General features: G+C 55.1%; 50 protein-coding genes and 1 pseudogene (1 of these 51 running past the window's edge). 28 read left to right on the plus strand and 23 right to left on the minus strand.

Annotated features, from left to right (window positions below; all coding sequences use genetic code 11):
- Window positions 1-237: 237 nt before the first annotated feature.
- Window positions 238-441 carry a hypothetical protein gene (locus ACN0RL_RS00005; protein WP_417512586.1) on the plus strand — a complete coding sequence of 68 codons (204 nt, stop codon included), beginning with the start codon at window positions 238-240 and terminating at the stop codon, window positions 439-441.
- A gap of 11 nt (window positions 442-452) precedes the next feature.
- Here the strand turns inward: ACN0RL_RS00005 and ACN0RL_RS00010 are convergent, their stop codons facing one another.
- The 3 genes from ACN0RL_RS00010 to ACN0RL_RS00020 form a co-directional block, all read right to left on the minus strand.
- The gene (locus tag ACN0RL_RS00010; RefSeq protein ID WP_417512587.1) at window positions 453-1421 is read right to left on the minus strand and encodes an arsenic resistance protein; all 969 of its coding nucleotides are present in this window, start codon (window positions 1419-1421) and stop codon (window positions 453-455) included.
- A 23-nt stretch (window positions 1422-1444) separates the two neighbouring features.
- Window positions 1445-1864, minus strand: coding sequence for a DUF6858 family protein (locus tag ACN0RL_RS00015; RefSeq protein ID WP_417512588.1), 420 nt, complete (start codon window positions 1862-1864; stop codon window positions 1445-1447).
- Between the two features lie 152 nt (window positions 1865-2016).
- Complete coding sequence (locus ACN0RL_RS00020) at window positions 2017-2253, minus strand: hypothetical protein (RefSeq protein ID WP_417512589.1); 237 nt, start codon at window positions 2251-2253, stop codon at window positions 2017-2019.
- Between the two features lie 100 nt (window positions 2254-2353).
- Between ACN0RL_RS00020 and ACN0RL_RS00025 the strand changes: the two genes are divergently transcribed.
- The 3 genes from ACN0RL_RS00025 to ACN0RL_RS00035 are packed head-to-tail and all read left to right on the plus strand — an operon-like array spanning window position 2354 to window position 8682.
- A complete protein-coding gene (locus ACN0RL_RS00025) occupies window positions 2354-5608 on the plus strand; it encodes a CHASE domain-containing protein (RefSeq protein ID WP_417512590.1) in 3255 nt (1084 codons plus the stop codon).
- The gene (locus tag ACN0RL_RS00030; protein WP_417512591.1) at window positions 5595-6506 is read left to right on the plus strand and encodes a diguanylate cyclase; all 912 of its coding nucleotides are present in this window, start codon (window positions 5595-5597) and stop codon (window positions 6504-6506) included. The genes ACN0RL_RS00025 and ACN0RL_RS00030 overlap by 14 nt, the downstream gene beginning before the upstream one ends.
- Window positions 6487-8682, plus strand: coding sequence for an EAL domain-containing protein (locus tag ACN0RL_RS00035; RefSeq protein ID WP_417512592.1), 2196 nt, complete (start codon window positions 6487-6489; stop codon window positions 8680-8682). The genes ACN0RL_RS00030 and ACN0RL_RS00035 overlap by 20 nt, the downstream gene beginning before the upstream one ends.
- A 76-nt stretch (window positions 8683-8758) precedes the next feature.
- Here the strand turns inward: ACN0RL_RS00035 and ACN0RL_RS00040 are convergent, their stop codons facing one another.
- The gene (locus tag ACN0RL_RS00040) at window positions 8759-9349 is read right to left on the minus strand and encodes a phenylacetic acid degradation protein PaaY (protein WP_417512593.1); all 591 of its coding nucleotides are present in this window, start codon (window positions 9347-9349) and stop codon (window positions 8759-8761) included.
- A 467-nt stretch (window positions 9350-9816) separates the two neighbouring features.
- Between ACN0RL_RS00040 and paaG the strand changes: the two genes are divergently transcribed.
- The 11 genes from paaG (at window position 9817) to paaZ (ending at window position 21344) form a co-directional block, all read left to right on the plus strand.
- Window positions 9817-10608, plus strand: a complete 792-nt coding sequence (gene paaG, locus ACN0RL_RS00045) for a 2-(1,2-epoxy-1,2-dihydrophenyl)acetyl-CoA isomerase PaaG (protein WP_417512594.1) — start codon at window positions 9817-9819, stop codon at window positions 10606-10608.
- A gap of 3 nt (window positions 10609-10611) precedes the next feature.
- Window positions 10612-12132, plus strand: a complete 1521-nt coding sequence (gene paaH, locus ACN0RL_RS00050) for a 3-hydroxyacyl-CoA dehydrogenase PaaH (protein WP_417512595.1) — start codon at window positions 10612-10614, stop codon at window positions 12130-12132.
- Window positions 12129-12587 (plus strand): hydroxyphenylacetyl-CoA thioesterase PaaI, encoded by a 459-nt coding sequence (paaI, locus tag ACN0RL_RS00055; protein ID WP_417512596.1) that lies wholly within the window; start codon window positions 12129-12131, stop codon window positions 12585-12587. The genes paaH and paaI overlap by 4 nt, the downstream gene beginning before the upstream one ends.
- The gene (gene pcaF / locus ACN0RL_RS00060; RefSeq protein WP_417512597.1) at window positions 12584-13831 is read left to right on the plus strand and encodes a 3-oxoadipyl-CoA thiolase; all 1248 of its coding nucleotides are present in this window, start codon (window positions 12584-12586) and stop codon (window positions 13829-13831) included. The genes paaI and pcaF overlap by 4 nt, the downstream gene beginning before the upstream one ends.
- A 113-nt stretch (window positions 13832-13944) precedes the next feature.
- Window positions 13945-15252, plus strand: a complete 1308-nt coding sequence (paaK, locus tag ACN0RL_RS00065; RefSeq protein ID WP_417512598.1) for a phenylacetate--CoA ligase PaaK — start codon at window positions 13945-13947, stop codon at window positions 15250-15252.
- Window positions 15253-15528: 276 nt separating this feature from the next.
- Complete coding sequence (paaA, locus tag ACN0RL_RS00070; RefSeq protein WP_417512599.1) at window positions 15529-16524, plus strand: 1,2-phenylacetyl-CoA epoxidase subunit PaaA; 996 nt, start codon at window positions 15529-15531, stop codon at window positions 16522-16524.
- A gap of 15 nt (window positions 16525-16539) precedes the next feature.
- Complete coding sequence (gene paaB / locus ACN0RL_RS00075) at window positions 16540-16821, plus strand: 1,2-phenylacetyl-CoA epoxidase subunit PaaB (RefSeq protein WP_303596972.1); 282 nt, start codon at window positions 16540-16542, stop codon at window positions 16819-16821.
- Window positions 16822-16832: 11 nt separating this feature from the next.
- Window positions 16833-17597 (plus strand): 1,2-phenylacetyl-CoA epoxidase subunit PaaC, encoded by a 765-nt coding sequence (gene paaC / locus ACN0RL_RS00080; protein WP_417512600.1) that lies wholly within the window; start codon window positions 16833-16835, stop codon window positions 17595-17597.
- A 27-nt stretch (window positions 17598-17624) separates the two neighbouring features.
- A complete protein-coding gene (gene paaD, locus ACN0RL_RS00085) occupies window positions 17625-18182 on the plus strand; it encodes a 1,2-phenylacetyl-CoA epoxidase subunit PaaD (protein ID WP_417512601.1) in 558 nt (185 codons plus the stop codon).
- Window positions 18183-18195: 13 nt separating this feature from the next.
- Window positions 18196-19272: a 1,2-phenylacetyl-CoA epoxidase subunit PaaE gene (gene paaE / locus ACN0RL_RS00090; RefSeq protein WP_417512602.1), complete on the plus strand. Its 1077-nt coding sequence runs from the start codon at window positions 18196-18198 to the stop codon at window positions 19270-19272.
- Window positions 19273-19292: 20 nt separating this feature from the next.
- On the plus strand, window positions 19293-21344 hold the full coding sequence (gene paaZ, locus ACN0RL_RS00095) for a phenylacetic acid degradation bifunctional protein PaaZ (protein WP_417512603.1): 2052 nt from the start codon (window positions 19293-19295) through the stop codon (window positions 21342-21344).
- Between the two features lie 90 nt (window positions 21345-21434).
- On the opposite strand, the gene ACN0RL_RS00100 is transcribed toward paaZ, so the two are convergent.
- The 6 genes and pseudogenes from ACN0RL_RS00100 to ACN0RL_RS00125 all read right to left on the minus strand — a co-directional run bounded on the left by ACN0RL_RS00100 (window position 21435) and on the right by ACN0RL_RS00125 (window position 26697).
- Window positions 21435-22139 carry an ABC transporter ATP-binding protein gene (locus tag ACN0RL_RS00100; RefSeq protein ID WP_417512897.1) on the minus strand — a complete coding sequence of 235 codons (705 nt, stop codon included), beginning with the start codon at window positions 22137-22139 and terminating at the stop codon, window positions 21435-21437.
- Window positions 22140-22349: 210 nt separating this feature from the next.
- A pseudogene (locus ACN0RL_RS00105) lies at window positions 22350-22799 on the minus strand (hemerythrin domain-containing protein); the annotation flags it as partial.
- Between the two features lie 21 nt (window positions 22800-22820).
- Window positions 22821-23579 (minus strand): ABC transporter ATP-binding protein, encoded by a 759-nt coding sequence (locus ACN0RL_RS00110; RefSeq protein WP_417512604.1) that lies wholly within the window; start codon window positions 23577-23579, stop codon window positions 22821-22823.
- Window positions 23576-24583 (minus strand): branched-chain amino acid ABC transporter permease, encoded by a 1008-nt coding sequence (locus ACN0RL_RS00115; protein WP_417512605.1) that lies wholly within the window; start codon window positions 24581-24583, stop codon window positions 23576-23578. Before ACN0RL_RS00115 ends, ACN0RL_RS00110 begins: the two co-directional genes overlap by 4 nt.
- Entirely contained in the window at window positions 24583-25458 is an 876-nt protein-coding gene (locus ACN0RL_RS00120; protein ID WP_417512606.1) for a branched-chain amino acid ABC transporter permease, read from the minus strand. Before ACN0RL_RS00120 ends, ACN0RL_RS00115 begins: the two co-directional genes overlap by 1 nt.
- Before the next feature lie 78 nt (window positions 25459-25536).
- Complete coding sequence (locus tag ACN0RL_RS00125; RefSeq protein ID WP_417512607.1) at window positions 25537-26697, minus strand: ABC transporter substrate-binding protein; 1161 nt, start codon at window positions 26695-26697, stop codon at window positions 25537-25539.
- Window positions 26698-27165: 468 nt separating this feature from the next.
- Between ACN0RL_RS00125 and paaX the strand changes: the two genes are divergently transcribed.
- Window positions 27166-28137: a phenylacetic acid degradation operon negative regulatory protein PaaX gene (gene paaX / locus ACN0RL_RS00130; RefSeq protein ID WP_417512608.1), complete on the plus strand. Its 972-nt coding sequence runs from the start codon at window positions 27166-27168 to the stop codon at window positions 28135-28137.
- 23 nt (window positions 28138-28160) lie between these two features.
- Here paaX and ACN0RL_RS00135 read toward each other — a convergent pair whose 3' ends face one another.
- Together ACN0RL_RS00135 and ACN0RL_RS00140 are read right to left on the minus strand one after the other, a co-directional pair.
- Entirely contained in the window at window positions 28161-30536 is a 2376-nt protein-coding gene (locus ACN0RL_RS00135) for a DUF6351 family protein (RefSeq protein ID WP_417512609.1), read from the minus strand.
- A gap of 120 nt (window positions 30537-30656) precedes the next feature.
- Complete coding sequence (locus ACN0RL_RS00140) at window positions 30657-32087, minus strand: PLP-dependent aminotransferase family protein (RefSeq protein WP_417512610.1); 1431 nt, start codon at window positions 32085-32087, stop codon at window positions 30657-30659.
- Between the two features lie 367 nt (window positions 32088-32454).
- Between ACN0RL_RS00140 and ACN0RL_RS00145 the strand changes: the two genes are divergently transcribed.
- From ACN0RL_RS00145 to ACN0RL_RS00170, 6 genes are all read left to right on the plus strand, one after another.
- Entirely contained in the window at window positions 32455-34071 is a 1617-nt protein-coding gene (locus ACN0RL_RS00145) for a cbb3-type cytochrome c oxidase subunit I (protein WP_417512611.1), read from the plus strand.
- Entirely contained in the window at window positions 34068-34697 is a 630-nt protein-coding gene (locus ACN0RL_RS00150) for a cbb3-type cytochrome c oxidase subunit II (protein WP_417512612.1), read from the plus strand. Before ACN0RL_RS00145 ends, ACN0RL_RS00150 begins: the two co-directional genes overlap by 4 nt.
- Window positions 34694-35353: a c-type cytochrome gene (locus ACN0RL_RS00155; RefSeq protein ID WP_417512613.1), complete on the plus strand. Its 660-nt coding sequence runs from the start codon at window positions 34694-34696 to the stop codon at window positions 35351-35353. Before ACN0RL_RS00150 ends, ACN0RL_RS00155 begins: the two co-directional genes overlap by 4 nt.
- A 1-nt stretch (window position 35354) precedes the next feature.
- Window positions 35355-37604, plus strand: coding sequence for a heavy metal translocating P-type ATPase (locus ACN0RL_RS00160; protein WP_417512614.1), 2250 nt, complete (start codon window positions 35355-35357; stop codon window positions 37602-37604).
- Window positions 37605-37839: 235 nt separating this feature from the next.
- Window positions 37840-38166, plus strand: a complete 327-nt coding sequence (locus tag ACN0RL_RS00165) for a GreA/GreB family elongation factor (protein ID WP_417512615.1) — start codon at window positions 37840-37842, stop codon at window positions 38164-38166.
- 155 nt (window positions 38167-38321) lie between these two features.
- A complete protein-coding gene (locus tag ACN0RL_RS00170) occupies window positions 38322-39347 on the plus strand; it encodes a helix-turn-helix transcriptional regulator (RefSeq protein WP_417512616.1) in 1026 nt (341 codons plus the stop codon).
- 76 nt (window positions 39348-39423) lie between these two features.
- Here ACN0RL_RS00170 and ACN0RL_RS00175 read toward each other — a convergent pair whose 3' ends face one another.
- The 9 genes from ACN0RL_RS00175 to ACN0RL_RS00215 form a co-directional block, all read right to left on the minus strand.
- On the minus strand, window positions 39424-40713 hold the full coding sequence (locus ACN0RL_RS00175) for an SO2930 family diheme c-type cytochrome (RefSeq protein WP_417512617.1): 1290 nt from the start codon (window positions 40711-40713) through the stop codon (window positions 39424-39426).
- Between the two features lie 100 nt (window positions 40714-40813).
- A complete protein-coding gene (locus ACN0RL_RS00180; protein WP_417512618.1) occupies window positions 40814-42403 on the minus strand; it encodes a parallel beta-helix domain-containing protein in 1590 nt (529 codons plus the stop codon).
- A gap of 362 nt (window positions 42404-42765) precedes the next feature.
- Window positions 42766-44178, minus strand: coding sequence for a sodium:proton antiporter NhaD (nhaD, locus tag ACN0RL_RS00185; protein ID WP_417512619.1), 1413 nt, complete (start codon window positions 44176-44178; stop codon window positions 42766-42768).
- A gap of 251 nt (window positions 44179-44429) precedes the next feature.
- On the minus strand, window positions 44430-46232 hold the full coding sequence (locus ACN0RL_RS00190; protein ID WP_417512620.1) for an AMP-dependent synthetase/ligase: 1803 nt from the start codon (window positions 46230-46232) through the stop codon (window positions 44430-44432).
- Window positions 46229-47038, minus strand: coding sequence for an ABC transporter ATP-binding protein (locus tag ACN0RL_RS00195; protein ID WP_417512621.1), 810 nt, complete (start codon window positions 47036-47038; stop codon window positions 46229-46231). Before ACN0RL_RS00195 ends, ACN0RL_RS00190 begins: the two co-directional genes overlap by 4 nt.
- An 8-nt stretch (window positions 47039-47046) precedes the next feature.
- Window positions 47047-48255, minus strand: a complete 1209-nt coding sequence (locus tag ACN0RL_RS00200; RefSeq protein ID WP_417512622.1) for an ABC transporter substrate-binding protein — start codon at window positions 48253-48255, stop codon at window positions 47047-47049.
- A 36-nt stretch (window positions 48256-48291) separates the two neighbouring features.
- On the minus strand, window positions 48292-49335 hold the full coding sequence (locus tag ACN0RL_RS00205; protein WP_417512623.1) for a branched-chain amino acid ABC transporter permease: 1044 nt from the start codon (window positions 49333-49335) through the stop codon (window positions 48292-48294).
- 1 nt (window position 49336) lies between these two features.
- The gene (locus ACN0RL_RS00210) at window positions 49337-50215 is read right to left on the minus strand and encodes a branched-chain amino acid ABC transporter permease (protein WP_417512624.1); all 879 of its coding nucleotides are present in this window, start codon (window positions 50213-50215) and stop codon (window positions 49337-49339) included.
- Window positions 50216-51031 (minus strand): ABC transporter ATP-binding protein, encoded by an 816-nt coding sequence (locus tag ACN0RL_RS00215; protein ID WP_417512625.1) that lies wholly within the window; start codon window positions 51029-51031, stop codon window positions 50216-50218. It abuts the gene before it with no gap.
- Window positions 51032-51198: 167 nt separating this feature from the next.
- Here ACN0RL_RS00215 and ACN0RL_RS00220 point away from each other — a divergent pair, with 167 nt between their 5' ends.
- Both ACN0RL_RS00220 and nfsA read left to right on the plus strand, forming a co-directional pair.
- Window positions 51199-51993: an enoyl-CoA hydratase/isomerase family protein gene (locus tag ACN0RL_RS00220; protein WP_417512626.1), complete on the plus strand. Its 795-nt coding sequence runs from the start codon at window positions 51199-51201 to the stop codon at window positions 51991-51993.
- 92 nt (window positions 51994-52085) lie between these two features.
- Complete coding sequence (gene nfsA, locus ACN0RL_RS00225) at window positions 52086-52823, plus strand: oxygen-insensitive NADPH nitroreductase (RefSeq protein ID WP_417512627.1); 738 nt, start codon at window positions 52086-52088, stop codon at window positions 52821-52823.
- 9 nt (window positions 52824-52832) lie between these two features.
- Here nfsA and ACN0RL_RS00230 read toward each other — a convergent pair whose 3' ends face one another.
- Window positions 52833-53588 carry a putative 4-mercaptohistidine N1-methyltransferase gene (locus ACN0RL_RS00230; protein ID WP_417512628.1) on the minus strand — a complete coding sequence of 252 codons (756 nt, stop codon included), beginning with the start codon at window positions 53586-53588 and terminating at the stop codon, window positions 52833-52835.
- A gap of 167 nt (window positions 53589-53755) precedes the next feature.
- Between ACN0RL_RS00230 and ACN0RL_RS00235 the strand changes: the two genes are divergently transcribed.
- A complete protein-coding gene (locus ACN0RL_RS00235; protein ID WP_417512629.1) occupies window positions 53756-54745 on the plus strand; it encodes an LLM class flavin-dependent oxidoreductase in 990 nt (329 codons plus the stop codon).
- Window positions 54746-54768: 23 nt separating this feature from the next.
- Here the strand turns inward: ACN0RL_RS00235 and ACN0RL_RS00240 are convergent, their stop codons facing one another.
- Window positions 54769-55296 (minus strand): glutathione peroxidase, encoded by a 528-nt coding sequence (locus ACN0RL_RS00240; RefSeq protein ID WP_417512899.1) that lies wholly within the window; start codon window positions 55294-55296, stop codon window positions 54769-54771.
- A gap of 209 nt (window positions 55297-55505) precedes the next feature.
- Here ACN0RL_RS00240 and ACN0RL_RS00245 point away from each other — a divergent pair, with 209 nt between their 5' ends.
- From ACN0RL_RS00245 to ACN0RL_RS00255, 3 genes are all read left to right on the plus strand, one after another.
- Window positions 55506-56036 (plus strand): YqiA/YcfP family alpha/beta fold hydrolase, encoded by a 531-nt coding sequence (locus ACN0RL_RS00245; RefSeq protein WP_417512630.1) that lies wholly within the window; start codon window positions 55506-55508, stop codon window positions 56034-56036.
- Window positions 56037-56154: 118 nt separating this feature from the next.
- On the plus strand, window positions 56155-57183 hold the full coding sequence (dctP, locus tag ACN0RL_RS00250; RefSeq protein ID WP_417512631.1) for a TRAP transporter substrate-binding protein DctP: 1029 nt from the start codon (window positions 56155-56157) through the stop codon (window positions 57181-57183).
- Window positions 57184-57298: 115 nt separating this feature from the next.
- On the plus strand, window positions 57299-57671 hold the 5' portion of the coding sequence (locus ACN0RL_RS00255; protein ID WP_417512632.1) for a TRAP transporter small permease. It continues 221 nt past the right edge of the window; only the first 373 of its 594 coding nucleotides appear in the window; it begins with the start codon at window positions 57299-57301; its stop codon lies off the right edge, out of view.

Genomic DNA, 57671 nt, shown 5'->3' on the forward strand with positions numbered 1-57671 from the left:
TTCCAGGTTGCCGATTACGGCCTGGTGGCGGATCTGTTTGAAGCAGTACCGCAATTTGAAGAAGAGCTGAAGAAAGTGTGTTGAAGAGTAAGTTGAAGATTGTGTCGTAAGTTGTTCTGGTTTTTTTTGCGTTGTTGTACCCACTTCACCCCCTCTTTTGGGGGTTTTTTTGCGGCTTGTGCGCTTTACTTACGGCATAGCACCGTTACCCGACAACCAAAACAGGTTGATACAATCATGCGCAATACAGAGCAGGCAGACACCTTTGAACAATGGCTCTCTGAGCTCAGGACCCTCGCAGCGAATGATGGCTGCTCATGGATCATTTCCTCAGACCCGGACTATCACCGAAAGGCTTTTGAGCAGCAGTTGAGCCCGGTTGAGGAGTTCGAACGCCTACAGAAAATCAGCGCAGAGAGCGGTTGTGGCTGTGGCACCTGACACGCCCATCCTCACTTCTCAGGTGCTCCGAAAAGCCGATCCGTAAATTTCACATACCATGCTGCCGCCTGCACCTGAACAACGTAAGCCAGAGCAATCAGCAGGGCTGCATCAGCACCCTCCGTGCCAAAGACCCCCATGGCAATAGCCAGGGCTATCGACAGATTCCGCATTACCGTGCCATACACCAACGCGATCGCATCGCCCCGAGGAAACAGCGCCTTGCCAACGAGCGTGCTGATGACAAAATTCAGTGCATAAATCAGCACCAAGGGCACCAGATAGGCAAGCAGTGACTCAGGATTGTTCAGAATATCCTGCGATTTCAGCGCCATGGAAACAAACACCACTCCCAGAACACCAAGGGTCGAAAACGGTGGGAACTTGGGCTTTATATTCTTCTGAAAGCTCTCCTGACCATGCTTCGATATAAGCGCCCGCTGAGTCAGATAACCCAGCGCCAAAGGCAGAAAAACGATAAGCGCGATCTGCATGAATACCTGGGAAACCGGAATCTCGATCACCGCACCCAGCAGCCCTTTGAGATAAAGCGGCGCAAGCAGCGAACCTGCAATCAAACCGACTACCGTCATCCGCACCGCTGCTGGCACGTTGCCTTTTGCAAAGCCGGTCCAGGAAATGGTCATGCCGGAAGTTGGAAGCAGCGACGTTAGTAGTAGCGCCAATCTTGCAAACGGCTCATCCGGGAAAAAGAGCAGGCCAGCGCCATACCCGATCGCAGGTATCAGAATAAAGTTGAGTAACTGGGTTACCCACATCAATTTGCCGCCCCCGGGCTGCAACAATTGGCGCAGGTTCATGGTGACCATCATGGGGTAAACCATCAGGAAGGTCAGCGGAAGTATTGCCCAGCGCAACGGGCCGGGCTCGGCCACCTGCCCGGCAACGAAACCGGCAATCATGGCCAGAGGGATACTCCACACCAGATTTTTCTGCATCCAGAACAGTAATGGCCACATAAACCTTTCCCTCAGCCAGAAAGTTAACGATTACGAAGCGCGAGTGCCCATTCACGCATGGCATCGTTTGCCGGTTTTTGCGGCGCATCCATAAAACTTACAACAAAATGGTCACCCATATCCGCAATGCCAATTGAACGAGGCCTTACCGCTAACACCTGGGGATTCGGGAGCATATGCCCGAAACAGAACACCACGTTAATGGCTGCCTGGATGTCGGGAGAAACCTCACCTTTAATCTCGCGGGAGTGGGCCAGGTGATCAAACGTTGCGATATAGGACACCCTCGGAGTCTCTTCAATGCAACGTTCAAAGTAGTCCGCTATCTGCTCGGCAGAACCAAACTGTGTCTCTGTCTTCTTGATATCAAAGACGGTGATCGGATACTTTTCCTGAAAATGCAGTTGCTTCATGTCTGCCTCGCGATATGTGAGATTAAGCATGGATAGCACGAGACTACGCCTGAGATTCACAAGGCACAGTGACAAAGTCACCAAGCACGTCAGCTCCCGGGGGCGTGGGTCAACTTTAAAGGCATATACAGGGGCGGCCGCAGACGATGCGTGTGAACTACTGAACAGGGAACAAATACTGACTATTGCGTGCCATCCCCCCTGACACCCAGCCGGTCCAGATAGACATGCAGCTCGGCTTCACTCATATCCACATACTCCAACACCCGGCCATAGAGCATAACGGTAGGCACATTCCGCCCGTTCCGCTCCTTTTGTGTCTCATGTATCAGGTACAGAATAAGCCGCTCGGTGCGCGTCAGGCCGTCACGCACATCCGGAATAACGTCCAGGACGCTTTGCCATTCTTCAGGGCTCATAATCGTCCCTCTGTAACATATTGTAATGATAGAACCTTTACATTGGTTAAGTTAACCTGATCCAACATTCGCCATTCCCTCATTGAGGCCAGCCCAGTATATGGCAAAAATCCGCGGCTCCGTGGCTCGAATCACAAAACTGCATTGGGTTGTCGTTGGTCTTTCCGTATTGCTGACTGTTATAGCCTGGCAGATTTCTGCACAGATAGCCGGCGCCCGGGCTGAAGATCAGTTTGATCAGCGCGTTGAGCAACTTAATGCACTGCTGCTGGACCGGATGCAGAAGTACGAGTTTGCTTTGCTTTCCGGGGTCGGCACCATCCGGGTCAACGACGGCGACACCTCACTCACTCAATGGAAACGTTTTGCAGACGTTCTTGCGATACAGGATAGATTGCCCGGCATTGTTGGCATCGGTGTTATCAAACGGGTTCCAGAGAGCCAACTAGCGTCATATCTTGCTGAGCAACGGGAAGAGCGGCCAGACTTTCGTGTTCACCCGCCTCATGAAGGATCGGATTTCTGGCCTATCACCTACCTTGAGCCACTGGCCGGAAACGAAGCCGCCATCGGCCTCGACATGGCTCACGAGTCAAACCGCTACACAGCAGCGCTGAAGGCCATGCGCACGGGCCAGACCCAGATTACGGGCCCCATTGCACTGGTGCAGGACGACGAGCAAAAGCCCGGTTTCCTGTTTTACCATCCGTTCTATCGCACTTCGGAAGTCACGCAACAAGAAAACAGAGAAGCCGATTTCCTTGGTCTTGTGTACGCTCCTTTTATAGTTTCCCGGCTAATGGAAGGTACCCTCGCAAACACCAACAGACTGCTGCATTTCCGTATCCGTGATGGTGAGCACCCGCTATACAGCGAATTCAACGAGACTACGGAGAACAACTACGACACTTCGCCCATGTTCCAGACCTCCTACTCGTTGAGTATATATGGCCGGGAATGGACATTTGATGTGCAGTCAACGCGGCTTTTCAAGCAGTACAATGTGAGCAGACAGCCCGCAGCCATTCTCGTAAGCGGCCTGATTATCAACGGGCTGATACTGGCCGCGTTCATGCTGCTGTCCAACGCAAAACGACGGGTCGAACAGGAAGTCATAGAGAAAACTGCTGAACTCAACATGCAAAAACAGGCTGCCGAATCAGCCGTTAAGGTAAAAACGGCATTTCTCGCAAATATGAGCCACGAAATCCGCACGCCCATGAACGCCATTCTCGGCATGCTGGTTCTATTAAAGGAAGCACCACTCAACGACTACTCACGGCGCCTGGTGAGCAAGGCTTTTTCTGCATCAGAAGTGTTGCTACAACTGCTGAACGACATTCTGGACCTGTCGAGAATCGAAGCAGACCATATAGAGCTTGATTATCAACCATTTGAAATAGAGGCTCTTATTGAGCGCAGTGTTGAGCTGTTTGCCATCGTTGCTGAAGAGAAAGGGCTGAAGCTGCGCGTCAACGTTGCACCCTCAACACCCAGACACGTTACCGGCGACCTTCTGAGAATTTCCCAGATATGCAGCAACCTCGTCGGCAATGCTATCAAGTTTACCCACGACGGCAGCGTTACCGTCAGCCTCAGCTTCGAAGAAGATGGAGACGCGCACGGAATCCTGAAAATTACGGTAAAGGATACCGGCATCGGGATCCGGGAAGAGGACCAGCAACGGGTCTTTGAAAACTTCCGCCAGGCTGACGAATCCACAAGCCGCGTTTTTGGCGGGTCAGGTCTTGGTCTCGCAATCAGCAGTCATCTTGCAAAATTGATGAACGGGGCGCTCACACTTGAAAGTGCTGAAGGCCAGGGTTCAAAATTCACGTTGTTGATTCCTGTGGATTTGGCGGAGAACGAACAAAATATTGGCCCCCGCCATGTCTCCAGCCCCATCAAGGTCTATCACCATGGCCTGAATCATAACCTCTCTCTGCTGGAAACCTATCGCGAGCACTGGTCACTGGAAATAATACCGGCCGCTACTCTTCAAGACGTCAAATCCGTCTTGGCAGAAACGCCGGTTAAAGGAAGCAACAAACCTTCGCTGGCAATCATCGATATGGAAAATATCGAAGCGGGTGTGGTCAAAAATTTTGTACAGGAATTAATGGCAGCACCCGAGGTATACCTTCTGGAGAGGCTGCTGATCATTGTTCCTGCGGGTTTCAAGCGCGACTGGATGATCGAATTTCAGAACGCCGGTGGGCGCCTGGCATTCGAGCCCTTGACACCTTCCAAGCTTTTTGAGCACCTGGCGCCACAGCAACTGGAGGAGCACACGGTTGTATCCGCTCCCCGCCCGGTATTTCAAAACCTTAAAGCTTTAATTGTTGATGACGTGCACCTGAATTGCGAAATCGTTGCAAGCTATCTAAGATCATTTGGGGTGGACTCAACGTCCGTCCAAAGTGGAGCTCAGGCAATGCAGCAGCTTGAAACCGGGTCATTTGATCTTGTTCTTATGGATCTGCATCTGGACGGTGAGACCGGGCAAGATATTGTCACGCAGATTCGTAGCCTGGAGAACATCCAGCAGCCGATCATAGCTGCACTTTCGGCATCGATATCCGAGCATGACCGCAGCAGCTCATATGCCGCAGGTATGGATGATTATCTCACCAAGCCCGTTCTTCCCGGAGATATCCAGAGGCTGCTGCAAGCTTTTTTCAAAGCCCATGCGATGGCGAAGCCCTTACCCGGCTCTGGCGATGATGCCAACCGGCCAGAGTATACCCGCAACCCCGAACTACCGGGTTTCATTTCTCCCTCCCTGTACCAGGAGATGTTCGGAGCCGACCCCGACCTTTTTAAACGATGTGTGCGCAGTTTTCTGGCCAGTTCCCGGCAAATGATGACTGATGTTGAAAACTGCCTGCAGCTTGAAGATCAGAAATCAACGAAAGCCATTGCCCATAAAATCCGGGGTGCTGCCGCCAACATTGCCGACAAGGAGTTGATGCAACTTGCGGAAGAGGTTGAATCGGCCACGGACTCAGAGCCGGCTGTGCGCGGCCTGGAAAGGCTTCTGACAATGCTGACAGAGCATATCCAGAAGCTCTTGGCAACAGCCGGTGCTGCAACCCACCCGACACTGGCCGATAATATTCAAAGAGAGCCGATCGATCGCATTATTGCTCGAATGATGCAACGGCTGGGCGCCAACCGCATCGCGCGCGACAGTGACGTCGCACAGGTACTGGAGTTTTTGCACGCGACCAATGAAACAGCTCTTGCGTCACAACTGTGCCAGGCAATTGAGACTTACAAATTCGAACAGGCAGTCGATCTGCTGATGAAGATCGACCCTGACAGCCCGGGAAGGCAGCCAGATGGACATAAATAGCGCACCGACTGTACTGATTGTTGAAGATGACCCCGTAGGTATCGCCAGCCTGGACGGTATTCTGGGGGATGCTTGTGAATTGGTCATCAGCCAGAGTCTAGCCGAGGCCCGGCGGCTTTTATCTTCAGAGGTGGACCTCATACTGCTTGATCTGTACCTCCCCGATGGTTCCGGGCTTGATTTTCTGTGCGAATTGAAATCTGCAGAAGCGTATGGATCGGTTCCTGTCATCTGTATTTCAGCATCAGACCAGACCGGGGATATTGAGAAAGCTTTCCAGCATGGCGCAACAGACTATGTTCTCAAGCCATTCAACAAAACCATACTGAGCGCCAAGGTATCAACCTTCATTGATCTGAAGCGAAAGACCGACCTGCTGGCAGCTGCCGCATTGACTGACCCCCTCACCGGCATTGGCAATCGCCGCCTCTTTGACCAGCAACTTGACCTGGAGTGGAGACGCGCCAGGCGCCAGAACAGCCCGATTGGCCTGGTACTTATCGACCTTGATAATTTCAAGCAGATTAACGACCAGTACGGTCATGCCCAGGGCGACCTGTGCCTCCAGAATCTCGCGAAAGCCATGAGTTCAAGCTTTGCCAGAGCCGGAGAAATCGTGGCGCGCCTGGGCGGGGACGAATTTACAGCGATTATCCCGGGTGCCGACCTGCATAGCACGGTAGCCGCAGCCAATCATCTGGCTCAAGCCATGAAAACCCAGTGCCAGGGCTGCGAGCGTTACAAAAAGAACTGCCCCGCTTTCACCATTTCTGTGGGCTGTTCGGCAGATCAACCTTCATCGTCATCCGGCGCGGCTGAACTGATTAAAACGGCAGACAAACACCTTTACGAGGCCAAGGAAGACGGAGGGCGCGATTGTGTCAGACCCTTACTTTGACTTATCCAGACTGGACGAACCGGTTGCTTTCAGGCCGGGTTACAACCCGAAAATTCTGGTTGTTGACGATGAGCCCACCAACATCCGGGTTCTGACCGGTGCGCTCGGTCAGGACTATGACCTGATTATCGCAACAAGTGCCGCCGAGGCCATGGATATTCTCGAGCAGGACAACAAGCCCCACCTCATCCTGCTGGATATAATGATGCCAGAGGTGGACGGCCTTGAGATGTGCAGAAATCTGAAAGCCCGGCGTGATCTGCAACGTATACCGGTTATTTTTATCACTGCCCTGAGCGACTCGAAATCAGAAGAGAAGGGATTTGAAGCCGGTGCCGTAGACTATATTCACAAGCCGATCCGCTTGTCTGCAGTCCGGGCCCGGGTGCGCACCCACATCTCTCTTAGTGGCATGCTTGATCACATCACGGCTCTCAATCAGGAGCTCAAACGACAACTTGAGCAACTCGACAACTTCAGTCAGTCCGACAGCAATCTGTTCGAGAGAGTCTTCATGGCGACCTCGGAAGGCATCATCCTTCTGGATGTCAGCGAAAAAATAATAGCGGTCAACAGAGCATTTTCCCGCATTACAGGCTACTCCGAAAAAGAAGTGCTCAACAACAGTTATGTAAAGCTGTGCAGAGACATTCACACTCAGCTGAACCTGGATAGCATCCGTGCCCACCTGATTGAGCATGACCATTGGTCAGGAGAGTTTCACAGTCGCAGAAAAACCGGCGAGCTCTATCCTGAGCTCCGTACCATCAGCACCATTCGTTCAGAAAACAATGAAATCACGCACTACGTTATTGTTTTCAATGATATATCCAGTGTAAAAGAGACAGAGCAACGTTTAGAAGAACTCAAATGGCGCGATCCGGTTACGGGCCTGTCGAACCGCGCACTGTTCCTGAATGAGCTGAGTACCGTTCTGAAATTCTGCAGTCACGGAAATGTATCTACCGCCGTTCTTGTTGTTGATATCAACAATTTCAGCTACATCAATGAAACCTACGGTTTCAAGTGTGGTGATCAGGTAATAAGGGAATTCGCCAGGCGCCTGCGCAGGGCTGTTTTCTCTGACGACTCGATAGCCAGACTCTCCGGTGACGAGTTTGGCATTGTTCTGGCTCCTAACCGGTGGACGATTGATGACGCATACCGGGTCATTCTCGCGCTGTATGACCGCATCCAGAGCAGCCTGACCGAGCCTATCCAGTATGAAGGCAGTCCCGACCTGCATCTTCAGGTAACCGTAGGCGCGGCCCTATACCCCACGGAAAGCTCCGACTCTCCGTCTTCTGCTCTTCAACACGCAGAAACCGCTCACCGCAGTGCCAAGGCAGCTAACCGGCCAATCGCAATCTTTGAGGATTCGATGAGCGATAAAATTCGCCAGCAGCTACAGATTGAATCGGAGCTCAACAAGGCTCTTGAACAGGATCAGCTGGTGCTCTACGCACAGCCACAGCTCTCACCAGACCGCGTTCTCTGCGGGCTGGAAATTCTGATCCGATGGAATCACCCAGAGCGCGGCCTTCTGGGCCCGGGTGAGTTCATACCGCATGCAGAGCGTTCCCGGCAAATTGTCAAAATTGAACGCTGGGTGCTGCGTAAAACGCTGGAGAAGATGCGTGAGTTGCACAGCACAAACCCGACACTCAGATGCGCCGTGAACATCTCCGCGAAGCACTTTGCAGAAGACGACTTTGTGGCGGCGGTGAAAGACGCGGTCACCCATGCCGGATTCCCGGCAGAACTACTGACGCTTGAGCTGACAGAAAGCGTCTCCGCTGACAACCTGGACACCGTCGTGGAAAAAATGCAGGCCATCCGCAACCTTGGCTGCGTTTTCTCACTGGATGATTTTGGAACGGGCTATTCTTCTTTGTCACGATTGCAGCGTTTGCCCATATCGGAGGTAAAGATAGACCGGAGCTTTGTGCTGTCAGCGCCAGATGAGCCTATGAATGCCAATATCGTCGAGATGGTTGTGCGCATTGGCGACACCATGGGGGCTCGCGTAGTTGCTGAGGGAGTGGAAACCCGTGCCCATGCAGACTTTCTGGCCGCACGACACCCTCACGTGTACCTGCAAGGTTACTTTTTCGGGGTTCCACAACCTATCGAGGTTTTTCTGGAGCCGCCGGACAGTCATATCCCGCCAGAATAGAGAAAGGGTATCAGAAGGATTTGGCACAACCCTGCGCCGGTTTCGTCCGGCACAGGGTCTCCATGATTCTGAGCGACTACCGATCCTTCAGATCATGTTCGCCAATCTGCAACCTGGGCCGATCCGCATCCACTTCGATCAGTGGCGAGCACTCTCTCATGTTTTCCAGACACCTGCGTGTCAGTCTCTGGTATTCCTGAGTGCCGCGCTGTTTCCAGCTGACTTCTTTATCGCTTAACTGACGCAGCACCTTGGCCGGCGAGCCCACGATCAATGATGCCGGCTCACAACTGAAACCGCTTTTCACAAACGCGGCAGCCCCCACAATAGACCGCGCGGCAATGACAGCTTCATCCATTACGACCGCGTTCATCCCCACCATGGCATCTTCTTCTATAACGCAGCCATGCAGAACCGCACCATGCCCGATGTGACCATTGCGCTGGATAATCGCATCACGCCCGGGGAAAGCATGAACCACACAAGTGTCCTGCAGGTTTGCACCCTGCTCCATCACAATGCGGCCGAAATCACCACGCAAGGACGCGCAGGGCCCAACGTAACAATCCGGTCCCACATGCACATCGCCGATAAGTACCGCCGTGGGATGCACGTATGCCGAAGGGTGCACAACGGGTGTCACGCCATCAATCCGGTAACAAGGCATAAAAAGCTCCTCAGAACGTGTTTGTTTTTTTGTATTTTAAGCTACTTTTTCTGTATCGGAACAGATAATACACGGCTCACAAGCCAAAGAGGCCCGACACTGCCGCTTTGCACTCTACCTAAGACTAAAGGCTAATAAATAAAATAACGATTAAAATCAGAAATATACAAGAGCAATAAACGAGCCCCGGATAACGTGATACAAAAATTTGGTTTCAGATTCTTGACCGGTATCAATTCAAACCTATACTCTTTCCTGATATCGAACAAGGCGGAATACCGCCACACGGAAGTCGACTTGAATATCATCAGGCCTTATCGGCAAACCAAAAAACAACGTAATGCCGTAACCGACGTACCACAGACACTACGCCTGGAAGGATCGTATCGAGGCGGTTTTTTGTCTGATTAAAAACACCTGCCCGAAGCGACCAGGCCGGGTTTCACTGCTATAACAAGGATTCTTCCATGACAGAGCAGAGTGTGCTTCTAGACATTGATCAGGGGATTGCGAAAGTAACCCTGAACCGCCCCAAAAGCCTGAACAGCTTTAACGTTGAAATGCATGAGCAGATGCGCGCTGCGCTGAAAGCCATCCGCAACGATCACAGTGTGCGGGTCATGCTTCTTACCGGCAATGGCCGTGGTTTCTGTGCCGGCCAGGATCTCTCGGATCGCAATGTAAACCCCGGCGCAGAGGCTCCGGACCTGGGATACTCCATCGAGACTTATTACAACCCGCTGTTGCAGACCATTCGGGATCTGCCCATGCCAGTGATCTGCGCCGTTAATGGTGTTGCTGCCGGAGCGGGCGCAAACATTGCCCTGGCCTGTGATATTACGCTTGCGGCGCGTTCTGCAAACTTTGTTCAGGCTTTTTGCAAAATTGGTCTTATTCCTGACTCAGGCGGCACCTGGACCCTGCCGCGTGCAGTGGGAATGGCCCGAGCAAAAGGCCTGGCCTTATTGGGTGACAAGCTGAGCGCCGAGAAGGCGGAACAGTGGGGCATGATCTGGCAGTGCGTAGACGATGACGCCCTGCAGGATGAAGCCATGAAGCTGGCCCGGCATTTCGCGACCCAGCCCACCAAAGGCCTGGCGATGATCAAACGCGCCCTGCACGCAAGCGCCGACAACAGCTTTGAGGAGCAGGTGCTGGTAGAGCGGGATCTTCAGCGTCTGGCTGGCCGCACCGACGATTACCGCGAAGGTGTTGCCGCCTTCATGGAAAAACGCGCACCCGAATTCAAGGGAAAGTAAGCCATGCAGCCACTTGCCACTAACGTCCCCGTTGCCGTCATCGGCGCCGGAGCCATGGGTTCCGGCATTGCTCAGGTTGCCGCCCAGGCAGGCCACGAGGTTTTTCTGCTCGACCAGCGCGAGGGTGCCGCTGAGGCGGGCCGCCAGGGCATCGCCAAACAGCTGCAACGCCGGGTCGATAAAGGAAAGATGGAGCAGACTGCGCTGGATGCCCTTCTTGAGCGCATCAAGCCAATCAGTGAACTCAGCGAACTCGCTGAGGCCGGTCTGGTCATCGAAGCCATCGTTGAAGATCTTGAAATCAAGCGCGGCCTGCTGGCCAGCCTTGAGGACGTTTGCAGTGACGGCACCATTCTGGCCACCAATACTTCGTCAATATCCGTGACGGCTCTCGGTGCCAAAATGAAGCTCCCCGAGCGCCTGGTCGGTATGCACTTTTTTAACCCGGCACCGTTGATGGCCCTGGTAGAAGTCATCAAAGGCCTGGCCACCAGTAACGAGATTGCACAGCGCGTTTACGCAACAGCAGCGCAATGGGGCAAAAAGCCTGTAACAGCAACCTCTACGCCAGGATTCATTGTTAACCGGGTGGCACGGCCGTTTTATGCTGAGAGCCTGCGCCTTCTGCAGGAGCAGGCAGCGGACAGCGCAACACTGGACGCCATTGTGCGTGAAGCCGGGGGCTTTCGTATGGGGCCCTTCGAACTGACCGACCTCATTGGCCACGATGTAAACTACGCGGTGACCTCCTCGGTTTTCAACTCCTACTATCAGGACACCCGCTTTCTGCCCTCTCTGGTCCAGAAGGAGCTGGTTGAAGCCGGCCGGCTGGGCCGCAAGAGCGGCCAGGGCTTTTACAGCTATGCCGAAGGCTCACAAAAACCCGAGCCGGTAACAGCCGCTTCTGCCAGCTGCGACGCAGATACTCTGATCGTGGAAGGTAACCCGGGACCATTGGCGGCACTGGTCACGCGCCTGAGCGAAAACGGCATTAGAATCATCGAGCGGGACGGCCCGGGACGTCTGTATTTCGGCGACGCCGTATTGGCATTGACCGATGGCCGCATGGCAACTGAGCGCGCCTCTGCGGAAGCCTGCAACAACCTGGTTCTGCTGGATCTGGCGTTTGACTATACCAAAGCCGGTCGCCTAGCTATCGCCACGGCCGATCAGGCACCCTCAACGGCCACAAACGACGCCTGTGCCCTTCTGCAAAAAGCGGGCATTGCCGTAAGCCTGATCGCAGACCGACCGGGCCTGGTGGTTATGCGCACCGTCGCAACTCTGGCCAATGAAGCCGCCGATGCGGCTCTGCACGGCGTAGCATCGGTCAGCGATATCGATCTTGCCATGAAAGCCGGCCTGAATTATCCGGAAGGCCCGCTGCGCTGGAGCGATAACCTCGGCTTCAGCATGCTGCATACCGTGCTTACGCATCTTCAGCAAAGCTACGGTGAAGACCGCTATCGACCCGCATTACTGCTGCGGAAAAACCGGTTTGCCGAAAAGGGATTCTACTCATGAGCACCGAACATCACGCACCCGATGCACAAAAGCTGGCCCAGGACTGCGCCGAATCCATGTTCGATCGGGATCAGGCCAGCCGTAATCTGGGGATGAAAATTACCCACGTGTCTCCCGGCAAAGCCACGCTGACCATGCCGGTCACCGCCATCATGATTCAGGGCCACGGCGCCTGCCATGGCGGTTACCTGTTCACCCTTGCCGACTCGGCGTTTGCCTTTGCCTGCAACAGCTACAACAAAGCGACCGTTGCATCAGGCTGCTCCATCGATTACATGCTCGGCGCCCGTGAAGGCGACGTGCTTACCGCCAATGCTGTTGAGCAGTCACGCGGTAACCGCACCGGCGTATACGACATAACCATCACTAACCAGAACGGCCACGTTATTGCCCTGTTTCGCGGCAAGTCCTATCAGGTACGCGGCGAAGTCATCCAGTCGGAGAACGATCAATGAGCAACGAAAAACGCCTGCAAGATGCCTACATAGTTGATGCGGTACGCACACCCATTGGCCGCTACGGCGGTTCTCTGGCAAACGTGCGCGCCGATGACCTGGGCGCCATTCCCATGAAGGCACTGCAGGAGCGCCACAGCAAACTGGACTGGTCGGCCATTGATGATGTGCTTTACGGTTGCGCCAACCAGGCCGGCGAAGACAACCGCGACGTAGCTCGTATGTCGTTGCTGCTAGCAGGTTTGCCGATCGATGTGCCGGGCGCGACCATCAACCGCCTGTGTGGTTCCGGCATGGATGCCATCGGCAGCGCAGCGCGTGCATTGCGCACCGGCGAAGCTGGCCTGATGCTGGCAGGCGGCGTGGAATCCATGTCCCGCGCACCTTTCGTGATGGGCAAAGCCGATTCCGCCTTTAGCCGCAAAGCAGAAATGTTCGATACCACCATCGGCTGGCGCTTCGTAAACCCGTTGCTGAAGAAGCAGTACGGCATTGACTCCATGCCAGAAACCGCAGAGAACGTTGCCGCGGACTACAACATTTCCCGTGAAGATCAGGATGCCTTCGCCCTGCGCAGCCAGCAGCGTACCGCTGCAGCCCAGAAAGCCGGCCGTTTTGACAGTGAAATCGTGCCGGTGAGCGTGCCTCGCCGTAAGCAGGATCCGCTCATTATTGATACCGACGAGCACCCCCGGGAAACCAGCCTCGACAAGCTTGCAAGCCTGGGAACACCCTTCCGTGAGAATGGCAGCGTCACTGCTGGCAACGCCTCCGGCGTAAACGACGGCGCCTGCGCCCTGCTGCTGGCAAGCGGTGAAGCCCTGAAACTGCACAACCTCAAGCCCCGTGCCCGGGTTGTTGCCATGGCCACTGCCGGCGTTGAGCCACGCATTATGGGCATGGGCCCGGCGCCTGCCACCCGCAAGGTGCTGAAGACCGCAGGCCTGGAACTGGCCGATATGGACGTGATTGAGCTGAATGAAGCCTTCGCCGCCCAGGCACTGGCCGTACTGCGCGATCTGGGTTTGCCGGACGATGCCGAACACGTAAACCCGAACGGTGGCGCCATTGCTCTGGGCCACCCTCTGGGCATGAGTGGGGCACGCCTTGTCACCACCGCGCTGAACGAGCTGGAGCGCCGTCACCAGAATGGCCAGAGCGCCCGTTATGCCCTGTGCACCATGTGCATCGGTGTCGGCCAGGGCATTGCGCTGATTATCGAGCGCGTCGACAGCGCAGAATAATTGAATAGTGATTGAAGAGTAATTGAAGCGGCCCGCACAAACCGGGCCGGTTACACGAACAGAAACTTGCCCGGCCGCAAACCGGGGCGACAAGAACAAGACAGGAAGCAACCATGAATCTACCCATGCATAAACTTGGAAAACTGGACCGAATGGAAACGGCCAGCGTGGACGAACTGCGCCACGAGCAGTTGCAACGTCTTCGCTGGAGCGTTTGGCATGCCTATACCAACGTTCCGCACTATCGCAATGCGTTTGACGCCATTGGCCTGAAGCCGATGGACATCAACAGCCTGGAAGACATCGCCAAAATTCCGTTTACCGGCAAAGACGACCTGCGGGAAAACTACCCGTTCAAGATGTTTGCAGTACCCATGAAAAAGGTTGTCCGGGTACACGCATCCAGCGGCACCACTGGCAAACCCACTGTTGTGGGCTACACCCAGAGCGATATTGAAACCTGGGCCGACATAGTGGCACGTTCCATTCGCGCCGGTGGCGGCAGCGCCGGCGACAAGATTCATGTTGCCTACGGCTACGGCCTGTTCACTGGTGGCCTGGGCGCCCACTATGGTGCCGAGCGTCTGGGCTGCACGGTTATTCCCATGTCGGGCGGCCAGACCGAGAAACAGGTTCAGCTGATCAAGGATTTCGAGCCCGACATCATCATGGTCACGCCCTCCTACATGCTGAACATTGCGGATGAAATTGACCGTCAGGGCATTGATCCCAAGAAGCTGCCGCTGCGCCTTGGCATTTTTGGCGCTGAGCCCTGGACCAACGAAATGCGCACAGAGCTGGAGGATCGCCTCGGCATCCAGGCTCTTGACATCTACGGCCTATCCGAAGTGATGGGGCCGGGCGTGGGCATGGAGTGTCTTGAAACCAAAGATGGCCCGACCATCTGGGAAGATCACTTCTATCCGGAAATCATTAACCCGGATACCGGTGAAGTGCTAGCCGACGGCGAGTACGGCGAACTTGTGTTCACCTCACTTACCAAAGTCGCCATGCCAGTGCTGCGTTACCGCACGCGTGATCTGACTCGCCTGCTGCCGGGCACAGCTCGCCCAATGCGCCGCATCGACAAAATCACCGGCCGCAGTGACGACATGCTGATTATCCGTGGGGTAAACGTATTCCCCACCCAGGTCGAAGAGCAGGTGCTCAAATGTCGCGCTCTGGCGCCTTACTACGAAATCGAGGTGTACAAGAAGGGCAACCTGGATTGCGTGGATGTCCGGGTCGAGCTGAAAGCGGGAGCAGAAGGCGAAGATATCAAAGAGAACACCGCCAAAGAGCTGGCACATCATATCAAGTCCTACATCGGCATCAGCACCAAAATACAGGTACAGGATGCAGGAACCATGAGTCGCTCTGAGGGCAAAGCCAAGCGGGTATTTGATCGCCGCAAGGATTGATACCTTTAGCCGGGGCGACCAGTCACAACGCCCCGGTCATTTATTTTTTCTTCCTGTTTCCAGAAACTCAAAGCAATCATTAATAGAAAGTCGTTAGTTGTTGATTTTTAGATAGTTAGAGGCACAACAAAAGTCGCCTGCGCCGGACATGATACAGAATGCGATTCCTTGATATTTATTCAGTATCATATAGTATGAAGTCATAGCCCGTGACCCGTCACGGTGCGCTTCTGTTTAAAGACAAGAGACCAAACAAGTCGAATTCGGAGAGAATTTATGTACGCACAAATGGTTGATACCGGTACAAAGCGTCTCAAGACCCTGGAAGAGATGTCTCCCGAAGAAAGGGACTTCCAGGAGAAAGTAGATGCAGAAACCAAAATTGAAGCCAAGAACTGGATGCCAGACGGCTATCGCAAAACGCTGATCCGTCAGATTTCCCAGCACGCCCACTCGGAAATTGTCGGCATGCTTCCGGAAGGCAACTGGGTAACTCGCGCACCGACACTCAAGCGCAAGCTGCAGCTGATGGCCAAGATTCAGGACGAAGCGGGCCACGGCCTGTACCTGTACAGCGCCATGGAAACTCTGGGCGCCGATCGCGACGAAGAAATCCAGAAGTTGCACGATGGCAAAGCCAAGTACTCGAGCATCTTCAACTACCCGACGCTGAACTGGGCCGACATGGGTGCAGTGGGCTGGCTGGTTGATGGTGCAGCCATCGTGAATCAGGTGGTTCTGCAGCGTACCTCTTATGGCCCTTACTCCCGCGCCATGGTCCGCATTTGTAAGGAAGAGAGCTTCCACCAGCGTCAGGGTTACCAGATCCTGCTGGACATGATGCGTGAAGGTACCCAGGAGCAGAAGGACATGGTGCAGGACGCCATTAACCGCCTGTGGTGGCCGGCGCTGATGATGTTTGGCCCACACGATGACGAGTCCCCCAACTCCCAGCAGTCCATGGTGTGGAAGATCAAGCGCAAGAGTAACGATGAGCTGCGCCAGATGTTTATTGATCAGACTATTCCACAGCTCGAATTCCTCGGCTGCACCGTGCCTGATCCGGATCTGAAGTGGAACGAAGAGCGTGGCCACTATGATTTCGGCGAAATCAACTGGAAAGAATTCTACGACGTGCTCAAGGGCGATGGCCCTTGCAACCACGAGCGGATTTCCACTCGCCGCAAAGCAATTGATGAGGGTGCCTGGGTACGGGAAGCCGCCGTCGCCTATGCAGCAAAACAAAAACAGCGCGCAGCCAAAGCCGCGTAAACAGGAGAGATAACAATGTCTGAATGGCGCCTTTACGAAGTATTCGTACGCAGCAAGCACGGCCTCAACCACAAGCATGTCGGAAGCGTGCACGCTGCCGACAACGAAATGGCTATGGAAAATGCCCGTGATCTCTATACCCGTCGTAGCGAAGGGGTGAGCATCTGGGTTGTTCCATCCGAGACCATCACAGCCTCTGCTTCAGACGAGAAAGAAGTTCTCTTCGATCCTTCTGAAGACAAAGTTTACCGGCACGCTTCTTTTTATAAGCTGCCTGACGAAGTCGGGCACATGTAAGGAGCAACCCTATGACACAGCAAAATGCTTTACAGGAATATCTGCTTCGCCTGGCCGACTCCGACATAATTCTGGGCCAGCGCCTCAGTGAGTTAACGGGCAAGGCCCCGGCCGTTGAAGAAGAACTGGCAGTGATGAACGTGGCGCTCGACCTGGTGGGCCAGGCCCGCAACTGGTACGAGTACGCTGCAGAACTGATTGATGATGGCCGCGACGCCGACAAACTGGTCTATCTGCGGGATGCCCACGACTATCGCAATCTGCTGATGGTGGAGCAGCCCAACGATGACTACGCCGTCACCATGGCGCGCCAGTTTTTCTTCGATGTGTGGCACTACTTCACATTGAAAAGTCTGGTGGATTCCAGCGATCAGCGTGTGGCCACTATCGCCGCCAAAGCCGTGAAAGAGGCGACTTACCACCTGCGCCGCTCTTCCGAGTGGGTAAAGCGCATGGGCGACGGTACCGAAGAAAGCCACCGTCGCATTCAGGACGCGTTCAACCTGCTGTGGCGTTTTACCGGTGAACTGGTTACGCCGGATGACATCGACCACGCCATGTTCGAGGCGGGTATTGGCCCCGACCCAGAGCAACTGAGGCAGGACTGGTTTGGCATGGTGCGCGAAGTAGCCGCACAGGCCACCCTGACAGTCGGTGAAGAAGATGCCTGGATGTATATGGGCGGCAAGCGTGGTGAGCATACTGAGCACCTGGGTCACATCCTGGCTGTGATGCAGTTTCTGCCTCGCGCCTATCCGGATGCAACCACCTGGTAAGTCTGTTTATTAAGGGGAGCACCTCCGGTGAACGAACACGAACCATCATCTGTAGACGTACTGATTGCCAGCGACCGGGTGCCGGCTAACGCCCGTCCGGAACTGTTGACAGAAGATGCAATCTGGGCACTGCTGGATAAAGTTCTGGACCCGGAAGTGCCTGCCGTCAGCGTTGTAGAGCTGGGCATCGTTCGTGACCTGAGTTGGGACGGCACACACCTGACCATAGATGTAACGCCAACCTACTCGGGTTGTCCGGCAACCGAGCTGATCGAAGAGCTGATCGCCGAAGCCATGCGCGCAGCAGGCATTCGCGACCCGCACATCAATCGCGTGTTAACGCCAGCCTGGACCACAGACTGGATAACCGAGGAAGGCCGGGAAAAACTCCGGGCATTCGGCATAGCACCGCCCAAGGGCAGTGCCAGCAAAATGAGCCTGCTGGGCGCCGAAGAGGTGATTGCCTGCCCCCTGTGCGGCAGCGAGCACACCGAGCGCATCAGCGAATTTGGCTCTACTGCCTGCAAGGCGCTTTATCGCTGCCTTGATTGCCGCGAGCCCTTCGACTACTTCAAATGCATATAGAGCCGATACGATCATGAATAAATTCTACTCACTGGCCCTCAAAGAGGTCAGGCCGGAAACAAGAAACGCCGTATCTCTTAGCTTTGATCTGCCCGAGGATGTGGCAGAAAAATTCAAGTACAAGCAAGGTCAGCACCTGGTCGTGCGGACCAAAGTAGACGGCGAAGAAGTGCGCCGCACCTACTCAATTTGCTCGAGTGTCAACGATCAGGAACTGCGCATTGCCATCAAGCGCGTGCCCGGTGGCGTGTTCTCCAGTTTTGCCAACGAGCAACTGAAACCTGGCTCTACTCTCGACGTCATGCCGCCACAAGGTCACTTTTCTATTGAACTCGACCCGGAGCGCGAAGGTAATTACCTGGCCGTCGCCGCTGGTAGTGGCATCACCCCGATCCTGTCTATCGTGAAAACGACGCTGGAAACCGAGCCGAAGAGTCAGTTCACTTTGTTCTACGGTAACAAGGGCACCAGCAGCACCATGTTCCGCGACCAGCTGCAGGATCTTAAAAACGAATACATGACCCGCTTCAACCTGGTGTACATATTCACCCGGGAAGAGCAGGACATCGACCTGTACAACGGGCGCATTGACGGCGACAAATGCGACAAGCTGTTCGACCACTGGATTGACGCCAAAAATCTGACCGGCGCATTCCTGTGCGGCCCTCAGATGATGACTGAAGTGGTCCGGGAATCACTCGAGCGCCACGGCCTCGATAAGTCGAAAGTTCACTATGAACTCTTTACGCCTGCCGGCGGTGTACCCCAGGCACGTAAAGATCGGGCGGAAACCAAAGTCGATCCGCAAGCGGTCAGCGTTGTGACGGTAAAAGCAGATGGCCGCTCACTGACCTTTGATCTTGTACGCGACACCAAGAGCATCCTTGATGCCGGTAACGCCGAGGGTGCCGATCTGCCTTATTCCTGTAAAGCCGGCGTGTGTTCCACCTGCCGCGCCAAGGTGGTGGAAGGCGAAGTGGAGATGGACCAGAACTTTGCCCTCGAAGACTACGAAGTGGAAGCAGGCTACGTGTTGTCGTGCCAGTGCTACCCGGTCAGCGACAAGGTTGTTCTCGACTACGACGAATAGTAATCCTGGAGTTTTTGTACATGTCAGTTCTCAAGAGTTTTATTGCCGGAGAATGGATTGGCGGGCAGCAAGCAAAAGCGCTGCCCAGCGCCATTAACGGTGAGATCGTTGCACACACCCACGACGATACTCTGGATTTCAAAAAAGCCGTTGAATACGGCCGCAAAGTTGGCGGGAAAAACCTGCTGGCCATGGATTTTCAGGAACGCGCTCTGGCCCTCAAAGCCATGGCGCTGCACCTGCAGGAGCACAAAAAAGAGCTGTATGCTCTCTCGATGCACACCGGTTCCAGCAAAGCGGATAACGGCATTGATATCGACGGCGGGTTTGGCACTCTGTTTTCCTATGCCAGTATGGGCCGCCGCGAGCTGCCGTCAGGCAACGTAGTACACGAAGGTCCGGTAACACCGCTGGGCAAAAACAACCACTTCGCCGGCACCCATATTCTGGTGCCCCGTGGTGGTGTCGCCGTTCATATCGACGCCTATAACTTCCCGGTGTGGGGCATGTTAGAGAAGTTTGCACCCACATTCCTGGCGGGCATGCCGTCTATTGTGAAGCCGGCGACGTCTACCTGCTACGTGACCGAACTGGCTGTGCGTCTGATGCAAGAATCCGGTGCCCTCCCGGAAGGCAGCCTGCAGCTGATCATCGGTAGCACCGGCGATCTGTTCGAACATCTGGAAGAGCAGGATGTGGTGACCTTTACCGGCTCGGCGAAAACCGCCCGCATGCTGCGTAACCACCCGAACATCATCAACCGATCCATTCCGTTCAATGCCGAAGCTGACTCACTGAACAGTGCACTCCTGGCTCCGGATGTAACACCGGAACACGAAGAGTTTGATCTGTTTGTAAGGGAAGTCGGCCGCGAGATGGTCGCCAAAGCCGGTCAGAAATGTACTGCAATCCGCCGGGTGATGGTGCCTCAGGACCAGGTACAGGCCGTATGCGACAAGCTCAAAGAACGGCTATCGAAAATCACCACAGGCGACCCTTCAGTGGAAGGCGTGCGCATGGGTGCCCTGGCCTCTATCGACCAACTGGAAGACGTCAAAGCCAATATCCAGGAACTGCTGAAAACCAGCGAACTGGTTGTGGGCGGCGACGGCAGTTTCAAACCTGTCGGCGAAGGTACGGAGAAAGGCGCGTTCATAGAACCGCACCTGTTGGTTTGCCGTAATCCGGAAAATGGCTGTGGCGCTCATGATATCGAGGCCTTTGGCCCCGTTGCCACGATTATCCCCTACAACACCCTGGACGATGCGATTGACCTCGTTGCCAAAGGCCGTGGCTCGCTGGTAACCACGGTGACCACTCGCGATCCCGTTACTATTGCCAAACTGGCACCGGCGCTGGCTGCCTATCACGGCCGTTTGCACCTGCTGGATGCGGAAGCCGCGAAAGAATCTACCGGCCACGGATCTCCCCTGCCCATGCTGAAGCATGGCGGCCCGGGGCGCGCTGGTGGCGGTGAAGAGCTTGGCGGTATCCGCGCGGTGTATCACTACTTGCAGCGCACGGCTATCCAGGGCTCGCCCACCATGCTCGCGGCCGTTACCGGCGAGTACATTCGTGGGGCGAAGGTTATCGAGAACCAGGTACATCCGTTCCGCTATCACTTCGAGGACCTGCAGATCAGCCAGTCACTGCTGACCCACCGTCGCACGGTAACGGAAGCAGATCTGGTGAATTTTGGTTGTCTGTCGGGCGATCATTTCTACATGCACTTTGATGAAATTGCTGCAAAAAACAGCCAGTTTGGCAAGCGGATTGCGCACGGATACTTTGTGCTGTCTGCAGCTGCGGGCATGTTCGTGGATCCTGGCGAAGGTCCGGTTCTGGCGAACTACGGTCTGGACACGCTGCGCTTTATCGAGCCAGTCGCGCCGGGCGATACCATTCGCGCCCGCCTGACCTGCAAGCGCAAAATTGATCAGGGCCGCACGTCTCCGGATGGCCACCCGCAAGGCGTGGTTGTATGGGATGTTCAGGTCACCAACCAGAACGACGAGCTGGTTGCCAGCTACGACATTCTGACCCTGGTGGCTAAAAAAGGCGGTGCCAATTAAAGAAGGCTCAAAAGTGCCGGAGTAATTCCTCCGGCCATAAAAAAACCGCCAGCAGCTTAAAGCTCTGGCGGTTTTTTTGTACCAGTTACATCACATACCCAGATACGCCTCGCGTACTTTCTCGTTGCTCAACAATTCGCGCCCAGAGCCTTCTATGACCACCCGGCCAGTTTCCAGCACGTATCCCCTGTCAGCAAGCGCAAGCGCCTGAGAAGCGTTCTGTTCCACCAGAAAGATGGTAATGCCTTCGTTTTTGAGCTCTTTAACGATGTTGAAGATCTCTTCAATGATCAGCGGCGCCAGCCCCATGCTGGGCTCGTCCAGCAGCAACAGCCTGGGTTTGGCCATAAGCGCACGGCCCATGGCCAGCATCTGTTGCTGGCCGCCGGACAGTTCACCTGCAAGGTTACGACGCTTCTGGCGCAGTATGGGAAATTTCTCATACATGCGCTCAAGGTCGTCTTCCACTTCCGGGCTGCGCCCACGGGTGTATGCGCCCAGCAGCAAGTTGTCTTCAACGCTCAGATCCTTGAACACCTGCCGGCCCTCAGGTACCTGCACAATCCCGTTGGCGACCCGCTGATCCGCACTTATTTTCAACAGATCCTTGCCTTCAAAGTTGATACTGCCGCTATCGGTCGGTTGCAGGCCAGAGATCGTCATCAGCAGTGTCGACTTGCCGGCACCGTTGGCACCGACCAGAGACACAATTTCGCCACTGTTGATACGGATATCAATGCCATGCAGTGCTTCAATCTGCCCATAGGAAGTCTTCAGGCCCTTGATGGAAAGCATTTCCTCAGTGGCATGCTGTGCGGTCCTTCGCGGCGCATGGTGCAGCCCGAGGCCGCCCAGGCGTTCCGGCGTGTAGCTCACAATCCGGTGGCGTAACTCCCGAAATTCGTCCCGCACCCGCTCACCAAACAGCGGATCGTTGGACTGATCCCGGGATTCAGTGATCAGGTGCCAATCTTCCTCGCTCAGCAGTTTGCGGGCGCGTGGAATGACTACACCCTCTTCTTTCTTGATGTGCTTGCGCAAGGCCTCGGTAAACCGCGCAAGCGCATGGCTGAAGTCTTCCCGGCCATCCGGCCATTGCTCCATGCACACCATTAACAGATGGCGCAACTCATTGATTTTCTGGTCACCAATCACATACCCGTGCGCAAGCTTGTCCAGCAACGGCTTGGTTTCAGGTGACTTTTCTCCTAACACGCGATACAGCACGATTTCTTCGGGCGAACTGTGCACGCGCCGGGCAAAGTGCTGAACGTAATCAAAAATTGTGCTTATCAGCGTTTCATCGGGACGCTGCTCATTGATGTTCATATCGTGCTGAAGCTGATCCAGCAGATCCAGTATGCGCCAGAGCGCCTGATGCTCCTGAACGATGGTGCTTATGGCTTGCTGGCTGTAGCTGTCTTCAGGCGCAACGTTGGTCGGTGTTTGTGCCATTATAGTTATCCCTCGCTCCGTTTAGCCGCCCAGATAGGCTGCGATCACATCCGGGTTTGAACGAATCTGTTCCGGCGTGCCTTCCGCCAGTACGCGCCCGTAGTTAAGCACCAGCAAACGGTCCGAAATACCCATCACCAGCTTCATATCGTGCTCCACCAACATCACCGTAATGCCCTGCTCGGCGATCTTGCGGATCAGATCCTCCAGTGCTGCTGTCTCCACAGCATTCAGGCCCGCCGCCGGCTCATCCAGCAGGACAACCTTAGGCTCTGCGGCCAGCGCCCGGGCAATCTCCAGGCGTTTAAGCGCACCGTAGGACATAGCGGAGGCTTCGGTATCGAGGTATTCGCCACAACCCACAAACTCCATCAGCTCGGCGGCCTTTTCCCTGGCCGCCTTCTCGCCCCGAGTGAGGGCAGGCAGACGAAACAGAGTGGTCAGCAAATTGCTTTTCAGGGTCAGGTGCCGGCCCAGCATCACGTTTTCAATGGCCGTCATGTTCATACAGATCTGCATCTGCTGGAACGTTCGGCACATGCCGCGCTCTGCCAGCTGATTAGGCTGAAGCTTCGCGATGCTCTCGCCGTTCAGCTTCACTTCACCACTGGTGGGCGTGTACAGACCGGTGATCAGGTTGAACAACGTGGTTTTACCAGCACCGTTGGGGCCGATAACCGAATATACCTGGCCGGCATCCACCGAGAAGCTGACGCCTTCAACGGCGTGTACGCCGCCAAATGCCTTGGACAGATTATTGACTTCTACCAGAGCGGTCATGCGTCACCTCCGGCAGACTTTGCACGTCGTTTTGCCAGCAGGTTCGCGGCGGTTGGCAGCAGACCTTTGGGCATGAAAATCATGGTCAGCATCAGGATCAGACCAAACAACACCATTTCTGCCTCCTGAAAATCAGCCAGCAGCTGCGGCAGGAGTTCGAGCACCACAGCCCCGATGATCACCCCGATGGTCGAGCCCATGCCGCCCAGAACCACCATGGTGATCAGCAGAATGGAAAAGTCGAAACTTGCCACAGAGGGTGTAATAAAGCCCTGGAAGTGCCCGTAAAGCGCACCCATAACACTGGCGTATACGGCTGAGATAACAAACACCAGGCTTTTATACTTTGCGGTGTTCACGCCCACCACACTGGCTGCGACTTCCGAGCCATGAACGGAGCGCAAGGCTCGGCCAATAGGCGAATCGATAAGATTCTGGGCCAGCCAGACCGCAGCCAGAAGCACCACACCGGCAAACAGATACCAGGCCAGATCACCGCTGATGTCCATGCCGAACAGGGAATACTGGCCAAAGACGCTGAGCTCCCAACCGAACACATCAAACACAGGCACCGGCATGCCGTCTGGCCCGCCCGTAAGCTGACGCTCGTTGTTCAGGATAATCGCGATAATGAAACCCACTGCGAGGGTTGCCATGGAGAGGTAGTGGCCTTTGAGGCGCAGTATCGGGCGCCCAACAGCCCACGCGATAATCGCCACACCAATGGCACCGACGACCAATGCAGGGATGGCAGACCAGCCATAATTGCTGGTCATGATGGCGCTGAAGTAAGCGCCTATCCCGAAAAATCCCGCATGGCCCAGGCTGATCTGGCCAGCAAAACCCACAAGCAGGTTAAGACCAACTACCGCACCGGCAATCAGTGCGATTTGCGTGGCCAGGCCGTAATGGAACGGGTTGGAAATGAACAGTGGCAGGGCAAACACTACGATAGCCAGTAATACCAGGCCCTTGAGACGGAATTGCGAAAATTGAGCCATCATCACACCCGCTCCACAACTTTGGCGCCAAAGAGGCCCCGGGGCATGAAGAACAGCACCACCAGAATCATCGAGAACGCCACCGCGTCTTTGTAGTCAGACGACAGATAACCCGCAGCCATGGCTTCAACCACGCCAAGAGCCAGGCCACCCACAACGGCACCCAGGCCACTGCCCAGGCCGCCAATGGCCGCTGCCACAAAGCCTTTCAGCCCGAGGATGATGCCAATGTCATAAGAGGTAAAGGTGATCGGCGCCACTACGATACCGGCTATGGAGCCCAGCAACGCAGACACCATGAACGCCAGCATCAGCACAACCTGGGTTTTGATACCCACCAGACGCGCGGCATCCTTGTTCATTGAAGTAGCGAGAATCGCCTTGCCGGTCAGAGTGCGGGTAAAGAAGTACACCAGCACCGCCACGAGAACCGCACCAACACCCAGCACCCAAAGGCTCTGGCTGTTCAGCACAGCTCCAAAAATCTGAATCGGTTCGTCGCTGCTGAAGTTAGGCATTACATTGTATTCTTTGCCCCACACCAGTTGCGCCAGACCGCGAATAAAAATAGACGCGCCGATCGTAATAATAATCAGCGTAACAACGTCCGCATTCTTTGCGGGTGCGATGGCCAGGCGCTGAAGCGCTATACCCAGCACACCTGCCAGAACCACAGCAAGTACAATCGCGAGCAGCATGGGCACACCCATGGCTGTCAAAGATACGGTAGCCATACCGCCAATCATCAGGAATTCACCCTGAGCAAAATTGATGACGTGGCTGGCGTTGTAGATCAGTGTAAAGCCCAATGCGATCAGGGCGTAGGTGGCACCAATGGTGATACCGGTAAACAGGTATTGCAGGAATTCAGAGAACATAATCGGGTCCGCTCGCGCAGCGGCTGGCAGCTACCCTGAAAGGGCAGCCGCCAGCCTGTGGTACGGATGAAAATAGGCTTAGTTAATCAGCTTCCAGCCGCCGTCCTTAACTTCCAGAATGCGGAAGGAGTCAGCGCTCAGACCGTTGTGATCTTCCGGTGACATATTGAAAGTACCGGTCACACCCACGTGGTTCTGAATGTTTTCGAGCGCATCGCGCACGGCTGCTTTGTCTGTGCTGCCAGCTTTCTCGATGGCTTCAACCGCCAGCATCAGGCCGTCATAGGCATAGGCACCAAAGGTCGAAACCTTGGAGTTCCAGCGCGCTTCGTACTCGGCCTTGTAAGCTTCAACTACCGGCTTTTGCGGATCGGACTCCGGAAGAGACTCTGGCACCAGCAAAGGTGACGCAGGCAACCTCAGGCCTTCAGCACTGCTACCGGCCAGCTCCAGGAAACCGTCAGAGGCAACACCGTGGGACTGATAGAACGGAAGCTCAATGCCCAGCTGGGCGTAGTTACGGGTAACGATGGCCGGGCCCTGGCCAAAGCCGAAGTTAAGAATGGTCTGAACGCCTTCGGTGCCGCGAATGTTGGTAAGCTGCGCCGTCATGTCAGTGTCGGAACCGCCGTAGGTTTCGTCAGCAACAATCTCGATTCCGCCCATTGCCTTGGCTGCTGCGAGAGTTTGCTCACGCCCGGAGCTACCAAAACCACCCGTGCCCGAGATCAGGCCAACTTTGGTCAGGCCGCGTGATTTCATATCGTTCAGCACACGCTCTGCCGCCATGCGGTCAGTTTGCGGCGTCTTGAAGACCCACTTTTTAACCGGATCGGTAATAACGATTGCGCCCGCCAGGGAAATGAAGGGAACTCCAGCCTGTTCGACCAGTGGCACAGCCGCCATCGTGGCGCCAGTGGTGCTACCGCCAACAATAATATCGACACGGTCTGACCGGATAAGCCGGCTTGCGAAGTTCAGGGCCTTGGAAGCGTTGCCAGCATCATCGTAGTGAATAAGCTCGAGTTGACGCCCCAGTACGCCACCCTCTTCGTTGATTTTTTCAACGTACATTTCCAGGGTTTTCAGCTCCGGATCACCCAGAAAAGAGGCCGGTCCGGTAACTGCAAGAAAGGATCCAATGCGAATGGGCTCAGCTGCCTGAACGTTCATTGCCAGCAAACCGGCCGCAGCAATAGCTGCAAACTTGCCTGCACGACGCGTAATATTTTTGAACATTTTTGTTGTTCTCCCAAGTGTGGTCAGGGCGTTTTGATTTTATAAGCCCCTGAATTTCCGAAAACAGAACGTTTTTTCTGCAAAAGTTACACTTTTCGTATCACGTGCATCTTCTCAGCGCCCTGTTTTCAGTTTGGCACGGCCGACATTCGTCGAACACAGCCATTATTGGCTATCCGTCACTCCAATAATACGATACCGTTGACGGATATCAATGGAAAATATTGTATCACTAAACCGGTGTCAACTGAGGACTGCGTTCAGGCACACAACTTTTTCGCCAACTAATACCAATGTATTAGCACATAAGTGCCTTTATGACATTCCCGGGAAGCACCCGGCCCACTTCCTCCGGCCGCCGGTTTTTAGATCCGGGCCGTTATTGCCCGCTCTGACTGCAGGCAGCTTTACGCGAGGGCGATATCGAGGATAATGGGCGCCGGAACGCCTTGAAGGAATGAAACAATCATGTCTGCAAAACAACAACTCGAAAGCCTGATCCGGGACTTCCAGAAAAAGCGTCCTTTGCGCGCCGGGTCGTTGATCATAACAACCTATGGCGACATCATTCACCCGCGCGGCGGCAACGTCTGGCTGGGCAGCCTGATGAAACTGCTGACGCCTATGGGAGTAAGCGAACGACTTGTTCGTACATCCGTCTACAGGCTTGTTCAGGATGGCTGGCTGCAAACAGAGAAAGTCGGAAGGTGTAGCTATTATAGTGTTACCGGCGCCGGCCTGAGGCGATTCCAGCAGGCATTTGAACACGTCTACACTCTCGGTACCGACGATTGGAATGGAAGTTGGTGCCTGGTATTTCTCAACCAGCTGGAGCCGGAAACCCGGGCCAAAGTGCGTGAAGAGCTGAAGTGGCTGAGCTTCGGCAGCATGGCAGCCGGTGTAATGGAGCATCCTCGCTTCACTCGCCATGAACTCGTGCCTTTGTTGCAGGAGTGGGGCGCACTGGAAGACACCATCGTGATGCAGACCCAGCCATTGGAGCAGCGAAGCCCGAGAGCTTTGCGCCGGCAGGTCAAAGAAAGCTGGAACCTGGACGAATTGGGCTTTCGCTATAAGCGCTTTCTGGAAAAGTTCCGACCACTCTGGCGAGAACTCAGCACCAACGACAATCTAAGCCCGGAAGACTGTGTTATCGCACGCATTCTCCTGATTCACGAGTATCGCAAAATACTGCTTCGGGACCCTTTGCTGCCAGACGAGCTATTGCCAGGTGACTGGGAAGGACGCAGCGCCAAGCAGCTGTGTCGTAACCTCTACCGGGCGATATACAGCCGCTCTGATGAGCATCTGGCGAGCCTGCTGGAAAATGCATCAGGCCCACTGCCCGGGCCGACACCAGGCTTTTATCGTCGGTTCGGCGGCCTTGTTGAAGAGAACGCGGTCAGTAATGTTGCTGCAGGTGCGGAGGAGTCTGCCTGACTCCTCCGCTTTAAACTCTGCACTCAACCCGCAGGGCGTCCCTGATCCGGCTGGCTGTAATCGCAGACACCGTCAGGGAAGATCTCGCCCAGCCGGGTAATTTCATCTTCAGTGAATAGAACAGTGCCATAGGTGTCGTCATTCAAAGCGGTTGCAACCGGCTTGAGACTGCACTTGAATACACTGCCTTCAATCGGCCCGCCCGCCACTATTCTTGACGTAGTGTAAGTCTCGAACCTTGAGGTACAGGCACCTTCGGCTTCGGCATCAAGAATACCATTCCAGACATCATCTCCTGCCGCTATAACCGATCCATCGGTTTCATAGCAGGTATCCACTGCAGCGGCAGGCCTGTTGTCGGCAATACTCTGCTCAGGATTCGCGCGCATGTTCATCAGCCAGTCATGCAATACGTCCAGTGCCGCCCAGGTCGGATTTGATTCCTCCCGCGGCTCCGGCTCATCCGGATCTGTGGTATCGGTCGGCCGGGTATCGGTAAACCAGATTACCTGATTGCCGGCATTTCCCATTCTGTTGATGATGCGCTGGCGAACAGAGAAAGACTGATGGCTGTTGTGCATATCCAGCACTTCCTCCAGATAATGCCGCCAGTCGATGACCGGTATATTGAGCTGGCCATCGAAAACCATACCGGATTCATAGGCGGCCTGAATAGCAATCAGATCTCCCTCTGTGCGTGGCGCCGGCTGAGTGCCATCCGGGCTCAGGTTCATGTTGCGGGAACTCCAGGGATCGAATTTTGTAGGATCGGCCATAACATCTGCAATCTCGCCAATGAACGGAAAGCCCTCCTGCACCATCTCCGAAGGGTGTTTCCAGCCGCCAATCTGAGCGTTCAGTTTCAGGAACTCGGCTTTGGATATGTTGCCGTCGCGCAAGGCTCCGAGACCATACTGCACACCCACATTGTCAAACAGGGTGCGAGGGTCACCGTTTTCATCAAGACCGTAGATATTCCTCAAATCGTCATAGTGAGTCCACTGGACGCTATCCATGACGCCACCAGGCTGCATCAACTCCTGGTTTCGGGCATTCCCGAATAACGGGTTCATAACCAGGGGGGTCAGACCACGCCAGGCCGGAATGCACTCGGTCATTCCGGGCGCGGTGCTGTATCCAAGCATTTGTTTTGCACCCGCAAACGGATCGGCATAGGCATCGGTAGCATTCAGGCCTACCAGCCAGCTGCGATTCGTGGTTGTCTGCCATTTGGCGTTGTCTTTATCAGTGGCGTCCATGTAGTACTCAAGCAATTCACAATCACCAATGTGAATGGTCTGGGTCACCATGTCCGGGTAGGAGTACTGGGGCACGCCTGCGTCCAGAAGGTCAGGATGATTCTGGGAGTAGACGTACTGCTGGATAGCGCCCCCGGAGCCGCCAATGGCGACGGTATACTCAGGCACACCAAAGCGCTTGATGAAGTGCTCTTTCACCATCAGCGCCGTCTCACCACCTACCTCAAGGTTATAATGGGTGCCTGCCTTGGTACCGGTGGAATAAATAACGGCGTAACCCTTCGCAAGGGTATCAGGTTGTAACATTCGACTTTCGCTAACACTTCCCTGTGAGTGCCCAATGGCAACGCCTCCCTGAAAATGAAACAACAGGCGACCATTCCAGTTAGCAGCAGATGTCTCGTCAGGCTCATCTCCCAGCTCGGCGAGGGTAGCAAAGCTGTAGATAAACCGGTTAATGGTGCCCCGCTCCTGGCGCACGATGAAATCGACGGTGCGACCATCTGTCAGTTCTGTCGTGGCCATATCAGCGGGCCGTGTACCATCACTCGGCAGGGGTGCCCAGCTTCCTCCGGTTGTGCGATAGACAAAGGTTACATAAGAGTCGATCGAGCAGTCTTTACTCAAACCAATCTGGGTACCACCGCCATCCATAACCGGGAACCCAGTATTGCCTTCAGTATCCACCAGAGGCTGCTTGCCCAGCTCTGTTGTGACGGTACACACGAATGGGTACTGCTGCGGCCCGGAGAAAATCGGACCGGTTACCGGGTGAACATTCAGGGTGAGGTCGCTCAGCGGGCCGTATTCAACATGGTGCAGTTCCAGCCGGTTTGCACCTTCTGAAAGCCCTTTGACAAGAACTTCCATGCCATTTCGCCCTTCTCTGATTACCGGGCTGACTTTGACATCATTGAGCCAGAATTCCAGATTGTCTTTTTCCGCTGCTATCGTGGCGGCGTCGCCCTCAAGGCCAATCAGAACATCGTCACCACTGACCTGATCCGGCGCACTGGACAAGGTGGTGAGATCAAGATCTGGCTGACGGGACGAGCTGCTGGAACCATCGAAGCAGCCGCTGAGCAAGAAGGCCGTCAAGCCTGCAAGCAGGCCAAGCTGCGCTGTTGAGTTGATACGCATAAACAAATCCCTCTTCGTTGTCTTATTGTCGGGCGTATCAACGAGCATAGGAGCGGGTATTGCATCGCAACAGATACAGATTCGGGCAAAACACTCAAACAGACGCAGTTACTCGAAAGATCAGGTCAGTTGCTGGTGCGCCAGCACGCCAAGTTTGCGCACAGCCGCTGCAATGGCAGACGTCACCGGACTGCCCGCATTCAGACGCAAACAATGAGAATGACGCCCGGCCGGGGAAAATACCCGACCAGGAAAAATGTGAATTTGCTGCGCCAGAGCAAGATCGAAAAGCTGCCCGGAATCGATCGGTTTTGGTAACTCCAGCCAAAGTACGCACCCCCCGGAGGGCTCATTGATTCGAGTACCTACCGGAAAATACTGCCTCGACAGCGCCATCAACTCACGGGTCTGACGCTGGAGATGCACACGCAACTGTTGCAGGTGATGATGATAGAAGCCACTTTCCATCAGCCTTGCCATAACCAGCTGCGGCGCCGAAGCCGTAGTAATGTTGCTCACCTGCTTCAACTCCAGCACCCGGTGCAGAAAACGCCCCGGAGCGATCCATCCAAGCCGCATACCCGGCATCAGTGATTTGGAAAAAGAGCTGCAGTAGATCACCTCACCCTCTTGGTCAAACGCCTTCACCGGCAACTGCGCCTCCCCGAAAACTGTGTCGCCCCAGATATCATTTTCGATGACAGGAATCCTGTAACGCCCGGCCAGCCGCGCCAGCTTTTCGCGCTGCTCTGTCGGCATACTGAAACCTAATGGGTTCTGGGCATTGGCTGAAATCATGCAGGCTGACACCTGGCCCTGGCGCAAAACCTGTTCAAGCGCCGCCAGGCGGATACCTTGCCGAGGGTGTGTGGGAATTGGCAGAGCTTTACGCCCCAAAACCTCCAGAACCAACAGGGCGCCGTAATAGGTGGGGGTTTCTATCGCAACGGCATCTCCGGGCTTTGTCACTACCCGCAAAGCCAACTCAATGGCTTCCATACAGCCATTGGTAACCAGCAAATCCTGCTCGGTTACCGGCACCGGGTAGTTCAGGCTTCGGCGGGCAAGCTGATGGGCAAACGCCTCCTCACCGCGTGGATGAGCGTAATGCCATGAAGCAAGCCCATCTGACCGGCTAACATCCCTGAACGTCTGCAACACCCTCTCAACCGGCATGATTTCAGAGTCTGGCAAGGCGATTCCGAAGCGCAGCATCGGGCGGCTGGTATAAGGCTCCATATAGCGCAGAATTTCTTCACTGAGTGAAACTTCCACGGGTAATAGCGGGACAGGCTTCGGTGCCACATCCGTCGTCGGCTTTTGTTCAGAACGGGTTGGGGCGACGAATACGCCGGAGCGCGGGATACGATGAATCAGGCCATCGGCCTCAAGCTGTCGAAAGCATTGAAGAATGGTGTTTACGCTGACCTGAAACAACCGGCTGAGCACCCGCACAGAGGGCAGTTTCTCTCCTGCACGGTAACTTCCCTCATGGATGTGGTGCCTGAGGCGCTGGCTGACGTTTTCATACAGGTAGGCTTTTCCTGGCATGACCAATCCCGGCAGTTGACCGAGGACTGCCCAGCATTGCAAGGCTATCTGACAGATAGGCCAGGCGGCCCGTATTGTTGTTTTATTTCAGCTTAGACCAGCCTGACCCTTTGGTACAGGATGTTGAACCGGGCCATTCAACGCGATCATGCTGCGGCTGATTGGCCGGGCATTGTGCCCTACATCTGCCCGGACTTGATTTAGAACAACTTCAACCATCGTTCATTCCCGTCAGTCGCGCTATTGTATCGAGACTCATCGTTACCTTATAAACGAATACAAATACTTCTTTTAAATCCCGCTATAAATTGAATTTGATATTTAGTTCTAATTAAGATGCATTTGTAATGAATCAACAGGACAGACTATGACGCCTACCATCGCCGTTCTCCTGATCATCACCTTCGTGCTCTCCACGGTTGGTTTACTGCTACTGATCTGGTCTATCGCCAACAATCAGTTCAGCCATGGTCAGGCTGCGGCACGCACTATCTTCTCTCCGGGTGAGGAAGGCCACAGCGAGGATCCTGCACGGCCCGCCGACCAGACTTTCACCGGCGATACCAGCGAACAGACAGCAGCTATAGAGGCCCGCTGGACAGCTGATCAGTCCTCCAGAACCGCCGTGTTGACCTGGCTGAGCTCTTCCGTTTTCTGGCTGCTTCTGGGTTCGTTTTTCGGCCTGGCCTCTTCCATCAAAATGCATCTGCCAGAGTTCTTGGCGGCCAGTGAGTTTCTTACCTTTGGTCGGATTCGACCCGTACACCTGAACGCCGTTACCTATGGCTGGGCGTCCATGGCAGGCATTGGTGTGGCGCTTTTCCTGATTCCAAGGTTGTTCAAAACCTCACTGGCGGGCGGTAAATACGCTGTTATTGGTGGTTTTATCTGGAATATCGGCCTGGTGATGGGTTTGAGCGCCATCACGCTAGGCCTGTCTGATGGTGAGGAATGGTTGGAGTTTCCCTGGCAAATCGATCTTCTGTTTGTCGTAGGCGGGGCACTGTGCGCCATTCCCCTGCTGCTGACCGCCGCCAACCGCAAGGTGGAACATTTGTACGTGACCAGCTGGTACCTGATGGCGGCACTGGTGTGGTTTCCCATTCTGTTCCTGATTGCCAACCTGCCCTTTGCCTTTCCCGGCGCATCCGGCGCTACGGTTAACTGGTGGTTCGCCCATAACGTGCTCGGGCTATGGGTAACGCCCATCGGCATTGGCATTGCCTACTACATGATCCCGAAAATTCTCGGTAGACCGATTATTTCCTATCAGCTATCGCTCATCGGCTTCTGGTCGCTGGCACTGTTCTACAGCCAGGTAGGCATTCATCATCTGATTGGCGGCCCCATACCCACCTGGCTGGTCACACTCTCGATTGTTCACAGCGTGATGATGTCGATTCCGGTGATTACCGTGGCCATCAACCATCACGGCACCATGATGGGCAACTTCGGCCGCCTGAAAGACTCGCCAACCCTGCGTTTTGTATGGATCGGTGCGCTCATGTACACCGTGGCTTCGCTTCAGGGCTCCATGGAAGCTCTGCGCAGCATTAATGTGATTACCCACTTTACCCATTACACCGTGGCCCATGCCCACCTCGGCATGTACGCCTTCTTAAGCTTTATCCTGTTTGGCGCCGTGTATTTCATTATGCCTCGCCTCACCAACTGGGAATGGCCCTGGCGCAGGCTGATCAGCCTGCACTTCTGGCTGGTGAGCGCAGGCATCCTGATCTACGTGGTGTCCCTCACCGTTGGCGGCTGGAAACAGGGCCTGGCTTTGCTCGATGCCAAAATGCCCTTCATGGACATAGTGCGCATGACACTGCCCGCACTTCAGGCCCGTACGTTCGGTGGTGCGCTGATGACCCTTGGGCACCTGGTGTTCGCGTTCCATTTCATCGCCATGTTAATGCATCGTGGCGCTGCCACTGAGCAGCCGACCCTCTTCCGCCAAGTTATCAAGGAGACCACTCAATGAAACGTGCTCTCGCCATTATGGTCGGCGCAGCGCTTATTCTGTTGCTGGCCACGCTTACGCTGGTGGTTATGCCCTACCTGCAAATGTCCGCAGAACAGGTTCCGCCGGACCTCAAGCCTTACACGGAACAGCAACAGCGTGGCCGGCAGGTGTACATTGCCAATGGCTGCGTTTACTGCCACAGCCAGCAACCCCGGGACCCGGGCTTTGCGCCCGGGGACAAAGAAAGGGGCTGGGGCCGCCCGTCGGTGCCGGGGGACTACGCCTACGATGATCCGCACCTGCTGGGTACCATGCGCACCGGCCCGGACCTGTTCAACATAGGCGCTCGCCAGCCGAGTATCGACTGGCAGTTGATGCACCTGTACAACCCGAGAGCAATCATCAAAGGCAGCATCATGCCGTCGTACCCCTTCCTGTTCCGGCATGTGGACGAGCCGGCAGAAGGCGACAAGGTGGTGAACATACCACCGCCCTACGGTCCGGAATCCGGGACCATTGTCGCCACCGACGACGCACTGGCGCTGGCGGAGTACATGCTCGCCCTTGACCACACCTACCCGGCACCGACTTTGCCGAAAAAACTGCCAAAATCCGATGAGCCAAAGGAGAACCGCGCGCCATGAACCCGCATGATCATCGCGCTCAATTCCGTGAATCGCCTGAACCAGAGGAAGGCACACGCGCAATCCCGAAGGTTGTACTGGCCTGGATTGCCATACTGATTGTCTGGGGCGTTGGCTATTACGCCTGGCAGATTGGCAAGCCGATGCTGGGTGGTGACAGCCGCTCAGCGGTAGCCACACTGCAGCAAGAATCACAACCTGCGGACAACTCTGCCGCCAGCAGCGGTACTGGGAGTTCAGGGGGTTCAGAGCCTGCTGGCAACACAGCGGCCACAAAGCCCGACGGCAAGGCCATTTACAGCGCCCAGTGCAGTGCCTGTCATCAGGCAAACGGGCAGGGTGTACCGGGTGCCTTTCCGCCGTTGGCAGGGAGCGAATGGCTGCTTTCGAATGCGGCCATTCCGGTGGCCATCGTGCACGATGGACTGCAAGGCAAGATCGAGGTGGCAGGCAATAGCTTCCAGGGCGTTATGCCCAAATTTGGTGGCACCCTTTCTGACGCCGAACTGGCCGCTGTCTTGAGTTATGCCCGCAGCGAGTGGGGCAACAGCGCAGGCGAGATTGACCCGGCGACAGTGACCGAACACAAAGAACGCTTCGGCGATCGCAAGGACTGGTCTGCCGAGGACCTCAAGGAGGTTTTCGGGGAGCCCTGAGATGACCGCCAACAACGGAAGCACAACGCAGGAGCAACAGAATCAAGACATCCTGATGATTGAAGGGATGCGCTGTGGCAGCTGTGCGATTGCCGTTGAAGCCCTGCTGAAGAAACAACCAGGGGTCAGTGACGCTGCCGTTAATTTCGCGGCAGACGTGGCGATGATTAGTTGGGACACAGAGAAACCCTCGTTAGCCAGCCTTCAACAAGCCGTCGCCCGCCTGGGTTACCGGTTGCACAGATCAGTTGATCCTGACCGTAGCAAACTCCAGGCGGAGTCGGTACGCAAGCATTTGCAAAGGCGGTTAGCGGTTGCCGTCGTCTTCGGCATGTGGAGCATGATGCCGGCGGTGCTGGTTTATCTGGCATCCTTCGGTGCCGTAGAGCCGGAAGCCCTATGGCCCTTAGCCCTGGCCAGCGGCCTGTTCGCCGCACCGGTGGTGCTCTATTCCGGCTCACACTTCTATCGCGTAGGCTGGCGCACGCTCCTGGCCGGTGCGCCGGGCCTCGACAGTCTGATCTTTCTGGCGGTTTTTGCAGCCTGCATCATATCCACATGGCAGCTCGTCTCCGGTAGCTACCATGTGTACTTTGACGCCGCCGTTATGCTGATCACCTTCCAGTTGATCGCACGTTTGCTGGATACCAGCGTTCGCCGACGCGCCTCGGAAATCATTCGCCGCTATCTTCAGGATGTACCTGAGGAGGTCAACCTCAAAACCCCTGACGGCCAAATCGAAGCCCGACTTGCAACGGATGTTGAAACCGGCCAGCACATAATTCTTCAGGCCGGAGAACAACTCGCTCTGGATGGCAAGATAATCCACGGACATGGCCACGCGGATCTGTCCATGCTGACCGGCGAGCACATGCCTCAGGCGCTTGGGCCAGGGTCAGAGTTGCTTGCAGGCTGCGAGTTGATTGAAGGCGAGCTTGAACTGATCATCACCGCCAGCACCGGCCAACGCCGCATTGACCGGTTATCCCGCTCCATCAGCGCCCTGCTCAGCCGCAAAACCACCCTGCAACGCCTGACTGACCGTATTGCCCGCATTCTTTTACCCGTTATTGTGATCGCAGCCTTTCTGGCCGTGGGGCTTGCGCTTGTTCAAGATGTTCCCGCGCCGGAGGCTGCAGCCCGTGGACTGGCGGTTATGATCATCAGCTGCCCCTGCGCGCTCAGCCTTGCCATTCCGTTGGTCATCACCATGGGCCACGCCAATATGGTCAGTCACGGCATTGTCTTGCAGGATCCGGCCGCCCTTGAGGCCGCCGCCGAAGTGGGCGCAATTGTTTTCGACAAAACCGGCACATTAACCACGGGCGAGCCCGGCGTAAACAGTATTACGCCGGTCGGCCAGTGGACAGAAAGCGAATTGCTGCAACTGGCGCAGGATACACTCCGGGAATCGGCGCACCCGGTTGCCAGGGGCCTGATGGCAAAGATGACTTCGCCGCTTGCGCCCGCCCCCGAAGGAACACGGGAAAGCTTTGCCGGTGCCGGAACACGCTGGGTAAACGATGGAAATATTGCTCTTGCCGGGCGCGCCAGATGGCTACGGGAGCAAGGCGTCGAGGTACCATCCACGGAAGATACCGGAATGAGTGTTTACCTTGCCTGCAACGGTCTTTATGCGGGTAAAATCGGATTTCAGGAAACCCTCAGGACGGAATCGGCAACCACGATCCGCCAGCTGATCCGCCAGGGCTATACCATCTATCTGCTCAGCGGCGATACGCGCAATGCCTGTCTCGATCTGGCCAGGCGCCTTGGTATTGCACCTGAGCACGTGCTCTCGGGGTACTCCCCCGAACAGAAACACAGCTTTATCGACAATCTTGAAAGGCAGACCCCCGCCGTCTTTGTAGGCGACGGCCTCAACGACGGCCTGGCACTGGCAGGCGCCAGGCTGGGTATTGCCGTGGGCAATGCCGCATCTGCCACCGGTGCAGCTGCGGCGGTGTATCTCACGGAAAGCATCGCCAGGGTGCCCGCCACTCTGCAGTTAGCGCAGCGAGCACGCAGGCTCATGTACCAGAACCTGTTCTGGGCCGTGGGCTATAATGCTCTGGTCATTCCACTGGCGGTTATGGGCTGGGTCCAGCCGGTTATTGCCGCCATAGCCATGTCACTCAGCAGCCTCTGCGTTCTGCTCAACAGCCTGCGTATGCAAAGCCAAATCGATGGTGAATCAGCAGACGCTTCATACACCCTTAATCCCTCACCCCAGCCCTTTCCTGAACTTTAATGCCATAATCCGCCGCATCCTTGCCTTTAAATCCAAAGGTGCTATGGTGCCGGCAGCCTCAGTGAAGGAGCTCTCTATGGTTTCTTTATTTCCCCTTTCGATTACTTTCCATTAGTCGGCGAGCCCCGCCATACGGTGCTCGCGAGCTTCCTGATATCTTTTCAAGAACACAATCGACTAAACGTTTGTGGCACCAGTAACAAAACGAATATTTTTAGCAGGCAGAGATACTGACATGATGATGAATGTAGGTTTTAACCTGGGTTCACGTGATATCAAAACGCTGAATATGAAACTGGGGCAAATTTACAGAAACCCCTTTGTTGCGCCGAAAAACACAGCATTGATTGGCAGTACCGTCACGCTGATTAACTGCCTGGACTCTTCGGAACTTACATTCCGGTTAACAGACTCCAGTTCCTGCCCCGAAGCAGACAAAGACGATGTCTGCATAGGTTCACCGTTCGGCCTTGCACTGCTGGGCACCAAGCCGGGCAGCGTGGTCAAGCTGGGATTGAGCAACGAAGAAGGTCATGCGGTAGTGCTGAAGGTCTCGGATTGAGAATATCGAACTGTTGAAGAGGCTGACACGAACCCTCAACGCCTAGCCCCTCTGGCTGCTGCGCACCGCCTGTCGCAATTGACAGGGACACGTCGGAGTGACATGTTTGCAACCGTTTAAAGCAAACAACAATAATAGCGCTGAGTTTTCCAAGCATGTTGATTCTGACCGGTTTTGGCCTGGCTTGCCTGGTCATTCTCCTGATTACAACAACCCGTGAGTTACACCGCTCATCCGCAGCAAGGGTGTTCGCGGTTTTTCTCATTGCCAGTTTCGGTTTTTTGCTCCACCCGCTCGCACCGGTTCACTGGCACTGGCTTACCCTGAACCTGCAGGGCATGCTTCCCGCCTTGTTCTGGCTGCTATGCCAGGTCACATTTCGTCAGCGCCTGAACCCGTTTTCGATATGGAGCGCGATGGCGCTCTACACCGTGGTTGCCCCCGGAATTGCCAGGATTTTTTCCAGCCATCAGAACGCTGAAGGCTGGCTGCTCTTTTTTGGCTGGGAACTGGGTGAACTGTTTGAATTCATTATTATCGCTAACGGCTTCTGGGTTGTTCTTGCGGATTGGCCGGCCGACCTTGTAGAACCGCGTCGAAAACTCCGTGCTCTCGTTCTGTTTATTGCGGGCATCGCCGTGCTCTGGGTTGCACTGGCATTTAACCTGGGCATTGCTCACGCTATTAACCGGGCTCTGGTGGTCTCCATTGCTGGCATTGCAGTAGCTACCTTCCTGTTACAGGGCCGGTTCAGTGAACTGTCGTTCCAGAGTCGACTGACCCCACACACCAAGGCTGAACAGAACCCGCAACTTGACGAAGCTACCAACCAGACCGACTTCCAGGACGAACATGCAAATCGCCTTGCCAACCTGATGGCGAAAGGCTATCACCGCACGGAGCATCTGACTCTTAAAATGCTGGCCGGAGAACTCGACCTGCCGGAATATCGTACTCGTGCTATGATCAACAAGCATCTGGGTTATCGTAACTTCAACGACTACATCAACCAGCTCCGGATTGCTGAGGCCTCGAAGCGACTGATTACGGACCCGGACACTCCTGTTCTTAATATTGCCCTCGATGTCGGGTACCGATCCCTGAGTTCATTCAACCGGGCGTTCCGGGAAATCAAACAATCAACGCCAACCGAGTTTCGCCAGGAACATGCGGCCCACTGACCGCACGTTCAGCTCTCTGCACTTTCACGCTTTGCCAATGGCCATGCCCGGAACCATCCGGGCATGGCACAGCTCGTTATGGAGCGGGTGAGCAGCTGGCGGAAGGCAACTGATCAATCCAGCTACGAATCAGCCTCGTTCCTTCCAGGTGCGCAGTATTGCGAGCCAGTTCCGGCATCTTGTGGCGGCTATCAAGGGTTGTCATACGGAACAACAAGTAGGAGTCATCCGGATTGCCCGGGATCACGTCGTATGGATAGCCATCCTTGCCCCCCGCAATCGGCTCCTTACACACGCCAAACTTGCCGGGAGAGTCCGCATAAATCCGGTTGTATTCCAGCTGCACACCGCTGCTCCCGGCAGGCCCTGCGTAATCAGCCGGCAACGTCAGGTTTGCACGATGGCAGTGGGCGCAATTAATGTCGAGGTAGGCCCGCGCTGCGTCATTCAATTCGTTGGCGCTGAGCGCATCGACAGGCACCTGATCATTGAATACCGGCGCCTGTTCGACACCCTGCAGATTGAGCGGCAGGCCGGTCAGCAGTTCGCCCTCAGACCAGTACTGAAGCTGGTTGTATACTGTACCGTCTGCATAGGAATGGTCATTATTAAGATAACGCGCCTTGGGACCAATAGGCAGGAAGATCTGCTCACGCTCGTCTCCCGAACCCGCCAGGTCTGGCACGATCGAGTGACAGGATGAGCAATCCGCAGCCTTCGGTACCGCATAGTCAAACGCAATCTGCTGACCCTGATTGTTAATCGTGGTGAGACCCGTCAAACGTTTGCCTGCAATGGCCAGAGTCGCATCGGAATCTGACGACCAGTAATAGGGCAGCGCAAACCACCCATCCGTGCGGTGGATCAACAGCCTGGTTTCAATAACCAGTTCTTCACCATCACGCATGGCCGTATTGACGGGCAGCGCAAAGGTTTTGGTGATGACGGTTCCTACCGGAAAATCCAGCACTTCGGACGCGTTATAGCTGACCGTTTCGCCTTCGGGCACGAATATAAAACGGTATTTGCTGGTGTAATCAGAGAACAAGGCGGTAGACAGATCATAGGGAACGCCACCCCGGGTTGGCCCGGCCGTTGGATCAGTAGCATCGACAAACAGATTGTAGTCCGAGAGTTTGGGGCATATCTCTGTCATCAACGCATCCCAGTTAACTCCGGCGGTCGTCGCGCTGCAACTGCCCTCTGTACCCGTCGGCGAACCGGCCCCTGCATTCAGGGCACTGCCCACTGGCGGGGGTGTACCACCAACATCATCTCCACCATCATCTCCGCCGCCCCCACCACACGCTGCCAGAAGAAGAGACGTAGTAAGAATCGCCGCTGTCGCTTTGTTGTTATTTCTCATAGGTAATGCTCTCGTGCAGCGGCGTGTCGCCTGGGCAAGCTTGCCCGGCGACACGCCGTTATTGATTATTTCAATGTGGCCAACAGCTCAGAGAGCCTGATTACAGAGCGCAAGCCGCTTCCGCAAGATCATCCCCGGTGCAGCCGTATATGTTGTTCTTGAAGTTTACTTTCGCTGGCGCAAGGCGCGGCTGGACACAGTTAAGGTAGGTGTTGTTGACCATCTGATCGATCAGCAGTTGTGGTTCAGGGGTGCCGCCGCCGTCGAACGTGGCATCCGCTGGATTGACCGGATAAACCACGCCCGTGTTGACCTCTTCATACTCTGGCGCCGGATTACCATTGATATTACTGTTCGCACAAATCAGGTCATCGGGACCATACGGATCGTAATTAACCCCATCAGCGGCGGCTTCTGATCCGACAATCCCATTGAAACCCCCAATGCCCTGGGCGCCGAGATTTGATAACAGCTCACCAATACCGTCGTACAAAATGGCCGGGAAGGTCTGCGCCATTTGGGAACTGTTCATGCCGGACGTATAACCACCGATAATCGGTGCCAGCAGATCACCTCGCGGGTTGCTGCCATTTCGGGCAATGGTGTTGTCGTGCAGGTAGACGTTTTTCAGCGTCGGGCTCCAGCCGTCCGCCATAGTTGCACCATAACCGGCCGGATAATCCGCCACCTTGTCATCGATGAGAAAGTAGCTGGTGATCGCAACGGCGGTGGTGTCGTTGTCGGTAATCTGGTTGTTGTAAATTTCTACATCACTGGCGGCAAGCACAATCACGCCGGTACCCGGTGGTACAGCACCAACCACACCGGCACCCACGTTGTCCGCGTTGTTCGCGTAAATCTGGTTATTGAAGATGCGCACGTTGCCACCATAGGCCTTTTCCAGCCCCGGCAGGTCGAACGCCAGAATACCGCCCGAGTTTCCAACCGCAAGGTTGTTGTAAACATCGGCCATGCTGGAATTTTCGATTTCAATCCCGGCTACGTTGTTCTTGGCGGTATTGTTGCGCACTACAATATTTTCTGACTGCCCCACATATATTCCCGCATCAGCCGAGCCATAGGAGTAATTGTTCTCCATCAGCACGTTCTGGCTCTTGAGCGGATACAAGCCGTAAGCGCCGTTGTTTGCTTCCAGCTCGCCTTCCCATACGGTGGCGGTGTAGGTGATGTGGATACCGTTTACGTTGGTCGTTTTGATACCGTTTTTGGGCGCCTCATAGACTCCCAGGTCGCGTACGGTAATGCCATTTCCACCCTGGAAACGAAACGCGTCATCACCATTGGATGTGCTGAAATCCAGGATGGTTTCGTTGATACCATGGCCGGTAATCGTAAGCCCGCGCGCGCTGTTAACGACAATGCCTTCCGTCACCATGAAGCGCCCTTTCGGGAGCACGACCAATGCATCTTCTTGAATATCAAACAAGGCGAGGGAAAGCGCCTCGGTAATGTCATCGCCACTTTCTGCATCCGGCGCCACAAAGATGGCAGTTTCAGGAATCGCAAATCCAGAGGTGGTTGAGACAACGACACTCTGTCCGGCATCTCCGGCAACACCGTCCTTGCCATCTTTTCCGTCTTCGCCGTCGTCGCCACAACCGGCCAGCAGCAATCCGCTGGCGATCGCTGAAATTGTGAAAATCTTCGAGAATTTTGCTTTCTGACGCATGGTATTACCTGCTTGCTTATTGTTTGTTTTTGCAGGCGCCTTACCGGTGAAAGGTTCGGCGCACGCCGAAAACACTATTCCCGGGAACCAGGCAAAGCGAGAATAAGCGTTAGCCAGAAATACAGAACCTTTGTGCAATTTCTTTAAAGCACTGTGCCACAGGGCGTTCAGAGCATAGAAAACAGCACTGACGGATTCGTGAAATGATCTGTTTTAGAGCTTTTGATCAGGCTTTTCGAAGGCAAAGCGATGCTGGAAGAGATGGAGAAGTGGGCTACGGCACTCAAAGCCATGCGCTGAAAACCGGGCCAGGCAGAGCCCGATAAACTACGGAGCCCTGAGCGGGCTCCGTATAAAGAGCGTCAGAAAAGGCTTGCGTTAATCCACATATGCGTTGCAATGGAGGCTACGTAACCGAGCATGATGACCGGCGTCCAGCGCAAGTGTGACATGATGGTGTAGTAGCCCCGGGCTTGTCCCATCAGGGCAACGCCGGCTGCTGAACCGATTGACAGCATGGAACCACCAACACCCGCAGTGAGCGTAACCAGCAGCCACTGCCCGTGGGACATGTCGGGCTCCATTGAGAGTACGGCGAACATAACCGGAATGTTATCAACAATCGCTGATATAACACCGACGGCAATGTTGGCACCGGTCGCGTTCCAGTCTTGATACAGGATCTGGGAAACTTCAGACAGATAACCAATATAACCAAGCCCGCCAACACACAGCACAACCCCGTAGAAAAACAGCAGCGTATCCCACTCCGTGCGGGCCATCGGGTTAAAGATATCGAAAGGTACTGCTTTATCGAGCCGTTCCAGCAGGCGGGTATTCTGGTGGTTTTCAGCCCAGACGCGTTCACGGGCGACCCCACGCTTGAAACTGCGCTGCAGGTAGTAACCGAGAAACTGCAAATAAGCGAGCCCCATCATCATGCCGACTACGGCTGGCAGATGCAGGAAGTTGTGTCCCAGCACCGCAGTTGTGATTGTCAACAGAAACAACACAACGGTACGACGGGCGCCTCGCTTCATGATCACCGGCTCCGACGCATCCTTTGGCGGCTCACTGGGAACAGCAAAACTCATGATGATGGCTGGCACCAGGAAGTTGACCGCGGCAGGTATGAACAGCCTGAAGAACTCGGTGAATTCGACCACGCCCTTCTGCCAGACCATCAACGTTGTGATGTCACCAAACGGAGAAAACGCACCGCCGGCGTTTGCAGCGATCACAATATTAATACAGCCAATACCTATAAAGCGCGGGCTGTCTTCGCCCACTTTCATCAGTACCGCACACATCAGCAAGGCAGTAGTCAGATTATCAGCGATAGGTGAGATGAAGAATGCCAACAGCCCGGTAATCCAGAACAGGCTGAGATAGCTGAAACCTTTGCTTACCAGCCAGCCACGAAGCGCATCGAAAAGCTGACGCTCTTCCATGGCGTTTATGTAGGTCATCGCCACAAGCAGGAACAGCAAAAGTTCAGAGTATTCCAGCAGGTTGTGCTTCAAGGCTTCGTTGGCGCTTTCGGTATCGCCATTCATGGCTGCCACACCGGCAACCAGGAACCAGATAAGACCAGCAGCCAGTAGCACCGGTTTGGATTTGCGCAGGTGCAGCTTTTCCTCAAGCATCACGAACGCATAGGCAATGACGAAGATAATAATGGCAAGATAACCCACCGGATGATGGGTAAGGCTCTGGGCGCCGGATTCAGCTGCGCTTGCAAACGTGCTGAATGCCAGAGTAAAAACAGTAGACATGATCAGTACCACTGTTTTGAAGATGCCAGGGCTGGCATAGCAACTCAGGAGGCCCGGCCGGGCCGGTAATTTTTCGGAGCTGTGATTTTCAGTCATGATAGCTGGCTCAAAAGTTTGGGGCGGACATTATCAATCATAGTGAGCCCAGCAAACCATGGCTTCTATCAAGTCGACTTGACCCAGGTCGTTCGCAAACGATCAGGTTTGATATTTATCGTATCTTTTACCACTGAGCGCTGACTCGATGCTTGTCAGCTATACAGCGTTTCGATCACATCCGCATATTTCTCATAGATTTTACTCCGGCGCACTTTCATGGTGGCAGTTACCTCGTCATCATCGTGGTCCAGTTCCTTGTTCAGCAGATGAAAACGCTTGATCTGCGCCACTTGTGGCAAGCTGTCATTGCCCCTGGTTACCTCCGCCTGAATCAATTCCTGAACCTTTTCGTGCTCCGTCAAGCTGCGGAACGTAGTGTAGGCAATCCGCTCCTGCTCCGCCCATTTCGCGGCAGTTTCAAAATCTACCTGAATCAGCGCCGAGACATACTTACGGGCCTCACCGATAACAATACACTCCTTGATGTAAGGGCTCGCCTTGATCGTATTTTCAATCTCCGTGGGCGAAAGATTCTTGCCTCCGGCAGTGATCATGATGTCTTTGAGCCGGTCAACAATTCTCAGCTGTCCCTCTTGCCACTCGCCAACATCGCCAGTGTGTAACCAGCCGTCCCTGAGGGTAGCTTCTGTGGCCTCATCATTCTTGTAGTAGCCTTTGAACACCATGCCCCCTCGCATGATGATTTCGTTATGTTCTCCAAGCGCCACCTCAAGCCCGGAAACAGCCGTTCCCACAGTACCAAGGCAAACATTGTCCGGACGCTGAGCTGTTGCCACACCCGTACTCTCGGTCTGGCCAAAAACCTCAACAAGGGGCACACCCAGGGTTCGGAAAAACTTGAGAATGCCCGTTGAGATAGGAGCCGCACCGGTCAGCGCGATGGTGCAACGGCGCAGTCCGATAAAGTTCTGCAAAGCGCGGAATACCAGCCAGTAGTAGACGCTGTAGGTAAGCCGCTCACCAAGGCTCCACTGTGCTTTGGGCTTTGTCGCCATCGGCTCACAGGCTTTCATGGCACGATCAAAAAGCATCTGCCGAAAACGCCCGGTCTCCTGCATTTTGATGTAGATGGAGGAATGGAGCTTTTCCCAGATCCGCGGAACGCCCAGAAAAAACGTCGGTGCAATTTCGCGAAGGTCTTCCTGGATCGTGCGCAGGCTTTCACCAAAGCTTACTGCACTGCCCACATAGACAGGCGCAATATTGGTCAGGGCCTGTTCTGCCACATGGCATAACGGCAGGTAGGACAAGCTGGTGCTGTGCTCATCCACGCCCAGGAGCTCAACAAGCCCGGGCGCACCAGCGTGCAGATTGCCCCAGCTGATCATCGCACCTTTGGGTCGGCCGGTAGAGCCCGAGGTGTAAATCATCAGGGCAATATCGTCCATCTCCTGGCTGTCGAGCAGTTCGTCAATCAGCTCAGGATGGCTTTTCTCGAATTCCCGCCCCGTGTTCTCGATGTCTTCGAACGACGATGGTGGCTCGGAATAAGACCGCAAACCTTTCGGGTCAATAACAATATTGTGTTTGAGCTGCGGCAGCTGGGGCCAGGCTTCCAGAACCTTGTCGGTCTGTTCCTGATCTTCACACACCACCATTTCTGCGTCGCTGTGTTCAAGCACGTAGGCCACTTCATTCCAGGGGCTGGTGGGATAAACTCCCACACAGATTCCTTTTACCAGGCCTATGCCCATCTGGGCGATAACCCACTCCACCCGGTTCTCCGAAAGAATGGCGACATGGCCACCCTCGGAAAGACCCAGCGCACGCAGGCCCAGGCCAAAGTGCCGCGCACGTTGGTAATAGTCCTGCCAGGAACAGGCCTGCCAGATACCAAAATCTTTCTGCCTGAGCGCCAGCATCCCGGGGCGCTCTTTCGCATGCGCCCTGAGCATCTGAGTAAGTGTCAAATCACGGATTTGCGGTGTTGTCATGACAGCCACCGCTTACGACGCTTATAGTGTTTGATGTCCCGGTAACTGCGGGCTTCACCTTCTTTGCCACCAACGCCCAGATAAAACTCCTGAACATCCTCATTGGATGAAAGTTTTTCTGCCGGGCCATCGATCACGATTTTGCCGTTTTCCATAATGTAGCCGTATGAAGCGATGGCCAGAGACACGGCCGCATTCTGCTCCACCAGCAGTATTGCCGTACCTTGCTCCCGGTTTATCCGCGCAATAATAGTGAATATTTCCTCAACCAGCTGCGGGGCCAGGCCCAGAGAGGGCTCATCCAGCATGATCAGTTCCGGCTGGGCAATCAGCGCACGGCCAAGTGCAAGCATCTGTTGTTCGCCGCCGGACAAATAGCCCGCAAGCTGCTTACGGCGCTCTCTGAGGCGTGGGAAATAGTCATAGACCAGCTCGTAGGAATCACTCAGTGACGTCTTGCGCCCGCTGAGTGCGTAGGTTGCCGCAACGAGATTTTCCTCAACGGTCAGGTCTTCAAATACGCGCCGCCCTTCCATGACATGAAAGAGGCCGTCGCGAACCAGTCTTTCAGGGGCTATCCCTTTTAGGGGGCGGCCCTTGAAGCGGATCTCGCCGGCGGTCACCTCGCCGTCCTCCAGGGCCAGCAGCCCGGACACGCTTTTCAGTGTCGTGGACTTGCCAGCGCCGTTGGAACCCAGCAGCGCCACAATGGCGCCACGGGGAACACGCAGTGACAGGCCCCGGAGAACCTGCACCGCCTTGTTGTAAACCACTTCTATGTTATCGATTTCCAGCAAGGCTTCCATACAGCGTCTCAGTCGAGGTGAATCCAGTCGGATACCGGCTCATAGCGGGCTTCTTTCGCGTTTACACGCCAGATTCTACCCACCGGGAACGACATGTCCTGCACCGTGACCGGAATACCGATAATGCCGCCGGTATCCCAGTCCTTGATAGAAGCCAGAGACTCAGCCATGTTTTCACCGGTCAGTTCCTTGCCCGCATCCATGGTGCGCTTGATCACCTCGGTCCAGACCATCGCGTTAAACCAGCCCTGCATGTAACCGGTCGGACGGTAGCCGGCATCCGGATCGCTCTTTTCAGCTGTGGCGCGCAGTGCGTCCAGCACGGGGCCGCCTTCAGCACTGTCATAATAGTTGTACGGCATAACACCCATATAACCATCAGCGTCCGCACCCATCTTGTCTATGATCAGCTTGTCGCTGGACCAGAAGGTACCCATAAACTGGGTATCCAGGCCCATCTGCCGCATCTGCACCATGAACTCGTTGATCGGCGACAACACATAACCGTGGAACACAACGAAATCAGGGCGCACCCGGCGCAGCTTCAGTATTTCTGCAGACACATCCACACTGCCGGGCTTGGTAACAATTTCCTCTACCACTTCGATACCCATCTCGGCGGCTCTGGCCTTGCCGTTTTCGATGGGGTCCTTACCGAATTCGGTATCGCTGTATACAAAAGCAACAGTAGGCATATCGCCATCTTTGCCCTGGGTCGCAATGTACTCAAGGATGATGCCGAACATCTGGCTATAGTTCGGGCCGGGAATGAACTGGTACGGGTATTGTTCATTGTCCGTCAGCGCGGTCGCAAAAGACGCGCCACTCATCAGCGTGGAGCCCCTGCTGTTCAGTTCTGAGGCAATTGTTTTCATGAACCCGGTGCTGTCACCGTAGTAAACCGGGACCGTATTGCTGCCGGTAATTTTCTTGAAGGCGGCTACAGAGCGGTCTACTTCATAGCCGGTATCTTCCATCACATACTTCACCGGATGACCATTAATGCCGCCCTCGCTGTTGATCCAGCTTGTGTAGTCCGTCAGGCCAGCGTGCAGGTGCACGCCGGCAAAGGCGAATACACCAGACAGCGGGATAGAGCCACCGAATACAATGGGTTCTTTATCCTGTGCCATCACGGGCGCCGCTGCCACCAGAGCAGCAGCAACACTGCCGATACCTGCGAGCCTGCGGCCCTTGTTGAGAATGCTTTTGAACATGTTTCTTCTCCTTGCGGCTTCTTGTTGTTAAATCCACTAGTTCTTGAAGGGCCATAAACTGAAAAAGCGCCGTATGCGGTGCCAGATCTCCGCCAGCCCATGCGGTTCAAAAATAAGGAAACCGACAATCAGTGCACCGAAAATAATTTCGAGCATCGGTGACATGAATATCGGTGCATTCGGATAAAACGGTGTCAGAGCGGTAGTGAGCAGTTTGAGAATTTCCGGAATCAGCGTCATGAAAGCCGCACCGAGTATGCCGCCCAGCAGGTTGCCCATGCCGCCAACAATAACGGCTGCCAGGTAGAAAATGGACATGGAGAGCGGGAAGCTTTCCGGTGTAACAACCCGGAAAAAATAAGCAAACAGACCACCGGCAACGCCGGCATAAAATGAACTGAGCGCGAAGGACATCAACTTGTAATGCAGTAGATTAATGCCAAGAATCTCCGCCGAAATATCCCTGTCCCGGATCGCGATAAACGCCCGGCCGATGCGGGTACGGAACACATTCCTGGCGGCAAGCACCATAAGTACCGCCAGGGGCACAATGATGAAGTACATCCCGAAATCGCTCTGAAACGTCAGCCCGAACAGGTGCGCCGGCTCCAGGCTCATCCCGCCCATACCACCGGTTACAGACTCCCACTCAGCGAAGATAAAGTGCAGGAACACACTGGCAGCCAAAGTGGCAATCGCCAGATACAGGCCTTTTACCCGGAGAGACGGAAGCCCGACAAGAATACCGACCGCAGCCGCAAGCAGCCCGGCCAGCAACAACGTGACCGGAAAAGGTAACCCCGTGTTCGCGGACAACCAGGCCACTGTGTAACCACCCACCCCCATAAAGCCCGCCTGCCCAAGAGAAATCAGGCCGGTAAAACCGGTGAGAATGTTCAGGCCCGTGGTGCTGATAACCGCAATACCTACCAGACAACCCAGGTACAACAGATAGGCGTCTGCCATAAAGGGGAACAACAGAAGCGCAAGCAGGAAAAGCGCGAACCAGATTTTCTGTGTGGAACTGGTCAGGATAGCCTCGTCGGCCTCATAACTCTGTTTGGCGTCACCGATGCGCATCTTACACTCGCTCTATTTCGTGGGTGCCAAAAAGGCCGTAGGGGCGGAAAACAAGAATGACGGCCAGCACCGCGAAGGTAGCCGGCATACGATACTCGCCGCCCAGATATGCGCCTGCCACCGTTTCCAGCCAGCCAATAAAGACACCGGCAATCAATGCACCGACAATACTGTCCAACCCACCAACGATCACCACCACCAGTACACTAAGGCCGATAGCGCCGAACTGCGGGCTGAGACCACCGGTTGCCGCCACCAGAACGCCCGCAAGCGACGCCGCAAGCGAGCCAAACACCCATGCCAGATTGAATACCCGGCGCACGTTAATGCCCATGGAGTAGGCCGCGGCCTGATCGGAAGCTGTTGCCCGCAGTGCGACGCCGCCACGGGAAAAGCGGAAATACAGGAGATAAATGATGAGCACCGCAGCACCAATAAGGAAGCCGTAGGCAATCTTGGGCGCCAGATACATCTCACCAATGAACACCGGTTTGCGGGGCAAGAAACTCGGCAAAAGCTGAGGGTCGGCGCCCCATATCATCTCTACCACTCCCACCAGAATACTGGCGATACCGATAGTGACCATAACCACCGAAATAGACGATTCGCCCAGCATCGGGCGGATCATGACTTTTTCGATCACGCCACCCAGCACGCTTCCACCAAGCACCGCCAGCGGCAGAGCTACCCAGGGCGACATTTCCATGCCTCCGGCAAAAGCCAGAAACAGATAGGCCGCGAACATCATAATTTCGCCGATAGCGAAGTTGATAACCCGGGTAGCCTTGTAAATGATCACGAAACCCAGCGCGATCAGGGCATAAAGACCACCCATGGCCAGACCCGCAAGACTGATTTCCCCGAAAAACAACCAGTCCATTCAGGCCACCTCGCGGTCGGGGTTAAGCTTCTTGCGCAGGCTGTCCATATCACTGGTGCCCAGATACGCTTCTATTACCTGTGGATTGTTCTGCACCTCCGAGGGTACCCCCTCAGCAATCACCTGCCCGAAGTTAAGCACGGCGATGTGATCGGAAATATCCATGACCATGCCCATGTCATGCTCAACCATCAGCACCGTAACGCCCCACTCTTCCCGGATGTCCAGAATAAACCGGGCCATATCCTCTTTTTCTTCACGGTTCATGCCGGCCACAGGTTCATCCAGCATCAGTACCTTTGGCCGCATTGCCAGCGCACGGGCCAGTTCCACCCGTTTCTGGAGCCCATAAGACAGGCTTGCTACCGGCTGGCGCCGTATGTGGTCGATCTCCAGAAAATCGATGATGTGGCGCTCTACTTCCTGGCGCACGGCCATTTCTTCACGGCGCGCCGCACCGAAATACGCCAGTGATCCCAACAGGCCGCTTTTCATGTGCACGTGGGCACCAAGCTTTATATTGTCGAGCACCGTCATGCCGCGGAACAGGGCAATGTTCTGGAAGGTACGCGCCAACCCCAGGGCGGCCCGGACAGGAGGCTTCGTACCTCCAAGCTCCTTACCCTGATAGCGGATGGTGCCCTGCTGAGGTTTGTAAAAGCCGGAGATACAGTTAAAAAGTGAGGTCTTACCGGCGCCGTTCGGGCCGATCACCGTGGTAACGGTATTTTCCGGCACGCGGAAGCTGACATCCTGCAATGCCTTCACACCACCAAACGAGAGCGAAAGATTATTGACTTCGAGGATACTGGACATTATTCCCCGCACATCGGCAGATTATGGTTGTTATTGTTTACGTAAACGTCAGGCTGATTTCGCTGACCCGATTTAAAATAGCCTATTCCCGCCATAAAAACCAAGAGACTCTGTTCTATAGTTACCGAACAATTAACTAAAGACTCTCAGCGACGGACTTCACAACCATGACCGAAAGCCCCTTAATCTCCGCGTTTGATGAACAAACCGGCGTAGCCACCCTGACATTCAATCGCCCCACCGTTCTCAATGCCATCAACATCAACATGGCGGACGCATTCCTTGATGCGGTGAAAGCACTAAGCGAGCAACCGGGATTACGCTGCATTGCGTTGACAGGTGCCGGGAGGGCGTTCATGGCGGGTGGCGATGTCGCCAGCATGGCCGGCACACGGGAACAGACCAGAGATGTCATCAATGGCTTGCTCGTGCCACTTAATGAAGCGATTCTTCTGCTACGGAGTATGGATGCACCAATAATTTCCGCTGTAAGAGGTGCGGCCGCAGGCGCAGGGCTGAGTATCGCCCTCATGGCAGACATCATCGTAGCGGAGGAAAACGCTCGTTTTCTGATAGGTTACAACGGTATAGGTGCCGTACCAGACTGCGGCGGAACCTGGTTTATGGCCAACAAAATCGGATCTGCACGCGCTGCAGAAATGATGCTGCTCGGGCGAACCCTGAGCGCAATCGAAGCAAAGCAGTTTGGCCTGGTGACCGAAACATCACCGGAAAGCACGTTTGATGGGCTTTTGGCGGATACCATCAATCGAATTGCCAATGGGCCGACACAGGCTTTTGGGGCGTTCCGCCGATTGATTGATGGTGCCAATGGAACCCCTCTGGACATTCATCTGGAAGCCGAGCGGCAGGCGTTTCTGAAAATTGCCGAAACAGCAGACTTCGCAGAGGGTGTATCGGCATTCCTCGCCAAGCGGCCAGCTGCTTTTTCAGGCCAGTAACTGCGCGAACCCGAAAAACCGGATCCACCTTGCTCATCCGCCCGTAAGCCTTCAACATTCATTGCCGCAAACTACGAAACAGGCGAGTGACCATGAACCCGACTATTGAACTACTGAAATCCCATCGCTCTATCCGTAAGTTCACAGACCGGAAGATTTCCCCTGAGCTACTCATGGAGCTGGTCCAAGCCGGACAAAGTGCGGCCACATCGAGCCACATCCAGGCTTACTCCGTGATCCACGTGATCAATCCGGAAAACCGTCAGAAGATTGCAGAACTCGCCGGTGGGCAGATATACATTGCGGAATGTTCGGATTTTCTGGTGTTCTGCGCTGATATGAAACGCTCCACAGGCGCAGCACAAAGAGCAGGAGCAGACGTGGTTCGCGGCACAACAGAGCAGCTGCTGGTTGCCAGCGTTGACACTGCGCTCATGGCCCAGAATGTCGCGATTGCCGCTGAGTCTGAAGGCCTGGGCCTCTGCTACATTGGTGGCATCCGGAATAACCCGGCCGAGATCAGCGAGATTCTCCGCCTTCCTGAGCACGTATATCCGGTGTTCGGGATGTGCCTCGGCTACCCTGACCAGAACCCTGAGGTCAAACCCCGACTCTCAACAGAAACCATTCTCAAGGAAGATTATTACCAGGATGAGCAGGACGAGGCCCGGATAGCAGACTTCGACAAGACCATGAACAAGTACTACCTGGAGCGCACCGGCGGCAACAAGGACACAAATTGGTCGGAGCAGCTCAAGCCCCTGTTTACCAGCAAACTGCGGCCGCACATGAAAGGCTTCCTGCAGCAAAAGGGCTTTAAAATGCAGTAAACAGCGCTATCAGGCGCTGATTTTCTGCCAGACTGTTAATTCCGAGAAGCTGTGCTGGAACTTGTTTCGCGTTTCGCGGATAACAAACGGCAGGCTTCGGGATTCAAGCAACAGGGTGAAATGTGGCGCCAGCATGTCTTTGAGGCCGTCAAGGGTGGTGTAATCCTCCCCGTCCTTCTGGAAGCCACCCACCCACTTCTCTTTCGGAGTGTGTTCTTCCAGCCAGGTGTAAGGCGAAGCAATCAGCAGCAGCCCGCCGTCGTTCAGCCGTTCGTGAATGCGTGTCAGAAACAGGGAAGGATCGTAGAGCCGATCAATGAGGTTACCTGCCAGCACCAGATCATACCCTGTGAATTCCGGCTTCAGATCGCAGGCGTCGCCCTGATGAAAGGCCACCCGCTCTGCGGTATCCTCAAGGTCGAGCGACGCCAGAGATCGCTCCTGATAGCTTACCAGCGCCCCTTCTTCAGGGCGGGCGTAGCGAACGATCTTGTCGCGGGCCATCAGCTGGCACTGCTCCACGAATTTGGTGGAAAAGTCGATGCCATCCACATGGGCAAAAATCCGGGCCAGCTCAAAACTGGTGCGACCACAGGCACAGCCTATATCCAGAGCACGCCCGGGCGTTCGACCGTCCATTGCATCAATGGCTACCTTTGCAAGCCCGCGGGGAAAGTTCGCTTCTCCGTGCCACTGTTCGCCAAAATGGAACTCCAGATACTGGGCCAGGGTGGTGTCATCTTCGTAGTAGGCGCTTTGCTGCACAATGATATCCTTCACAGTAATTGGCGTTACGGGGTCTCTGCCATTCTGAAACGGCCCGGGGCAGAGAGCGCTTCAGATGTTATCCTAGCATCATGCCATTCAAGCCGGCGACTGCCGGTGCATCAATGCCGGCACCTGCAATAGCCAATTAGAACCTTTGGAGCTTCATGAGCCACTATCCTGACTATTCATTGCTGGAACTCGCGTCGGTTTGCGAGGGCGATTCCGTGGGCGCCACCCTGGCCAACAGCGTGGCCTATGCCCAGCATGCCGAAACTCTCGGCTTCAAGCGTTTCTGGCTGGCAGAACACCACAATATGGAGGGCATCAGCAGCTCCGCCACATCGGTACTGATCGGTCACATAGCCGGTAAAACCCGAACTATCCGGGTTGGCTCCGGGGGCGTAATGCTGCCCAACCACCCGCCCCTGGTAATAGCCGAGCAGTTTGGCACGCTGGAAAGCCTCTACCCGGGGCGAATTGACCTCGGCCTGGGCCGGGCACCAGGTACAGATCCGATAACAGCTCGCGCCTTACGCCGGGATGGCCTGGGTGCAGAACAGTTCCCGGAAGACGTTGCACGGCTGCAGTCGCTGCTGGGCCCTCTGCAACCCGGCCAGGCGGTAAAGGCCATTCCCGGCGCCGGAACCAACGTGCCCATTTGGCTTCTGGGCTCCAGTCTCTACAGCGCGCAGCTGGCGGCCATGCGGGGCTTGCCCTATGCCTTTGCCGGGCACTTTGCCCCGCGTCTTTACCGGGAAGCATTGAAGATTTACCGGGATAATTTCCAGCCTTCCGAACAGCTTCAGCGGCCCTACACCATTCTTGCGGTTCCCGCCGTACCTGCCGATACCATGGAAGAGGCAAAGCATCTGGCAACCACAAGCTACCAGCGCATTCTCGCACTCTTCAGAGGCCAACCTCTGTGGATGAAGGCGCCCGTTGAGTCAATGGATGGTCTGTGGAATGCCGGTGAACGGGCCGGAGTGAAAGATTTCCTGGCGCTTCAGCTACTCGGCGATGCCGCGGCCATCCGGAACCAGCTTGATGAATTGCTGGCGAGCGTAACGGTGGATGAGGTGATGTTTACCGTGGATATCCATGACCCGGAAAAGCGCCGTCATGCCCTGAGCATCCTCGAGAAAACGCGACACTGAGCCGGTGCTGGTCCGGAACCGAATCAGAGCAGCGACTCTACTGCCCTGACGAGCTCGGGGTCATCCGGGCGTGTGCGACTCGGGAAAGACTTCACCACTCTGCCGTCCTGATCAATCAGGTACTTTGTGAAGTTCCAACGCGGTGCAGAACTTTGCGCAATGATCTCCTGAAAGACGGGGTTAGCATCCGCGCCGGTCACCGGGCCCGGGGCAATCATGGTGAAAGTAACCCCGAAATTCTTGAAGCACACAGTCGCGGCCTCGGATTCTGTAGCCGCCTCCTGCCTGAAATCGTCGCTGGCAAAACCTACAACAACCAGCCCTTCCGTCTGGTATTTTTTATGCAGCGCTTCCAGCCCGGCGAACTGCCCCGTATAGCCGCAATGGCTTGCGGTATTGACGACCAGTATGGGCTTGCCTGCCGCAATGTCACACAGGTTAACCGAAGTACTGGAATGGAGTTTTCGCTGGTCATGATCAAGAAAAGCAGGACACTCTGCCGCCCCTGCATTGCCGGTTGCCAACGCACTGATCAGCAGAGCGCCGAACATCAGGGGCGCATGACGGGTATTTCGCTTGGGTGATCTCATACTCCAGGTACTCTTTTTAGCCAGTTATTTTTAGCCGGTTATTGATTCGCCTAATCCGACCAATATTACGCACAAAACAGCACAGTGGCTCAGGCACGAAACTGGACAGGCGGAAAAGGCCTGCCCATCATGCCATGAGATTGACAGACCAACCCTGGAACGACTGACCCATGGCAGAACAGAGCACAATTCATATTTTCCTTTCCCACGGAATGGAGAGCGGCCCCGGCGGAACCAAAATCCAGGCATTGAAAACCCTGGCAGAGACTTCCGACAGGGTTCGGGCATACGCCGTAGACCACAGGAGCAGTAAAGACCCCGCGGTTCGTCTCACCCAGATGCAGGATGCCATTGCCGGCAGCGGCGCAGCACCGGAAAATATCATTCTGGCCGGTTCCAGCATGGGGGGCTGGGTGTGCGCCCAGTTCAGCGCCCAGGTGCCGGTTCTCGGGTGCTTTTTGCTGGCTCCGGCACTGGCGCTTCCGAACTACCCGCAATCCAGCCCGCACATCCAGGCAAGCCACGTACAGATCATTCACGGCTGGGATGATGACATTGTGCCTGTCATGCCAGTGGTCGAGCTTGCCCGTCAACAGTCGCTTCCGGCGCTGATGCTGGCCGATGGCCACCGCCTGGAAAACAGCCTCGACCGAATCGTTGAAGAGTTCCGGATGTTTCTTTCAAGGGCAGGAATCCATTGAGCAAAGACTGGACAGAAACAAACCAAAAGGGCCAATTTCTTGCGAAAGTCGCCAAGTTTTGCCAGTCTTTAATAATGTAACAATAAATGTCTGAAGAAAAACGAACGGAGAAAACCCGATGAGCAGCATGAGCAAATTCAAGAAACTGGCCGGAATTTCAGCGTTCGCATTCGCGGCAATGACCGCAGCAAACTCCGTGAACGCGGCCAACTGGCGCTATGCCCACGAAGAATACGAAGGCGACGTACAAGACGTATACGCATACAAATTCAAGGAATACATCGAAGATAACTCCGATCACACTCTGCAGGTGTATCGTTTTGGTGAGCTCGGTGAATCCGATGACATCATGGAACAGACTCAGGCGGGCATTCTGAACTTTGTAAACCAGTCACCCGGTTTTACAGGCGCCCTGATTCCTGAAGCGCAGATCTTTTTCATTCCTTACCTGATGCCTACCGACATGGACACGGTCATCGAGTTCTTCCGTGAAAGTAAGGCAATCAACGAAGACTTCCCGAAACTCTACGCTGAAAAGGGCCTGGAGCTTCTGCAAATGTATCCGGAAGGCGAGTTCGTGATCACGCTGGATGAGCCAATCACCACGCCCGCGGAGCTGCAGAACAAAAAGATCCGGGTTATGACCAACCCGCTTCTGTCGGAAACCTACTCTGCATTTGGCGCAACACCAACGCCACTGCCCTGGGGTGAAGTATACGGCGCTCTGCAGACCAACATGATTAATGGCCAGGAAAACCCGATTTTCTGGATCGAGTCCGGCGGGTTGTATGAGGTGTCACCCAACCTCGTCTTCACCGGTCACGGCTGGTTCACTACCGCCGCGATGGCCAACAAGAACTTTTACGATGGCCTGTCCGATGCAGACAAGAAGCTTGTTCAGGACGCAGCAGATTATGCCTTTGAAGAGATCATCACTCACATCGACGGCCTGGCAGATGAAGCGCTCGCAAAGATCCAGAAGAGCAGTGACGAGGTTACTGTCACCCGCCTGAATGAAGAGCAGATCAAAGCCTTCAAGGACAGAGCTCCTCAGGTTGAGAAGAAGTTCATCGAAATGGCTGGCCAGGGTGGCCAGGACCTGTTGAACCAGTTCAAGAAAGACCTGGAAAAAGTACAGAACGACTGATCCTGAATCGTTCTTGTCCGCCGCCGGCGCCCGCCGGCGGCCGCTTTACTGAACCAACCACGCCCCGCCAAGAACCAGTATCCGGCAGGGAGCGACATGATCTGGAGCAGACCCCATGTCCGAGAATTCCCCGGAGATAGATGACGATACCGGTACTTTCGAGTCCGGCCTGCCCGGGTTTCTGGGAACCTTAGACGGTTGGATAGCCAGAGCAGAGGCCGTCATTCTGGCCGCCGGTATAATCCTCATGGCTATCAACACCTGCGTTAACGTTGTTGCGCGATTTGTATTCGGAGAGGGCTTTTTCTTCTCCGGCGAAATAAACCGCATCCTGATTATTCTGGTTACCTTTGCCGGCATCGGCTACGCGGCACGTTACGGCAGACACATACGAATGTCCGCGGTTTACGACGCACTGCCAACCAAAGGTCGCAAGGTGCTGATGATCTTTATCGCCCTGTTCACCTCCATGGTGATGTTTTTTCTTT

The sequence above is a fragment of the Marinobacter sp. genome, assembly GCF_048259445.1.
GTDB lineage: Bacteria > Pseudomonadota > Gammaproteobacteria > Pseudomonadales > Oleiphilaceae > Marinobacter.

What these genes read in the sequence shown, in the direction of transcription:
- ACN0RL_RS00005 (WP_417512586.1), top strand. Translation starts at nt 238, where the DNA reads ATGCGCAATACAGAGCAGGCAGACACCTTTGAACAATGGCTCTCTGAG.
- ACN0RL_RS00010 (WP_417512587.1), bottom strand. Translation starts at nt 1,421, where the DNA reads ATGTGGCCATTACTGTTCTGGATGCAGAAAAATCTGGTGTGGAGTATC.
- ACN0RL_RS00015 (WP_417512588.1), bottom strand. Translation starts at nt 1,864, where the DNA reads ATGCTTAATCTCACATATCGCGAGGCAGACATGAAGCAACTGCATTTT.
- ACN0RL_RS00020 (WP_417512589.1), bottom strand. Translation starts at nt 2,253, where the DNA reads ATGAGCCCTGAAGAATGGCAAAGCGTCCTGGACGTTATTCCGGATGTG.
- ACN0RL_RS00025 (WP_417512590.1), top strand. Translation starts at nt 2,354, where the DNA reads ATGGCAAAAATCCGCGGCTCCGTGGCTCGAATCACAAAACTGCATTGG.
- ACN0RL_RS00030 (WP_417512591.1), top strand. Translation starts at nt 5,595, where the DNA reads ATGGACATAAATAGCGCACCGACTGTACTGATTGTTGAAGATGACCCC.
- ACN0RL_RS00040 (WP_417512593.1), bottom strand. Translation starts at nt 9,349, where the DNA reads ATGCCTTGTTACCGGATTGATGGCGTGACACCCGTTGTGCACCCTTCG.
- paaG (WP_417512594.1), top strand. Translation starts at nt 9,817, where the DNA reads ATGACAGAGCAGAGTGTGCTTCTAGACATTGATCAGGGGATTGCGAAA.
- paaH (WP_417512595.1), top strand. Translation starts at nt 10,612, where the DNA reads ATGCAGCCACTTGCCACTAACGTCCCCGTTGCCGTCATCGGCGCCGGA.
- paaI (WP_417512596.1), top strand. Translation starts at nt 12,129, where the DNA reads ATGAGCACCGAACATCACGCACCCGATGCACAAAAGCTGGCCCAGGAC.
- pcaF (WP_417512597.1), top strand. Translation starts at nt 12,584, where the DNA reads ATGAGCAACGAAAAACGCCTGCAAGATGCCTACATAGTTGATGCGGTA.
- paaK (WP_417512598.1), top strand. Translation starts at nt 13,945, where the DNA reads ATGAATCTACCCATGCATAAACTTGGAAAACTGGACCGAATGGAAACG.
- paaA (WP_417512599.1), top strand. Translation starts at nt 15,529, where the DNA reads ATGTACGCACAAATGGTTGATACCGGTACAAAGCGTCTCAAGACCCTG.
- paaB (WP_303596972.1), top strand. Translation starts at nt 16,540, where the DNA reads ATGTCTGAATGGCGCCTTTACGAAGTATTCGTACGCAGCAAGCACGGC.
- paaC (WP_417512600.1), top strand. Translation starts at nt 16,833, where the DNA reads ATGACACAGCAAAATGCTTTACAGGAATATCTGCTTCGCCTGGCCGAC.
- paaE (WP_417512602.1), top strand. Translation starts at nt 18,196, where the DNA reads ATGAATAAATTCTACTCACTGGCCCTCAAAGAGGTCAGGCCGGAAACA.
- paaZ (WP_417512603.1), top strand. Translation starts at nt 19,293, where the DNA reads ATGTCAGTTCTCAAGAGTTTTATTGCCGGAGAATGGATTGGCGGGCAG.
- ACN0RL_RS00100 (WP_417512897.1), bottom strand. Translation starts at nt 22,139, where the DNA reads ATGCTTTCCATCAAGGGCCTGAAGACTTCCTATGGGCAGATTGAAGCA.
- ACN0RL_RS00110 (WP_417512604.1), bottom strand. Translation starts at nt 23,579, where the DNA reads ATGACCGCTCTGGTAGAAGTCAATAATCTGTCCAAGGCATTTGGCGGC.
- ACN0RL_RS00115 (WP_417512605.1), bottom strand. Translation starts at nt 24,583, where the DNA reads ATGATGGCTCAATTTTCGCAATTCCGTCTCAAGGGCCTGGTATTACTG.
- ACN0RL_RS00120 (WP_417512606.1), bottom strand. Translation starts at nt 25,458, where the DNA reads ATGTTCTCTGAATTCCTGCAATACCTGTTTACCGGTATCACCATTGGT.
- ACN0RL_RS00125 (WP_417512607.1), bottom strand. Translation starts at nt 26,697, where the DNA reads ATGTTCAAAAATATTACGCGTCGTGCAGGCAAGTTTGCAGCTATTGCT.
- paaX (WP_417512608.1), top strand. Translation starts at nt 27,166, where the DNA reads ATGTCTGCAAAACAACAACTCGAAAGCCTGATCCGGGACTTCCAGAAA.
- ACN0RL_RS00135 (WP_417512609.1), bottom strand. Translation starts at nt 30,536, where the DNA reads ATGCGTATCAACTCAACAGCGCAGCTTGGCCTGCTTGCAGGCTTGACG.
- ACN0RL_RS00140 (WP_417512610.1), bottom strand. Translation starts at nt 32,087, where the DNA reads ATGCCAGGAAAAGCCTACCTGTATGAAAACGTCAGCCAGCGCCTCAGG.
- ACN0RL_RS00145 (WP_417512611.1), top strand. Translation starts at nt 32,455, where the DNA reads ATGACGCCTACCATCGCCGTTCTCCTGATCATCACCTTCGTGCTCTCC.
- ACN0RL_RS00150 (WP_417512612.1), top strand. Translation starts at nt 34,068, where the DNA reads ATGAAACGTGCTCTCGCCATTATGGTCGGCGCAGCGCTTATTCTGTTG.
- ACN0RL_RS00155 (WP_417512613.1), top strand. Translation starts at nt 34,694, where the DNA reads ATGAACCCGCATGATCATCGCGCTCAATTCCGTGAATCGCCTGAACCA.
- ACN0RL_RS00160 (WP_417512614.1), top strand. Translation starts at nt 35,355, where the DNA reads ATGACCGCCAACAACGGAAGCACAACGCAGGAGCAACAGAATCAAGAC.
- ACN0RL_RS00165 (WP_417512615.1), top strand. Translation starts at nt 37,840, where the DNA reads ATGATGATGAATGTAGGTTTTAACCTGGGTTCACGTGATATCAAAACG.
- ACN0RL_RS00170 (WP_417512616.1), top strand. Translation starts at nt 38,322, where the DNA reads ATGTTGATTCTGACCGGTTTTGGCCTGGCTTGCCTGGTCATTCTCCTG.
- ACN0RL_RS00175 (WP_417512617.1), bottom strand. Translation starts at nt 40,713, where the DNA reads ATGAGAAATAACAACAAAGCGACAGCGGCGATTCTTACTACGTCTCTT.
- ACN0RL_RS00180 (WP_417512618.1), bottom strand. Translation starts at nt 42,403, where the DNA reads ATGCGTCAGAAAGCAAAATTCTCGAAGATTTTCACAATTTCAGCGATC.
- nhaD (WP_417512619.1), bottom strand. Translation starts at nt 44,178, where the DNA reads ATGTCTACTGTTTTTACTCTGGCATTCAGCACGTTTGCAAGCGCAGCT.
- ACN0RL_RS00190 (WP_417512620.1), bottom strand. Translation starts at nt 46,232, where the DNA reads ATGACAACACCGCAAATCCGTGATTTGACACTTACTCAGATGCTCAGG.
- ACN0RL_RS00195 (WP_417512621.1), bottom strand. Translation starts at nt 47,038, where the DNA reads ATGGAAGCCTTGCTGGAAATCGATAACATAGAAGTGGTTTACAACAAG.
- ACN0RL_RS00200 (WP_417512622.1), bottom strand. Translation starts at nt 48,255, where the DNA reads ATGTTCAAAAGCATTCTCAACAAGGGCCGCAGGCTCGCAGGTATCGGC.
- ACN0RL_RS00205 (WP_417512623.1), bottom strand. Translation starts at nt 49,335, where the DNA reads ATGCGCATCGGTGACGCCAAACAGAGTTATGAGGCCGACGAGGCTATC.
- ACN0RL_RS00210 (WP_417512624.1), bottom strand. Translation starts at nt 50,215, where the DNA reads ATGGACTGGTTGTTTTTCGGGGAAATCAGTCTTGCGGGTCTGGCCATG.
- ACN0RL_RS00215 (WP_417512625.1), bottom strand. Translation starts at nt 51,031, where the DNA reads ATGTCCAGTATCCTCGAAGTCAATAATCTTTCGCTCTCGTTTGGTGGT.
- ACN0RL_RS00220 (WP_417512626.1), top strand. Translation starts at nt 51,199, where the DNA reads ATGACCGAAAGCCCCTTAATCTCCGCGTTTGATGAACAAACCGGCGTA.
- nfsA (WP_417512627.1), top strand. Translation starts at nt 52,086, where the DNA reads ATGAACCCGACTATTGAACTACTGAAATCCCATCGCTCTATCCGTAAG.
- ACN0RL_RS00235 (WP_417512629.1), top strand. Translation starts at nt 53,756, where the DNA reads ATGAGCCACTATCCTGACTATTCATTGCTGGAACTCGCGTCGGTTTGC.
- ACN0RL_RS00240 (WP_417512899.1), bottom strand. Translation starts at nt 55,296, where the DNA reads ATGTTCGGCGCTCTGCTGATCAGTGCGTTGGCAACCGGCAATGCAGGG.
- ACN0RL_RS00245 (WP_417512630.1), top strand. Translation starts at nt 55,506, where the DNA reads ATGGCAGAACAGAGCACAATTCATATTTTCCTTTCCCACGGAATGGAG.
- dctP (WP_417512631.1), top strand. Translation starts at nt 56,155, where the DNA reads ATGAGCAGCATGAGCAAATTCAAGAAACTGGCCGGAATTTCAGCGTTC.